This is a genomic window from Nocardia africana NBRC 100379, assembly GCF_001612635.1.
Lineage (GTDB): Bacteria > Actinomycetota > Actinomycetes > Mycobacteriales > Mycobacteriaceae > Nocardia > Nocardia africana.
In genome coordinates this window covers 396,689-452,598 of the sequence record NZ_BDAV01000006.1, presented here as the reverse complement: position 1 = coordinate 452,598, position 55,910 = coordinate 396,689, and the positions used below count along the sequence as shown (strand labels likewise).

Annotated in this window: 59 protein-coding genes, 1 tRNA gene and 1 pseudogene (2 of these 61 running past the window's edge); 43 read left to right on the top strand and 18 right to left on the bottom strand. The window is 67.5% G+C overall.

The annotated features are described in order from the left end of the window. On the bottom strand, window positions 1–217 hold the beginning of the coding sequence (locus NA3_RS10310) for an NAD(P)H-dependent amine dehydrogenase family protein (RefSeq protein ID WP_062963599.1). 809 nt of this gene lie to the left of the window's left edge; only the first 217 of its 1,026 coding nucleotides appear in the window; its start codon is at window positions 215–217; its stop codon lies off the left edge, out of view. 80 nt (window positions 218–297) lie between these two features. Further along, a complete protein-coding gene (locus NA3_RS10305) occupies window positions 298–1,125 on the bottom strand; it encodes an SDR family oxidoreductase (RefSeq protein ID WP_227995339.1) in 828 nt (275 codons plus the stop codon). Window positions 1,126–1,219: 94 nt separating this feature from the next. On the opposite strand from NA3_RS10305, the gene NA3_RS10300 reads away from it, so the two are divergent. Further along, window positions 1,220–1,816, top strand: coding sequence for a TetR/AcrR family transcriptional regulator (locus NA3_RS10300; RefSeq protein WP_062963309.1), 597 nt, complete (start codon window positions 1,220–1,222; stop codon window positions 1,814–1,816). Window positions 1,817–1,927: 111 nt separating this feature from the next. Further along, window positions 1,928–2,629: a DsbA family protein gene (locus NA3_RS10295; protein ID WP_062963597.1), complete on the top strand. Its 702-nt coding sequence runs from the start codon at window positions 1,928–1,930 to the stop codon at window positions 2,627–2,629. Between the two features lie 88 nt (window positions 2,630–2,717). On the opposite strand, the gene NA3_RS10290 is transcribed toward NA3_RS10295, so the two are convergent. Both NA3_RS10290 and NA3_RS10285 read right to left on the bottom strand, forming a co-directional pair. Further along, on the bottom strand, window positions 2,718–2,951 hold the full coding sequence (locus NA3_RS10290; RefSeq protein WP_128145130.1) for a hypothetical protein: 234 nt from the start codon (window positions 2,949–2,951) through the stop codon (window positions 2,718–2,720). A gap of 55 nt (window positions 2,952–3,006) precedes the next feature. After that, on the bottom strand, window positions 3,007–4,410 hold the full coding sequence (locus NA3_RS10285; RefSeq protein ID WP_084491420.1) for a DUF222 domain-containing protein: 1,404 nt from the start codon (window positions 4,408–4,410) through the stop codon (window positions 3,007–3,009). A 125-nt stretch (window positions 4,411–4,535) separates the two neighbouring features. Here NA3_RS10285 and NA3_RS10280 point away from each other — a divergent pair. Next, window positions 4,536–4,608: transfer RNA gene (locus tag NA3_RS10280), tRNA-Ala, on the top strand. A gap of 467 nt (window positions 4,609–5,075) precedes the next feature. Here NA3_RS10280 and NA3_RS10275 read toward each other — a convergent pair. Then, entirely contained in the window at window positions 5,076–5,780 is a 705-nt protein-coding gene (locus NA3_RS10275) for a TetR/AcrR family transcriptional regulator (protein ID WP_062963306.1), read from the bottom strand. Between the two features lie 137 nt (window positions 5,781–5,917). On the opposite strand from NA3_RS10275, the gene NA3_RS10270 reads away from it, so the two are divergent. From NA3_RS10270 to NA3_RS10165, 23 genes and pseudogenes are all read left to right on the top strand, one after another. Beyond that, on the top strand, window positions 5,918–7,141 hold the full coding sequence (locus tag NA3_RS10270) for an oxygenase MpaB family protein (RefSeq protein WP_062963305.1): 1,224 nt from the start codon (window positions 5,918–5,920) through the stop codon (window positions 7,139–7,141). Between the two features lie 50 nt (window positions 7,142–7,191). Next, on the top strand, window positions 7,192–7,494 hold the full coding sequence (locus tag NA3_RS10265; RefSeq protein ID WP_062963304.1) for a hypothetical protein: 303 nt from the start codon (window positions 7,192–7,194) through the stop codon (window positions 7,492–7,494). Further along, on the top strand, window positions 7,491–8,468 hold the full coding sequence (locus NA3_RS10260; protein ID WP_062963303.1) for an FAD:protein FMN transferase: 978 nt from the start codon (window positions 7,491–7,493) through the stop codon (window positions 8,466–8,468). Before NA3_RS10265 ends, NA3_RS10260 begins: the two co-directional genes overlap by 4 nt. Further along, entirely contained in the window at window positions 8,465–9,031 is a 567-nt protein-coding gene (locus NA3_RS10255; protein WP_062963596.1) for a ferric reductase-like transmembrane domain-containing protein, read from the top strand. The genes NA3_RS10260 and NA3_RS10255 overlap by 4 nt, the downstream gene beginning before the upstream one ends. After that, entirely contained in the window at window positions 9,028–10,110 is a 1,083-nt protein-coding gene (locus NA3_RS10250) for an NADH-ubiquinone oxidoreductase-F iron-sulfur binding region domain-containing protein (protein ID WP_062963595.1), read from the top strand. Before NA3_RS10255 ends, NA3_RS10250 begins: the two co-directional genes overlap by 4 nt. A gap of 3 nt (window positions 10,111–10,113) precedes the next feature. After that, window positions 10,114–10,353 (top strand): ferredoxin, encoded by a 240-nt coding sequence (locus NA3_RS10245; protein WP_062963302.1) that lies wholly within the window; start codon window positions 10,114–10,116, stop codon window positions 10,351–10,353. Window positions 10,354–10,898: 545 nt separating this feature from the next. After that, entirely contained in the window at window positions 10,899–11,123 is a 225-nt protein-coding gene (locus NA3_RS10240) for a hypothetical protein (protein WP_062963301.1), read from the top strand. Between the two features lie 2 nt (window positions 11,124–11,125). Continuing rightward, complete coding sequence (locus NA3_RS10235) at window positions 11,126–11,317, top strand: hypothetical protein (RefSeq protein WP_062963300.1); 192 nt, start codon at window positions 11,126–11,128, stop codon at window positions 11,315–11,317. A 100-nt stretch (window positions 11,318–11,417) separates the two neighbouring features. Next, window positions 11,418–12,236 carry an MlaE family ABC transporter permease gene (locus NA3_RS10230; protein WP_062963594.1) on the top strand — a complete coding sequence of 273 codons (819 nt, stop codon included), beginning with the start codon at window positions 11,418–11,420 and terminating at the stop codon, window positions 12,234–12,236. A 1-nt stretch (window position 12,237) separates the two neighbouring features. Further along, window positions 12,238–13,101 carry an ABC transporter permease gene (locus NA3_RS10225; protein WP_062963299.1) on the top strand — a complete coding sequence of 288 codons (864 nt, stop codon included), beginning with the start codon at window positions 12,238–12,240 and terminating at the stop codon, window positions 13,099–13,101. Window positions 13,102–13,110: 9 nt separating this feature from the next. Next, on the top strand, window positions 13,111–14,538 hold the full coding sequence (locus NA3_RS10220) for an MlaD family protein (RefSeq protein WP_062963593.1): 1,428 nt from the start codon (window positions 13,111–13,113) through the stop codon (window positions 14,536–14,538). Then, window positions 14,535–15,557 (top strand): MlaD family protein, encoded by a 1,023-nt coding sequence (locus NA3_RS10215; RefSeq protein ID WP_062963298.1) that lies wholly within the window; start codon window positions 14,535–14,537, stop codon window positions 15,555–15,557. Before NA3_RS10220 ends, NA3_RS10215 begins: the two co-directional genes overlap by 4 nt. A gap of 32 nt (window positions 15,558–15,589) precedes the next feature. Then, on the top strand, window positions 15,590–16,588 hold the full coding sequence (locus tag NA3_RS10210) for an MCE family protein (protein WP_062963297.1): 999 nt from the start codon (window positions 15,590–15,592) through the stop codon (window positions 16,586–16,588). Continuing rightward, window positions 16,588–17,691: an MCE family protein gene (locus tag NA3_RS10205; RefSeq protein WP_062963296.1), complete on the top strand. Its 1,104-nt coding sequence runs from the start codon at window positions 16,588–16,590 to the stop codon at window positions 17,689–17,691. The genes NA3_RS10210 and NA3_RS10205 overlap by 1 nt, the downstream gene beginning before the upstream one ends. Continuing rightward, window positions 17,688–18,866 carry an MCE family protein gene (locus tag NA3_RS10200; RefSeq protein WP_062963295.1) on the top strand — a complete coding sequence of 393 codons (1,179 nt, stop codon included), beginning with the start codon at window positions 17,688–17,690 and terminating at the stop codon, window positions 18,864–18,866. Before NA3_RS10205 ends, NA3_RS10200 begins: the two co-directional genes overlap by 4 nt. Next, on the top strand, window positions 18,863–20,056 hold the full coding sequence (locus NA3_RS10195; RefSeq protein WP_062963294.1) for an MCE family protein: 1,194 nt from the start codon (window positions 18,863–18,865) through the stop codon (window positions 20,054–20,056). Before NA3_RS10200 ends, NA3_RS10195 begins: the two co-directional genes overlap by 4 nt. Window positions 20,057–20,068: 12 nt before the next feature. Beyond that, a complete protein-coding gene (locus tag NA3_RS10190) occupies window positions 20,069–20,788 on the top strand; it encodes an Rv1363c family protein (protein ID WP_062963592.1) in 720 nt (239 codons plus the stop codon). A gap of 30 nt (window positions 20,789–20,818) precedes the next feature. After that, window positions 20,819–21,118, top strand: a pseudogene (locus NA3_RS10185) (TetR/AcrR family transcriptional regulator); the annotation flags it as partial. A gap of 392 nt (window positions 21,119–21,510) precedes the next feature. Further along, window positions 21,511–22,410 carry an oxygenase MpaB family protein gene (locus NA3_RS10180; protein WP_062963292.1) on the top strand — a complete coding sequence of 300 codons (900 nt, stop codon included), beginning with the start codon at window positions 21,511–21,513 and terminating at the stop codon, window positions 22,408–22,410. 283 nt (window positions 22,411–22,693) lie between these two features. Next, window positions 22,694–23,170 (top strand): MarR family winged helix-turn-helix transcriptional regulator, encoded by a 477-nt coding sequence (locus NA3_RS10175; RefSeq protein WP_062963291.1) that lies wholly within the window; start codon window positions 22,694–22,696, stop codon window positions 23,168–23,170. Further along, the gene (locus tag NA3_RS10170) at window positions 23,163–23,540 is read left to right on the top strand and encodes a DUF5313 family protein (RefSeq protein WP_062963290.1); all 378 of its coding nucleotides are present in this window, start codon (window positions 23,163–23,165) and stop codon (window positions 23,538–23,540) included. Before NA3_RS10175 ends, NA3_RS10170 begins: the two co-directional genes overlap by 8 nt. A 207-nt stretch (window positions 23,541–23,747) precedes the next feature. Continuing rightward, window positions 23,748–23,903 carry a hypothetical protein gene (locus tag NA3_RS36800; protein WP_157126543.1) on the top strand — a complete coding sequence of 52 codons (156 nt, stop codon included), beginning with the start codon at window positions 23,748–23,750 and terminating at the stop codon, window positions 23,901–23,903. Between the two features lie 316 nt (window positions 23,904–24,219). Next, window positions 24,220–25,659 carry a hypothetical protein gene (locus NA3_RS10165; RefSeq protein WP_128145132.1) on the top strand — a complete coding sequence of 480 codons (1,440 nt, stop codon included), beginning with the start codon at window positions 24,220–24,222 and terminating at the stop codon, window positions 25,657–25,659. Here the strand turns inward: NA3_RS10165 and NA3_RS10160 are convergent. Further along, on the bottom strand, window positions 25,599–26,681 hold the full coding sequence (locus tag NA3_RS10160) for a substrate-binding domain-containing protein (protein ID WP_218021797.1): 1,083 nt from the start codon (window positions 26,679–26,681) through the stop codon (window positions 25,599–25,601). The two genes, NA3_RS10165 and NA3_RS10160, sit on opposite strands and share 61 nt — an antisense overlap. A gap of 186 nt (window positions 26,682–26,867) precedes the next feature. Here NA3_RS10160 and NA3_RS10155 point away from each other — a divergent pair, with 186 nt between their 5' ends. Then, complete coding sequence (locus tag NA3_RS10155) at window positions 26,868–29,192, top strand: heavy metal translocating P-type ATPase (RefSeq protein WP_062963287.1); 2,325 nt, start codon at window positions 26,868–26,870, stop codon at window positions 29,190–29,192. 36 nt (window positions 29,193–29,228) lie between these two features. Here the strand turns inward: NA3_RS10155 and NA3_RS10150 are convergent, their stop codons facing one another. Then, window positions 29,229–30,467 (bottom strand): serine hydrolase, encoded by a 1,239-nt coding sequence (locus NA3_RS10150; protein ID WP_227995338.1) that lies wholly within the window; start codon window positions 30,465–30,467, stop codon window positions 29,229–29,231. 159 nt (window positions 30,468–30,626) lie between these two features. After that, window positions 30,627–31,337 (bottom strand): MgtC/SapB family protein, encoded by a 711-nt coding sequence (locus NA3_RS10145; protein ID WP_062963286.1) that lies wholly within the window; start codon window positions 31,335–31,337, stop codon window positions 30,627–30,629. A gap of 336 nt (window positions 31,338–31,673) precedes the next feature. Here NA3_RS10145 and NA3_RS10140 point away from each other — a divergent pair, with 336 nt between their 5' ends. The 3 genes from NA3_RS10140 (at window position 31,674) to NA3_RS10130 (ending at window position 35,501) form a co-directional block, all read left to right on the top strand. Then, on the top strand, window positions 31,674–31,997 hold the full coding sequence (locus NA3_RS10140) for a hypothetical protein (protein WP_227995337.1): 324 nt from the start codon (window positions 31,674–31,676) through the stop codon (window positions 31,995–31,997). 72 nt (window positions 31,998–32,069) lie between these two features. Further along, entirely contained in the window at window positions 32,070–33,599 is a 1,530-nt protein-coding gene (locus NA3_RS10135; RefSeq protein WP_062963285.1) for a catalase, read from the top strand. Between the two features lie 99 nt (window positions 33,600–33,698). Next, window positions 33,699–35,501, top strand: coding sequence for a glycoside hydrolase family 15 protein (locus NA3_RS10130; protein ID WP_062963284.1), 1,803 nt, complete (start codon window positions 33,699–33,701; stop codon window positions 35,499–35,501). Here the strand turns inward: NA3_RS10130 and NA3_RS10125 are convergent. Continuing rightward, window positions 35,498–37,198, bottom strand: a complete 1,701-nt coding sequence (locus NA3_RS10125) for an FAD-dependent oxidoreductase (protein ID WP_062963283.1) — start codon at window positions 37,196–37,198, stop codon at window positions 35,498–35,500. The two genes, NA3_RS10130 and NA3_RS10125, sit on opposite strands and share 4 nt — an antisense overlap. Window positions 37,199–37,280: 82 nt before the next feature. Further along, window positions 37,281–38,336: an AraC family transcriptional regulator gene (locus NA3_RS10120; protein ID WP_062963282.1), complete on the bottom strand. Its 1,056-nt coding sequence runs from the start codon at window positions 38,334–38,336 to the stop codon at window positions 37,281–37,283. A 63-nt stretch (window positions 38,337–38,399) separates the two neighbouring features. Here NA3_RS10120 and NA3_RS10115 point away from each other — a divergent pair, with 63 nt between their 5' ends. Then, complete coding sequence (locus tag NA3_RS10115; protein WP_062963281.1) at window positions 38,400–38,924, top strand: DUF6328 family protein; 525 nt, start codon at window positions 38,400–38,402, stop codon at window positions 38,922–38,924. A gap of 105 nt (window positions 38,925–39,029) precedes the next feature. Beyond that, on the top strand, window positions 39,030–39,284 hold the full coding sequence (gene mbp1, locus NA3_RS10110) for a microaggregate-binding protein 1 (RefSeq protein ID WP_062963589.1): 255 nt from the start codon (window positions 39,030–39,032) through the stop codon (window positions 39,282–39,284). 108 nt (window positions 39,285–39,392) lie between these two features. Here mbp1 and NA3_RS10105 read toward each other — a convergent pair whose 3' ends face one another. From NA3_RS10105 to NA3_RS10085, 5 genes are all read right to left on the bottom strand, one after another. After that, on the bottom strand, window positions 39,393–39,716 hold the full coding sequence (locus tag NA3_RS10105) for a hypothetical protein (RefSeq protein ID WP_062963280.1): 324 nt from the start codon (window positions 39,714–39,716) through the stop codon (window positions 39,393–39,395). A gap of 39 nt (window positions 39,717–39,755) precedes the next feature. After that, window positions 39,756–40,568, bottom strand: coding sequence for an RNA polymerase sigma factor SigF (locus tag NA3_RS10100; RefSeq protein WP_062963279.1), 813 nt, complete (start codon window positions 40,566–40,568; stop codon window positions 39,756–39,758). A 166-nt stretch (window positions 40,569–40,734) separates the two neighbouring features. Further along, window positions 40,735–41,571: an SDR family oxidoreductase gene (locus tag NA3_RS10095; RefSeq protein WP_062963588.1), complete on the bottom strand. Its 837-nt coding sequence runs from the start codon at window positions 41,569–41,571 to the stop codon at window positions 40,735–40,737. Continuing rightward, window positions 41,568–42,923, bottom strand: a complete 1,356-nt coding sequence (gene cyp51, locus NA3_RS10090) for a lanosterol 14-alpha demethylase (protein WP_062963278.1) — start codon at window positions 42,921–42,923, stop codon at window positions 41,568–41,570. The genes NA3_RS10095 and cyp51 overlap by 4 nt, the downstream gene beginning before the upstream one ends. A 130-nt stretch (window positions 42,924–43,053) precedes the next feature. Beyond that, the gene (locus NA3_RS10085; protein ID WP_062963277.1) at window positions 43,054–43,716 is read right to left on the bottom strand and encodes a TetR/AcrR family transcriptional regulator; all 663 of its coding nucleotides are present in this window, start codon (window positions 43,714–43,716) and stop codon (window positions 43,054–43,056) included. 119 nt (window positions 43,717–43,835) lie between these two features. Between NA3_RS10085 and NA3_RS10080 the strand changes: the two genes are divergently transcribed. From NA3_RS10080 to NA3_RS10050, 7 genes are all read left to right on the top strand, one after another. Further along, window positions 43,836–44,711 carry a metal-dependent hydrolase gene (locus NA3_RS10080; RefSeq protein WP_062963276.1) on the top strand — a complete coding sequence of 292 codons (876 nt, stop codon included), beginning with the start codon at window positions 43,836–43,838 and terminating at the stop codon, window positions 44,709–44,711. Beyond that, window positions 44,708–45,799: a PDR/VanB family oxidoreductase gene (locus NA3_RS10075; RefSeq protein WP_084491418.1), complete on the top strand. Its 1,092-nt coding sequence runs from the start codon at window positions 44,708–44,710 to the stop codon at window positions 45,797–45,799. The genes NA3_RS10080 and NA3_RS10075 overlap by 4 nt, the downstream gene beginning before the upstream one ends. Window positions 45,800–45,852: 53 nt before the next feature. Beyond that, on the top strand, window positions 45,853–47,370 hold the full coding sequence (locus NA3_RS10070) for a flavin-containing monooxygenase (RefSeq protein WP_062963275.1): 1,518 nt from the start codon (window positions 45,853–45,855) through the stop codon (window positions 47,368–47,370). Continuing rightward, a complete protein-coding gene (locus tag NA3_RS10065) occupies window positions 47,367–48,278 on the top strand; it encodes a short-chain dehydrogenase/reductase (RefSeq protein ID WP_084491417.1) in 912 nt (303 codons plus the stop codon). The genes NA3_RS10070 and NA3_RS10065 overlap by 4 nt, the downstream gene beginning before the upstream one ends. Window positions 48,279–48,384: 106 nt before the next feature. Beyond that, the gene (locus tag NA3_RS10060; protein ID WP_062963585.1) at window positions 48,385–48,735 is read left to right on the top strand and encodes a hypothetical protein; all 351 of its coding nucleotides are present in this window, start codon (window positions 48,385–48,387) and stop codon (window positions 48,733–48,735) included. A 531-nt stretch (window positions 48,736–49,266) separates the two neighbouring features. After that, window positions 49,267–50,475, top strand: a complete 1,209-nt coding sequence (locus NA3_RS10055; protein ID WP_062963274.1) for a hypothetical protein — start codon at window positions 49,267–49,269, stop codon at window positions 50,473–50,475. Between the two features lie 211 nt (window positions 50,476–50,686). After that, window positions 50,687–51,730, top strand: coding sequence for an MCE family protein (locus tag NA3_RS10050; protein WP_062963584.1), 1,044 nt, complete (start codon window positions 50,687–50,689; stop codon window positions 51,728–51,730). A gap of 55 nt (window positions 51,731–51,785) precedes the next feature. Here the strand turns inward: NA3_RS10050 and NA3_RS10045 are convergent, their stop codons facing one another. Both NA3_RS10045 and NA3_RS10040 read right to left on the bottom strand, forming a co-directional pair. Beyond that, window positions 51,786–52,049, bottom strand: a complete 264-nt coding sequence (locus NA3_RS10045; RefSeq protein ID WP_062963273.1) for a GlsB/YeaQ/YmgE family stress response membrane protein — start codon at window positions 52,047–52,049, stop codon at window positions 51,786–51,788. A gap of 97 nt (window positions 52,050–52,146) precedes the next feature. Further along, window positions 52,147–52,737: an HdeD family acid-resistance protein gene (locus NA3_RS10040; protein WP_062963272.1), complete on the bottom strand. Its 591-nt coding sequence runs from the start codon at window positions 52,735–52,737 to the stop codon at window positions 52,147–52,149. A 105-nt stretch (window positions 52,738–52,842) separates the two neighbouring features. Between NA3_RS10040 and NA3_RS10035 the strand changes: the two genes are divergently transcribed. The 3 genes from NA3_RS10035 (at window position 52,843) to NA3_RS10025 (ending at window position 54,532) form a co-directional block, all read left to right on the top strand. Further along, window positions 52,843–53,082, top strand: a complete 240-nt coding sequence (locus NA3_RS10035) for a ribbon-helix-helix domain-containing protein (RefSeq protein WP_084491416.1) — start codon at window positions 52,843–52,845, stop codon at window positions 53,080–53,082. Then, on the top strand, window positions 53,079–53,513 hold the full coding sequence (locus NA3_RS10030; RefSeq protein ID WP_062963271.1) for a PIN domain-containing protein: 435 nt from the start codon (window positions 53,079–53,081) through the stop codon (window positions 53,511–53,513). The genes NA3_RS10035 and NA3_RS10030 overlap by 4 nt, the downstream gene beginning before the upstream one ends. 155 nt (window positions 53,514–53,668) lie before the next feature. Then, window positions 53,669–54,532, top strand: coding sequence for an LLM class F420-dependent oxidoreductase (locus NA3_RS10025; RefSeq protein ID WP_062963270.1), 864 nt, complete (start codon window positions 53,669–53,671; stop codon window positions 54,530–54,532). Between the two features lie 18 nt (window positions 54,533–54,550). Here NA3_RS10025 and NA3_RS10020 read toward each other — a convergent pair whose 3' ends face one another. Next, window positions 54,551–55,174: a TetR/AcrR family transcriptional regulator gene (locus NA3_RS10020; RefSeq protein WP_062963269.1), complete on the bottom strand. Its 624-nt coding sequence runs from the start codon at window positions 55,172–55,174 to the stop codon at window positions 54,551–54,553. Between the two features lie 173 nt (window positions 55,175–55,347). Between NA3_RS10020 and NA3_RS10015 the strand changes: the two genes are divergently transcribed. Beyond that, window positions 55,348–55,910, top strand: the 5' portion of a protein-coding gene (locus tag NA3_RS10015) for a quinone oxidoreductase family protein (protein ID WP_062963268.1). It continues 367 nt past the right edge of the window; 563 of the gene's 930 nt are visible here — the first part of the coding sequence; the start codon lies at window positions 55,348–55,350; its stop codon lies off the right edge, out of view.

Sequence of the window (55,910 nt, the reverse complement as noted above, 5' to 3'; positions counted from 1 at the left end):
CCCGGATGTTCTCGTCGGCGAACTGTGCGGTCGGCCCGTAGTGCACCACCGCATCCGGGCGCAGCGCGATCAGTTCCTCCACCGAATCCGTAGCGCGGATACCGGTTTCGCCGCCGCCGCACAGCGATCCGGCGTCGCGCCCGACCTTGTCCGGATTGCTGACGCCGACGCCCGCGAGTTCGAAGAGCGGATGGCGGATGATCTCGGCGAGCACCATGGAGCCCACCACACCGGTACCCCAGAGGACGATTCGCTTCTTCGCGTCTGTCACCGGAACTCCTTGCAGCCGTGAGTGTTTCAGTTGTGGTATTCGCCGCAGTCGACGGTGAGGATCTGGCCCGTCACGGCGGAGGCGAGGTCGCTGGCGAGGAACAGGGCGGCGCGGGCCACCTCCTCGGGCGCGGCGAGGCGTTTGAGGTCGGTCGGTTCGGCCTTGCGCCGATAGATCTCCTCGTGGGTGACGCCGTCCTGCGCGGCCAGCCAGTCGAAGTACGCCTTGTTCACGTCCTCGTAGATGTAGGAGGGCGCGACACTGTTGACCCGGATGCCGCGCGGACCCAGTTCGGTCGCCAGCGACGAGGCCAGGTGAGCGAGTGTGCCTTTCGACAGCTTGTAGCCGGCGTAGATCGGCTCGGAATCGAAACTCACGCAGGAGTTGAGCATGATGATCGAGCCGCGTGTCGCGGCCAGCGCATCGGCGAACAGCGTTGAAAGCCGCAGGGGCGCGAAGACATTCGTCTCGTTCGCGGTGCGCAGGGCGTCCAGTTCGATGCCGGTGATCGGTTCCATCGGCGGGATGGCGAAGGCGTTGTTGATCAGGCAGTCGACCCGGCCGAACTCGGCCAGGGCTCGGTCCACCAGCGCACGCCGCTGCTCTTCGTCGGTGATGTCGGTGGGCACCACCAGCGCCTTGCGGCCATGGGACCGCACCACCTCGGCCATCTTCTCCAGCCGGCGTTCGGTGCGGCTGACCAGCACCAGATCCGCGCCCATCCGAGCGGCCTCGGTGCCCAGTGCGCGGCCCAGGCCGGGGCCCACACCCGACAGCACGACGACCTTGCCCTCGAGCAGGGGGAGTGGCCGGTAGGTATCCGCGGTGGCGATCGGCTGGTCGGTAGTGGACACGACTTCTCCTCGGATTCAGCAGTTACAGAATGTAACGACTCAGATGTGACAGACTGTAACGACAGATGCTCGCGCTGACAAGGACGGTTGTGTCGTGAACGCTCGCCATCGACTCGGGCCGCATCGCGATCCGGAGGTGGATCGAGCGGTCCTCGGGGCCGCCCGCGAGCTGCTGGTGGAACGCGGCTATGCCGCCGTCTCGATCGATGCGATCGCCACCCGTGCCGGGGTGAGCCGGCCCGCCATCTACCGGCGCTGGCCGTCGAAGGCCCATCTGATCGCGCGCGCGGTCTTTCCGGATGTGGGCGGCGAGGAGGAGGCCGGCGATCTGGTCGAGGAGATCCGCACGGTTATCCGGGGCACGATCCAGCTTTTCGGGGCCCGGCCCGCGCGTGAGGCGATGCCCGGATTGATGACCGAGATGCGAGCGGATTCCGGTCTCTATCAGAAACTCTCGGCGCGGCTGGACACGCCGACCCGGCGCGAACTCGCGCGGTATCTGGAATCCGGTGCGGTGCGTGGCGGGATCGATTCCGACACGGTGCTGGACATGATCGCCGGCGCCGCGCTGTTCGCCATGTGTATCCGGGACATCGACGATACGGAGGGTTTCGCGCGGTCGCTCGAGGAATTGGTCCTCTACGGGCTGGTCGGGGTGCCCGCCGGCGACGCGGAGGAACCGCAGGCATAGGCGGGCGAATTCCGGTCGCCGGGAAATCGGACGGCCGGATTCCGGCGACGGACCGGTTTTGGCAGAGTGGACGCCGTGAATTCCTCGGATTCGAAATACACGCCGCGACCGATGTCGAATCGCACCACTTATGCGCTGGGTGCGGTGGCGCTGGTCGTCGTCGCGGTGATCGTGGTGCTCGTCGTGCGCTGGAACAGCGACCATGGTCTGACGGTGCAGGAGGACGGGTACGGCGCCGCGCACGATCCGGCGGTACAGGCGCTACTGGATTCCGACGGCGCGATCGTGCTCGGTAAGACCTCCGCGGCGAAGACGATCGATATGTTCGAGGATCCGATGTGCCCGTCCTGCGGGGCGCTCGAGCATTACTACGGACAGCAGATCGCCAAAGCGATCGACCAGGGGAAGCTCGCGGTGCGCTATCGGTTCGTGAACTTCCTGGATCCCAAGTCCAGCAGTAAGGACTATTCGACCCGCGCGGTGGCCGCGAGCGAATGTGTGGCCGATGCCGGTGACGGCCCGGTGTTTTCGAAGTTCCACATGGCGCTGTTCACCACCAAGCAGCCGAGTGAGGACGGCGGCAATCTGACCAACGATCAATTGGCCGCGATCGCCAAGGATTCCGGTGCCTCGCCGGAGGTGCAATCCTGCATCGCCAAGGGCGACCGGGTGGATTCGGCCCGGAATCACGCCCAGTCGTCGCTGGCGGCGTTGAAGGACGCGGTCGGCCAGGTGCAGACCCCCACCGTGCTCGACGGCGGCAAGAACGTCGATGTCGAAAATTCGGATTGGGTCACCAAGCTCGTGAGCTGATCGCCGCCGCGCGGCGATGTCGCGCTCCTCGAGGCCCCGGCCCGGACGGTATCCCCAACCGCCCGGGCCGGAGTCGTAGTACCGGCGGTCAATAGATCTCGTCGTCGCCGAGCAGCACCTCGTAGATACGATTGCGCGCGTCCGCGATCGCGTTCACGGTGTCACGCAATTGCCCTGCCATGGCGGCATATCCGGTGCCCGCGGCCGTCCGGTCGAGTTCGGATTCCAGCCGGAGCCGCAACTTCTCGAGCGCGGCGATCCGTTCCCGTTCCACACCGGCGTCGATCACGGTCGGCGCGGGTGGACGATCCTGGCAAGTCATGGTGTTCGCGGTGTCCTCCGATCACTGTGGTGGGAAGTAGTAGAACGAAAGCTGTTCAGCGGCGGTAACTTTCACCGATCAGCAGGCAATCCTCCGGAGTGCCCTCGGCGAGTCGTCGATGTACCAGGGAGTGATCCGCGATCGGATAGGCCGGGTCCAGTGTCGAAACAGGCCATGCCACAACGGATGTGGATACCGGGCCGGAGCGTACCGTCGGCGTTTCCATATCCCGGTGTGGGAACAGGCAGCGAGCCACCTCGTCGACCGTGGTGTGCACGTCGCCGGTCGGACTCGTCCACTGCACCCGGTCCGCATCGAGCCGGCGCACCTCCCATCGGTTCCGGTGCTGCACGGTGAGCAGCGCCAAGCGGGAATGATGGGAACACAACGTAAACCGTTGTCTGCTCGGCGAACTCGCGCACACATCGGCATTGCCCGTGCTCCCCTCCGGTACGGGCAAGTCTGTTGTCACGGCGGCCATGACGCAGCCGGGGAATGCGCACAGGCCGTCGATCCGGGCGAAGGATTCGGTCACGGTGACCGATTCGCCCCGTTCGGCGATCCGCCGCGCAAGCTCCGCGTCGATGGGCCCGTAGCCGGCCAGATAGGCGGGCTCCTCGCTGTCCCCGCTCAAGGCTTCGGCGCTGACGCCGACCTGGATCAGCGGGCGGCGAGTCCTGGCACGGCCGCCCGTGCGTGGTGCATCCGACGCGGGTGGCTCGGGAACTGTTGCGGTGCAGCGATTTCCGCGTCCGCAGGCGCAGTCGAGTCGCTCCGCCCCCTCGGCGAGGGCGACGAGCGCGTCGGCGCGGCGTTGCGGCATGGTGCGCGGATCCTCGGGGCACACCTCGTATGCCATGTCCCGCAGGCGCATCGCGACCGTTTCGGCCCCGTCCGCGGGCAGGAGTCCGGCCACGACCGCGGCGCCGTCCTGGACCGCGGTCAGGCGGATATCGCGGCAGTCCTCGCGCTGTTCCCGCCGCCGCTGCTCACCCGTGCCGTCGAGCCGGCTCAACCAGCGACGCGCGGTCTGTCGTAGCCGCGCCGGTGTGGTTCGTGCGGCGGCCTCGACCAGCGGAACTTCCAGATCGGCCAGCAGATCGCCGGACAGTCCGCGGACGTTGTCGACGATCACCTGCACCCGTGACAGATCGATGCGGCCCGAGCCGAACGCCTCCCGAGTATGCGGCAAGGTGTCCAGCGCCAGCCCGATGTCGATCAGCGCGGCCGCGACCTGCTCGGATACCTGGACCGCCATCGAGACCTCCGCCGCGGCGAACTCTCCCGCTCTGATCCCGCCCGGCCCGGGTGCGGCGTTGCCGGCGCGATGCCGCCGATACAACTCCCGCACCGCTCGCACCTCCGCCGCCTGTGCGAAGGCCGCCGCCCCATGTGCCCGTCGCAGCGCATCGACCAGCCCCTCGTCGCTCATCGTCTGAAGCTCTCTGCCATCGAACATGTGTTCGAGTCTATCGTTCGAACGTGTGTTCCACCACCCCCGTATGCAGGCGATTTGGTACGCCGACTCCAGGTGGTGTAACTTCTTTCAAGCACGCGGGGAACACCCCCGAGGTGCGAAAACCTGGGGCTATGGCGCAGCTGGTAGCGCACCACACTGGCAGTGTGGGGGTCAGGGGTTCGAGTCCCCTTAGCTCCACTCATCTGTGGGCCGGGATGGAATTTCCATCCCGGCCCACAGTCGTTTCCGGGGGCTGGAACCTCTACGGCGCCTGTCGATTTCATTCGTTGCGGGCGTTGTGCCCGGCTCTGCTGATCCTCTGTATCGCCGACGACTCCCGCGGTCGCGCGCCGGTTGCTCGGCTGCCTCGGGGTGTGTTGACCGCGCCCGCTCGCCTGCTGTCCCCGGCCAGCTCTCAGCCGCCTCTCGACAGCTTCCGCACCGCTTATAAGTTGCTTACCATTCTTCTCTGAAAACGTAGACAGTCCTGGGAAGAGTTATGTATGTTAATAAACATTCTGTGCTGCCGAGAGGCGAGTCCAGTCGTTGGGCTCGCACTGCTCGCGGCAGCCGCCCTCTCACCGTGGAGACGGACGCTTCGATGACGAACCCCTATGTCCTGATTCAGAATCTGCTCAATCGGCTCGATCTCGGCTCCGCGGGAATCAGCGCCCAGTAGCGGGCGTGTTCGCGCCGGAGTCGCGGGGCGGCTCGAGCATCGGCACGAGATAGTGCCTGGCCAGGGCCGCTACCTGCTCATCGTCGTCGAGGTCGATGACCTGGCTCGGCACCGCCAGATAGGAGGCGGAGATCCGGACCATCAACTCGGCCACCAGATCGACGTCGACCTCCTGCGCTACCTGGCCGGCGCGCTGCTCGCGGCGGAGTTGGTCGGCCACGAACCGGCGCACCATGGCGACGGTGTGTCCCTGATCGCCGATCATCGATCCGACGAGCATGTCGGGTTCGGCGGCGAGCAGGCCGCCGATGATCGGGTTCTCGCGAATCGCCCGCAAGGAGCTGACGAAACCCAGCACGACCCGGTCGGCGGCGGTCCGCGCATGCCGGATGTCGACCAGGAACTGGTCGAACCAGCGCCGGTATTCGCGCACGATCACCTGCTCGACCAGGGCGTCCTTCGTCGCGAACCGGCGGTAGACGGTGATGCGGGAGACGTTCGCCCGCCGGGCCACGTCATCCATCGTCGAGCGGCGAACGCCGAGGGCGCCGAACTGTTCGACCGCCGCGTCGAGGATGCGCGAGCGGATGTCGTCGCCCTCGTCGACACGGTCGACCGCGTCCGTATAGGCGCGTTCGAGTGGTGACGTGCCGTTCCCTGAACCCTTCGAGGGCGGTGATCCAAGCTTCACGGTGTCCTCTCACGCGCGCTTCGTTTCGAAAATCCTGACAACTTCTTGTGATCGCGGCCACGGTGTGGTCTCATCGAGATACTCGGATACAGAGTTTGTATCTCTGTATCTGTTTCTCGATGAAGAGGGACAATAGCATGGACGGACTGGGTCTCAGCAGGCGTGACGCCCTGCGAGCAGGCGGTGGATTACTCGGTGCGGCGGGGGCGCTCGCACTCGGCGCGCGGACGGCGCGCGCGGATCCGTGGACGTGGTCGCCGAACGGTTCCGTGGTCGGCGGCGGCGGCGGGGCGGACCCGCTGACCGTGTGGGATCCGGAGGCCGATCCGGTGATCGCCGACGTCATGGACCACGAGGACATTCCGCGGATCAACAATCTGCTCCGCACCTGGGTGCGTAACGAGCAGCCCATCCCGGACGGGCTGCCGAAGAATATGCGCGACTTCATGGAATACGCGCGGCAGCTGCCGTCCTGGGCGGACGAGGCCAAGATGGCGGCCGGCTTCGAATTCAACAAGAAGCGGGGAACGTATCTGGGCGTGCTCTACGCCTTCGCCAGCGGGATGATGGCGAACGTCATTCCGCACGAGGCGCGCGCGGTCTACTACTCGCGCGGCGGCTCGCACCTGAAGGACCGCATCGCCAAGACCGCGAAATTCGGCTACGACATCGGCACGGTCAACGCCTACCAGCCGGGCGGCGAGATGATCGTGACCTGCGTCAAGACCCGCATCATTCATGCCGCGGTCCGGCATCTGCTGCCACAGTCGCCGCATTGGCCGGCCGAACACATCCCGATCAGCCAGGACGACACGATGGTCACCTGGCACAGCCTCGCCACGACCATCATGCGCACCTTCCGGGCCTGGAATCTGCAGATCCCGCAGGTCGAATCGGAGGGCTACCTGCATACCTGGCAGCTGGCGGGCCACTTCCTCGGCATCCGCGACGAGTACATTCCCGCGACCTGGGAACAGGCCGACGCCCAGGCCGAGCAGCAACTGGACCCGATCATCGAGGCGACGCCGGAGGGGATCGAGCTCGCGCACAACCTCATGGACCTGGGCTTCGACCTCGATCTGACACTGCTCAGCAAGCCCATTCTGGGGGCGTTCACCCGATTCATCCTGGGCGACAAGATCGCCGACGATCTGCGGATCGCGCGCGAACCGGTGTGGGATCCGTTGCTGAAGTTCAGTTGGGGCCCGTTCGTCGCCGTGCGCGAGGGCGTGATGGGCGTGATCCCGCCGACCGCGGACGCGACCTGGCTGTTCGACGAATTCCTGCGGCAGTTCGTGCTGTGGTACATGGCCGAACTGCGGATGCCGCTCAGCATCGAAATCCCGCAGACCAACCGGTGATTCGCCGAGTTCGCGAGCGACAGCGGTACCAGAGGCGAAGGAGAACAGAGATGACAACGAACCCGAATCTCTCGCGAATCCGGCGCGGCGCAACCGGGATATTCGTCGCCGCGACGGTCGCGGTCGGTGGACTCGCCGTGGAACTGGCGGCACAGGGCGGCACCATCGGCCATGCGGCGAAACACCCGGGAACCGTGGAGCGCGTGCCCGTCGACGTGCGGACGACCGATCCGGTCTCGTCGCCGACTTCTCCTGCACCACAACCGGAAAGCGGCCGGCCGGGGGAGTGGACGCCCACGCCGCCGGTGCGGGATTCCGACCGCGATCCGCACGAGCACACCGCCGGGTCATGAGCACCTCACGAGGCGCGGCGGCGGCCTCGGAGACGTTTCCGGCGATCGGAACATCGGTGGCGGTGGTCTGCACCGATGCCCGGGAGCTGGCGCGCGCGGCCGGTCTGGTCCGCGCGCGGCTGGACGAACTCGATCGTGCCGCCTCACGCTTTCGCGCGGATTCCGAACTCGCCGTGATCAATGCGCGCAGCGCCGAGGCGCGCCGGGACCGGTCGGAGCACGTGCGCATCCCGGTCGGCGTGACCCTCGGGTCCTGCCTGCGGGCGGCGATGCGCACCCAGCGCCTGACCTCGGGGCTGGTCTCTGCCTCCCTGGGGGCGGCGCTGATCGCCTGCGGTTACGACGACGACCTGGATGTGGTGCGCGCCCGCGGCGACGTGGGCGCGGCCGTGCTCGATCGGGGCTCGATTCCGTTGCGGCACATGTTTTTCGACGAGCAACAGAGGGAGGTGACGCTGTCCGCGGGAACCGCATTGGATCTGGGCGCGAGTGCGAAGGCGTGGGCGGCGGACACGATCGCCGCCGAGCTGGGCGCGACCGGGCCCGGCGGCTATCTGGTGAATCTGGGCGGCGATATCGCCGTGGCGGGCGCGGTCCCGCCGCAGGGCTGGTCCATCGGCGTGCGGGACTGGAACGACGTCGTGGTGCAGGTCGTCACCTCGACCGGGCAGGCGTTCGCGACCTCGTCGACACGACTGCGCACGTGGACGCGCGGCGGCATCCGCCGGCACCACATCATCGACCCGCGCACCGGCCGGTCCGCCCGGACGCGGTGGGCACAGGTCACCTGCGCGGGACCCGATGCGGTGCAGGCGAATGCGGCCTCGACGGCCGCGATCATCCTCGACGACCAGGCGCCGCGCTGGCTGACCGATCGCGGCGTGCCCGCCTGCCTGATGACGGTCGACCACGAGGTGGTGACGACTCCGGGGTGGCCCGTCCCGGCCGCGGCGCGGAAGCGGCACGTGTCATGACCAGTCCGTGGCTGTGGTACGTCTCGCGCGCCGCCGGTGTGGTCACTCTCGTCCTGCTGACTCTCGTGGCGCTGCTCGGGATGTTCACGGCCGCGCGGGTGCGGCCCCGGCTCGCCGTATCGGCCGTGGCGATGGGACTGCATCGCACACTCGCCCTGGGCCTGATCGTCTTCCTGGCCGCGCACATCGTCACCGCGACGGTCGACACATACGTCGATCTCGGATGGCTGTCGACGGTGGTGCCGTGCACGGCCGGCTACCAGCGGCAGTGGGTCGCGCTGGGCACCCTCGCCGTGGACATCGTCCTGGCGGTGGTCGCGACATCGCTGCTGCGCCACCGGTTGCCGGCTCGGCTGTGGCGTGCGGTGCACCTGCTCGGGTACGCGATGGCGCCGCTGGCGGTCGTCCACGGAATGACGATGTCCTCGGCCGCGGATCCGGCGCTGCTCGCCGTGACCGTCGGCTGCGGTGTGGCGCTGGTGGTCGGCGCCGCGTGGCGGTGGGTCGTTCCCGACGCGGATCGGAATCGCCGCTCGGACATCGCTGCTCAGGAGTGGACGTGACCGGGCTGCCGGACCTGCTGACGGCCGCCGGGTTGCGCGGCCGTGGCGGCGCGAACTTTCCCACCGCCACCAAACTCGAACTCGCGGCCCGCCACCGGGCGGAGTTGATCGTCAATGCGTGTGACGGAGAACTGAATTCGGCCAAGGACGGCTGGGTTGTCGCGCACCATCTCCCCGAAGTGCTCGACGGCGCCCGGCGCATCACAACGCAGCGCGTGCGGGTGGCCGCGCATCGCGGTTCCGAGACGCTGGCCCGTCTGGAGGCGGCCGGCGTGGACACCCTCGCCGTCCCCCGGCGGTACGTGTCGTCGGAGGAGTCGGCGCTGGTCCGGCTGGCGCACGGTGGTCCGGCGCGACCGGTGATGCGGTTCGAGCCCATCACCGTCGGCGGACGGGACCCGCGTGGGCGGCGGCTGGCACCGACGCTGGTACTCAACGTCGAAACGGTGTGGCGGATTCAGCAGATCGCCGAATACGGTCCGGGCTGGTTCCGTTCCTACGGCACGCCCGACGAGCCCGGCCCGCGGTTGGTGACCGTTGCCGACGGCGTCCGCAACCCCGGAGTCCATGCCGCGGAGGCCGGGCTGCCCCTCTCCGAAATCATCGATCGCGCAGGCGGTTTCACCACCGTCCCGCAGGCGCTGTGGGTGAACGGTCTGAGCGGCGGGTTCCTGCCCGCCGAGGCGCGACATACGCTGTGGTCGGGATCAGGCTTGGCGCCGTTCGGAATCGGGACCGGCGTCGGCGCGTTTCGTGTTCTCGCCGTCGGCAGGGAACCGTGGCAGGTGGTGCTGTCCGCGCTGACCTATGCGGCAGGAGAATCCGCCGGCCAGTGCGGCCCGTGCATGTTCGGACTGCCCGCGCTGCGTGACGATCTGAGCGACCTGCTCGAGCGGCGTGCCCCGGCCGAGACCGCCGAGCGTCTCCTCCGCAGGCTCACTCGGGTTCCGGGGCGAGGTGCGTGCCGCTTTCCCGACGGCGTGGCCCGGTTCCTGGCTTCCGCCCTGGATGTGTTCGGCGGATCCCTTCTCGTCGAAAGCCGGGGACACGAACGTTTTTCGGCCCCACAGCAAGGATGAATCGTGTCCCTGACAACTCGAGCCCTCGGCATCACCAGGCCTCCGTCCGGCGTCCTGGCGGTCGATCGCATCGCCTGCACCGGCCACGGCATCTGCGCGCAGGTGCTGCCGGAGCAGATAGTTCTGGACGACTGGGGTTATCCGGTCCTCAGCGACTCCGAACCGGACCCCGCGCTCGCGACCGAGGCGATCGAACTCTGCCCGGCCGCTGCCCTGCGCTGGGTCGGTCCACCGGTATGCTGACGGCCGGATACGTTGGCGCCCAGCACTTTCGAGGCCACAGTTCGGTGCGCACCGTCATCACTGTGGGCGCCGATGTGCCGGACCACCCGCACGGCGAGGCGCAGGTCGCGATGACCGCATCGGTGATGGTGCCGTCGCTGTAGAGCGTGGTGCGCAGGACGGCCTGTGCCGGGTAGCCGCAGGCCTGGCATGTGCCGAAGTAGTTGAGAATTTCGCGCGATCGGACAGCGGCGATATTGCGCCGCCCGGCGGCACCCTTTCATGCTAATCCTTCCGCGCCTCGATGTGCAGGAATTCTCGGTAACTTCGCGCGCACAGCGGGCAGCTCGGTCGGTGCCGCGCAATCTTGTGATCACCGAATATTCGTCGTCCGACGAGTTCGGCCCAACGGCTTCACAAGCCGAGAATTTTCAGTAACATACGGTTCTGCGGGTCCGCGGATGACTGCGGGACTGCGCCCGGCGGGCAAGGGTGCCCGTATCCGGTGTGTGCGGGAGGTGCGTGCACCGGATGTCCGGCCGATGGGTGAAAGGACTTGCGTCGCAATGCTGAAGCGACTCGATCGGCTGTTGAGCTACGAGATGAAGGTGTCCGAATTCCTCGGGACACTCATCATTCTCGCCGTGCCCTACGGCGTCATCGGGGTGATCTGGACCCTGACGCACACCTCGCACCTGAAGCAGATGCACGGCATCGACGTGATCATCTCGTTCCTGGGATCGATCGTGTGCTGGCCCGTGCTCACCTTCTCGAACGTCTGCATGACCTAGTCATGATGGCGTTGGTATGGCTCATCGACATCGTGGTGATCGGTGTCAAGGTCCTCGGTGGGCGAATCGAGGTCAATCCCGTTCTCCGATTCGGCCTGTGGGCAGCTGCGGTGTGTGTGGTGGGCGCCGGGATCGCACTCCTGGGGGCGTTGCTGGTGCTCCTGCAGCACTACTCGGAGAACCTTCCCGGATGATCCGCGCGCGTGAGAAAGGAACACCGCTGTGACGTCGACCCGAGCCTCCGATCGGCCGGACCCGCCGGCTCCGCCCTGGCCGGCCGCCGACGAGGGCGAACTGCAGCGACTCGTCGATGCCGCGGGCAACCTCTGGCGCCGGCATCCGCAACGCTCGCTGGAAACCCTCGGCCGGCAGGTCGCGCTGGGGCGGGAGGCGTTCGTTCAGCTCTTCGTCGCGATGATCCAACGCCGGTTTCCGTACCAGGAATTCATCAAACAGTGCGCCTTCATGGCCAACGTCTCGGCCGCGCCGACGGTGTTCGTGGCCATTCCGATCGCGGTGGTGGTGTCCATCGAGATCGGTGCGCTGGTGAACCAGGTGGGCGCGACGACGTTCATCGGTTCGGTTGCCGCACTGGGGATCATCCGTCAGGGCGCGCCGCTGGTCTCCGCGCTGATGATCGCCGGTGCGGTAGGTTCGGCGATCTGTGCCGATCTCGGATCCCGGACGATCCGCGAGGAGATCGACGCCATGCGGGTGATGGGTGTGGATCCGGTGCGCCGGCTCGTCGCTCCGCGGCTGGCCGCGGCGGTGCTGGTGAGCATATTGCTCTGCGGCTTCATCGTTTTCGTCGGATTCGCGACGGCATACATGTTCAATGTGTACGCCCAATCCGGTACCCCCGGATCGTTCATCGGCTCGTTCGCGTCGTTCGCGGTGGCCGGCGACCTGGTGATCGCCTTGACGAAGGCCGCGATCTTCGGCGCGCTCACGGCGATCATCGCCTGCGACGTGGGTCTACACACCAGCGGCGGCCCGGCCGGAGTCGCGAATTCGGTGAACTCCGCGGTGGTCAGCTCCGCGTTGATGTTGTTCGCCACCAACATCATTCTCACCCAGCTGTCGAATACCTTGCTGCCGACGAAGGTCGCCTGAGATGGCCAGCTCCTACACGCCGCCCGCGGCCCGGCCGCTGCGGGCGGTCGGCAATGCCGTGCTCGTGCCGGTGCACGCGAATCAGCGTCTCGGACATCAGACCATCACCTTCTTCCAGGCGGTGGCCGCGATTCCGTTCGTGGTCAAGCACTATCGGAAGGAACTCGCCAGGCTGACCGCGGATGTGAGCTGGGGCAACGGGTCACTGATCGTGGGTGGCGGCACCATCGGCGTGGTGTTCATCCTGTGCTCGTTCGGCGGCATCATCGTCGGAATGGAGTCGTTCACGGCGTTGAACCTCCTGACCATGAGCCCGCTGACCGGTGCGATCGCCGGTTTCGCGACCACCCGGGAATTGGCGCCCATCCTGGCGACCCTGGCGTTCGCGATCCAATCGGGCTGCCGGTTCACCGCGCAACTCGGCTCGATGCGGATCTCCGAGGAGATCGACGCGCTGGAATCGTGCGCGATCCGGCCGCTGCCGTACCTGGTCAGCACCCGGATGATCGCGGCGACGGTGACGATCGTTCCGCTGTACAGCGTCGGGCTGGCCGCCGCGTACCTGACCACCGAACTCACGGTGCTGTTCCTCGGCGGCACCACCGCGGGGACCTACGACCACTACTTCTTCCAGTTCCTGATCGGGCCGGACGTCTTCTATTCGCTGCTGAAGGTCGTGATCTTCACCCTGCTCGCGACCTTCATCCAGTGCTACTACGGCTACGTCGCCAGCGGCGGGCCGGAGGGGGTCGGGGTGGCGGCCGGGCGGGCGATCAAGATGGTGATCGTCGTGATGGTGTTCGTGAATCTCTTTCTCACCCTGGCTATTTGGGGCATCGACCCCGGTTTCCGGATCTCAGGATAGGTGTCGTTCGTGATTCTCGATCCCAGTGGCCGCGGTGCGACCGCTCGCCGGCTCACGCTGGCCGGTCTCGCGATGCTGCTCGTGGTGGCCGCGCTGCTGTATCTGCTGGCGCTGCGCTACACCGGCTATTTCACCGAGAAAGTTCCTGTCCATGCCGTTCTCACCAGCACGGGAGACGGGCTGCCCAGACATGCCGACGTGAAATTCCGCGGCATGGTCGTCGGCACCGTCGATTCGGTCGAGGTGGTGGCGAAAGGGGAGCGGCAGCGCGCCGATATCGCCTTGAAACCGAATGTCGCCGAGGCGATTCCGGCCAATGTCACCGCCCGTGTCGTCCCCGACAACCTGTTCGGCGTGACCGCGATCGAATTGGTCGACAACGGGCCCGACGCCGTGACACTGCATTCCGGCTCGACCATTGCGCAGGACACCGGCGTCGCGACCATCCAATTGCAGACCACGCTCAACGTCCTGCGCACTGTGCTGAGCAATATTCAGCCCGAGAAGCTGGGCCGGGTGCTGGCGACGCTGTCCGCGGCGCTGGAACCCTCGGCACGGATGCCGGGTTCGACCGTGGAACGGCTCGACACCTGGCTCACCCAGGTGCACGACATTCCCGATATCGGCGACCTGCTCGGTGATCTGGGCCGCGCCGCGACCGCGCTGAGCCAGTCGGCGCCGGAACTGGTGGGAGTGCTGTCGGATTCGGTGACGACGGCTCGCACACTCACCGAGCGCCGCTCGAATCTCGTTGCGTTGCTGACGAATGCGGGCGGCGCCGTCGAATCGGTCAACAACCTGTTCGCGCGGAATCCGGATTCGGGCAAATTCCTCGTCGCCGGTCTGGACGATCTGTTCGGCGGACTGGCCAAGGACCCCGAGGCGATTCCGTTCACCGCCGCCAACCTCAACACCGCGTTGCAGCGGTTGAAAACCACGTTCCACTGGGGCCCGAAGCATCAGATGGTCTGGGCGATGGATGCCTCGCTCACGCCGTTCCAGCAGTACACCGCGAAGGACTGCCCGCACTACGGCGACCAGTACGGTCCGCGCTGTGGTGGTGCGACGGTGCCGAATGTGGCTCCGCCGCAAGAATATCCGCAACAGCAGTTGCCCCGCTGGCTCGACGCGGCCGGACCCCGTCCGACGCCGACGCAGCAGCCGCTGATTCCAGGCCTGCCCGCTCTGCCCGGCGTTCCGGCGCTGCCCGGTCTGCCGAGTCTGCCACTGATTCCCGGTATCACCGCGCCGGCCGCCTACCGCGACACCCCCGCCGATCCGGCGGCTACCCGTCCGGCCGCCCTGCGCGGGCCGGCCGCGGTCGCCGCGGTGGTGGGCGGCACGCCGAATCCGGCGCAGCTTCTCCTGCTGGGGCCGGTGCTCGCCGGTGGCTATCTGACCGTGGGCGAGGCGCCGGAAGGCGGTGTGACGCAATGAAATCGACGAAGGCACTGATCGGTTTCGGCCTCTTCGCGATTGTCGCGCTCGCGCTGACCTCCACCATCTACGGCACCCTGCAACGCACGGTGCCCGGCTCGACCAGCCGGTATTCGGCCGTGTTCTCCGATGTGCTCGGACTGCGGGTCGGTGACGACGTGCGGATGGCGGGCGTGCGCGTCGGCCGGGTCGACAAGATCGACTTCGTCGGCGACTACAAGGCCGGTGTGGAATTCAGCATCCGGAGCACTCAGCATCTGACCACCACGACCAAAGCGATGGTGCGGTACCAGAATCTGATCGGTCAGCGTTACGTCGCGCTGGCGCCGGGGAAGGAAGCGGGCTCGCCGCTGCTCGCGGGCGGGCGCATTCCGCTCGAGCACACCGAGCCGTCGTTCGATGTGTCGGCCCTGCTGTCCGGCTTCGAACCGCTGTTCTCGGTGCTGCAACCCGATCAGGTGAATTCGCTGTCCGAGACGCTGATTCAGGCCTTGCAGGGCAATCAGGTCTCGCTGAGCACCTTGATCACCCAGGCCGCGCAGCTGGCCGGAACCTTCGGGCAGCGCGACAAGATCCTCGGCGACGTGGTCTCGAACCTCAGCAGTGTGATGGCGGGCCTCGCGCATCGCAGCAACGAGCTGGAAACCCTGATCACCCAGACCCGTTCGCTGATGGACGGGCTCTACGCCCAGGGTGAGGCATTGAAGTCGTCTGTCGATCAGGTCGCCGCCTCGACCGATTCGCTGGTCGGGCTGGTCGCCCAGCTCGAGCCCGGTATCGCGGCCGCGCAGAACAAGGCCACCACCGGTGTGGCGCTGCTGCTGCTCAACGGCGCGGCGCTGGACCGGGCGGCGGTGCAATTGCCGAACGTGCTGAACCGGGTGGCCCAGTTCTCGAGTTACGGCGCCTATGGCAACGCCTACTTCTGCGGACTCGACGTCTCGCTGTGGGGTGTCCTGCTGCCGCCGGGCCTGTTCTCCCAGATCGGTGGCAACGCGCATTCGGAGGTGTGCCGGTGAGGGCGAGGTTCTCGCGACCGAGATTGCCGAAGATGTTCGAATTCCTGCGCAACCGGTACCTGCGGCTCGGCCTGATCGCCTCGGCGACCGTGTTGACCCTGCTGCTCGGCTCCAGCGCGCTGACCCAGGCGCGGCTGGGAGACACGACGATTCACGCCGAATTCGCGCAAGCCGCGGGTCTGCGCGCCGGTGCGACCGTCGACGTCTCGGGGATCGAGGTGGGCGCGGTGCGGGCGGTGCGGCTCGACGGCGCCAAGGTGATCGCGGATCTCAAGGTGCGCCGCGATCTGCGGCTGGGACCCGACGCGCGGGCGGCGATCAAGATGTCGACCATCCTCGGGCGGCTGCATGTGGACCTCGTGCCGGGGAACGGAAAAGGCTTGCCGGGCAACCGGATCGCACTCGATCACACCAGCGTGCCCTACAACCTGAGCAAGGTGATCCAGGACCCGCAGTACAAGGCGTCGTTCGAACGGATCGAGCGGATCGACCCGCAGAAGTTGCGGGAGGCGCTCGACACCATGAATCGGCAGATGGGTGATTCGCCGCAGCTGGCGGTGCAGGCGCTCGACAGCATCGGCTCACTGGCCAAGGTGATCAACGACCGCCGCGACGAGGTCGACACCCTGCTGAAGGGGATGGATCAGGTCTCCCAGCTGGTCGCCGACAACCAGAACAGCGTGCTGATGCTGCTGACGCGCGGCGAGGCCATCGGCCAGGCGGTGCAGAAGCGCCGGCAGCTGCTGAAGAACCTGCTCGACAACGTCGCCGCACTGTCGAAGCTGCTGCAGGACATGGGGTTGGAGAACAACAACCAGTTCGGCCCGATGATCCGGGATCTGAACACCATGTCCGAGGGGCTGGAGAAGAACAAGGCCAACCTCGACCGGCTCTACGAGATCATGCCGGTGACCGTGCGGCAGTTCAACAACGTAGTGGGCAACGGACCGTACGGCGATGTGTATGTGCCGTGGGGACTGTTCCCCGACAACTGGATCTGTTTCGCACAGGTCGTTCAGGGGTGCAAGTGATGACACTGCGCGCACTGGCCCGACTCGCCGCGGTGTGCCTGGTCGCCTCCGCCGGCTCGGGCTGCTCGCTGCTGCCGGGTTCGCTCGGCACCGCCACCAACGAGGTGCTCGGCGACACCATGCGCATCAGCGCCGATTTCGACACTGTTGCCGGGCTGTACGCCGGTAACGAGGTCGATGTGCTGGGTGTGCCGGTCGGCACGGTCGACGCGGTGGAGGCCAAGGGCACCTATGTGCAGGTGGTCATGAAGGTCGACAGGAGCGTGAAGCTACCCGCCGATGCCATGGCCGCACTGGTGAATCCGCAGCTGATCACCAACCGCCACGTCGAATTGGCGCCCGCCTACGACGGAACCGGGCCCACCATGGCCGACGGCGCCCATATTCCGTTGCCGCGCACCAGAACACCGGTGGAGCTCGACCGCATCATGCAGACCTTCGACCAGCTGGGGGCGTCGCTGAAGGGTGACAGCGACACCGGCCCGATGGCGAGCCGGGTGTTGTTCCCGTTGCTCGACGGCAACGGCGACAAACTGCGCGAGACGCTGGACGCGCTGTCGGGCGCGTTCGAGACGACGTTCGCCAACAAGGATCAGATCTCCGACACGATCGTCAAACTGAACGACATCACCCAGGTCATCGCCCAGAACGATCAGACCGTGCGGGATTTCAGCGGCCGGCTCACCGAATTGCTGACGTTGATGGGAGATCAGGCGCCCGGCTTGCAGGCGGTGCTCACCCAGCTCGACGATTTCGTCGCCAATACCGCAACCGTGGTGGGGCAGAACAAGGACCAGCTCGCCGGTGCCCTGAGCCGGTTCGTCGCGATCAGCGATCAGATGCGCGCCAATGCCCGCAATCTCACCGAAATCGTCGATGTCGCGCCCCTGATGTTCGAAAACCTGGCCAATGCCACCAGTTACGAACATCAGGCGCTGCGCCTGCACGGCCTGCTCGACAAATCCGTGCTCGACGGTGAAGCGCTGTCGACCTTCTGTGAGCGGGTCATGATGCGCCTCGACGGCTGCCGGACCGGAAGGATCGCCGATATGGGGCCCGATTTCGGACTCACCGCCGCACTGTTGGGGATCAGCGGAAAATGACACGATCACAGCGCAGAACCTTCCGTCGCGGCATCGTTGTCACCGCCGTCGCGACCGCCACCACCCTCGGAATCAGCGGATGCGGGCTGACACTCGAGAATGTGCCGATGCCCAAGCCGGGCATCGGCGGTCCGGGCTACGCCGTGCACGCCGCGTTCACCGATGTGCTGAATCTGCCCGATCACGCCCACGTGCGCATCGGCGGCACCGATATCGGCACCGTCACCGGTATCGAGACCACGAATTTCGTCGCCGATGTGCGGATGCGGATTCGTTCCGACATCGTGCTGCCGCGGGGGACGACGGCGGAATTGCGCCAGGCCACGCCGCTGGGCGATATGTCGGTGGCCATGACGCTGCCGTCCGCGCAGGAGGCGGGCCCGCCGCTGCGCGACGGCGATACCATCGGCGTCGATCACACCGGCACCGCCGCCTCCGTCGAGCAGTTGATGATGTCGGTGGCCATGCTGGTCAACGGCGGCGGTATCAACCAGGCCGCGCAGATCACCACGCAGATGAATTCGATGTTCGCCGGGCGGGGACCGCAATTGGCGCATCTGCTGAGCGAGATGACCAGCGTGATCGCCGCGCTCAATCAGCGCACCGGCGATATCGATGCCACACTCCAGGGTTTGACTACGCTCTCCGGTGAATTGGCCAGGCGCAAAAAGGAACTCGGCGCGGCGGCCGATACCTTCCCGCAACTGCTCGGGCTGGTGAACGAGAACAACCAGCGCATCGTGGATCTCACCACCAAGGTGTCGACCACCATGGCGGCGCTGGGCGATTTCACCGACACCACCAGTCCGCAGTTCCTGAGCCTGTTCGACAGCATTCAGAAACTCATGTCGGGCTTCACGGAAATGGGCGGCAATCTCACCGAGGCACTCGACGGGCTCAACGACATCTATCCGCCGCTGATGGCCAGCCTGCGGGGTTCCGGACTGGCCGTCATGCCGGTGGTGTCGTATCTGAGTATCGGTGCGCTCAGCGATCCGCACGGCAGCCGGTGGCCCGAAATCGGTGACGTTCCGGCCTTCGCCGGCAGTTTGGCGCAGGTATTCGAGAAAGTGTTCGGCCGGGTGATCAGTCCGCCGCAGCCGGTACCGGGTGCGGCGCAGCCGGAAGCACCCGGCGCGCCGGCCGACCCTTCCCAGCAGGGTGGTGAGCGATGAATACACCGCTGTGGAATTGGGTGGTGCGCCGGCGCATCGCTCTGGCCAACCTCAGCCTGATCGTGGTGCTGGTGATCGGCTCCGGATATCTGGCCCGATATGTGCTGCGGTTCAACCCCTTTCCGCACACGTTCACCGTCACCGTGCAGCTGGTGACCTCGGGCGGCATCCTCCCGGGCAACGACGTGACCTTCCGCGGCACCCGGGTCGGCAAGGTCGCCGATGTGCGGGTTTCCGGTGACGGAATCGACGCGATCGCCGAAATCGACGACAGCGCGAAGATTCCGGTGGGCGGCGTGGTGCACGTCGGCCGGTTGTCCGCGGCGGGCGAGCAGTACCTGGACTTCCGGCCCGACGCCGATACCGGTCCGTACCTGTCCGACGGCGCCGTCGTGGAACGCGCGCGCACCAGCGTGCCGATTCCGGTGCAGAATCTGCTGACCGACCTGAGCGGCTTCATCGGCGGGATGAATCCGGACCGGCTCACCGTCATCGTCGACGAGCTGGACACGGCGCTGGGCGGGGGCCCGGATCGGTTGCGCACCATGATCTCCGGGATCAGCCGTGCGATGGCGGGGCTGTCGGATCTGCTGCCGCAGACCCAGCAGCTGCTCGAGAACCTGCGGGTGATCGCGGAGACCACCTCGCATGCCCAGCCCGACCTGAGCACCCTCACCGCGGCGGGCAGCGCGCTGTTCCAGCAGGCCACCGCCGCCGACAACGAAATTCGAAAATTCCTCGATCAGGCCCCGGGTGAGCTGGTGACGCTCGGCGACGTGGTGGCGAAGAATCAGGATCCGCTGACCGATCTGGTCACCAATTTCGTCGCCATCACCAAGGCCGCGAAACTGCGTCAGCCGGCGATCGAAGCGCTGTTTCCCGCACTGCGCCAAGGCATTCAAGCGCTCGGGGTGCCCGCCCACGACGGCGCGTATCACACACTCGCCGACTTCTGGCCGCGTCCGACCTGTGACTACGACACGATTCCGGTCACTCCGACCAAGATCATGACCGACACCCGGGTGCGGCTGTACAACTACTGCCTCACCGCCGATCCCGCACTGCAGGTGCGCGGTTCGGCGAATGCGCCGCGGCCGAATGTCCCCGACAACGGATCCGGGCCGCCGCCGGGCGTCACCGGCAACGAACTGTCGCGGCCCGTCCCGCCCGGCCCCATACCCGACAACTAGGAGCGAATGTCGATGAGCGACAAGGAAAACGGATGCGCCGAGGAGCGCGGACCCACGACCGAGGCCGTCGACGAGCCGGAGACGGCCGCGACGTCCGAGCGGGCCGGATCGGATGCGGCGGGGACATCCGATACCACCGGCTCACAGCCCGGTGCGGCGAAGCCGGTGGAAACGACACCCGTGGCGAAGGTTTCCTTGCCGGCACGCCTGCGTCCGGCTGCCGGGGGACGCGGCGTGCGGATCGGCCTGCGGGCGGCGGTGGCCGTGGTGCTGGGCGCCGCGATCGGCACCAGCATCTACTTCTACCTGCAGAACAAGGATCACGAGGAGGTGCTGGAGGCACAGGCGCAGGCCCGCCAGGCCGCCTGCGCCTACGGTCCCGTGGTCTCGACCTACGATTCGAAACACCTCGACCAGTACGTCCGCGATGTGCTGGCCGGCGCTTCCGGTGAGTGGAAGAAGCAGTTCGAATCCAACAGCAAGGACCTCAGCGACGTCCTGGCCAAGGGGGAGGTCGTCGCGAAGTCGACCGATGTGCAGTGCGCGATCCGCTCCGGGGACAAGAATTCCGCGGAGGCGATCGTGGTGATCGGCCAGACCATCACCAGCCTGGGCACCCAGGGCAAACCGGAACCGGGACAGCTGTCGACGGTGATGCGACTGCAGAAGCAGGGCGACCGCTGGCTGGTCGACAAGATCAGCACGCCGCTGACTCCGCTGCCGCAGCCCTAGCGTTCTGCGCGAAACAGATTGGCAGACAGTGTGAGTCGCGCTCAGGACGGTCGCGCGAGGGCGACGGCGCCGGCCACGCACAATCCCGAGCGGGTGATTCGCCGCCGGCCCAAGAACCGCCGGGCGCAGATCGCCTCCGCCTCGGCGGCGGCCTTCGGATCGCTCGGCTATCACGGCGTGAGCTTGGACGATATCGCCGCCCGGCTGGGGATTTCCTCGGCCGCGCTGTACCGGCACTACCCGAGCAAATACGCGCTGTTCCGCGAGGAACTGCTGCGCTTGTCCGCGGCCGCGGTCACGGCGGTGACGCTGCCCGCGGAGGTGCTGGGCCACGACGCCGAAACGTTGTTCGGACGGCTTGCCGCGCGATAGACGTGACATCGGATGAATTTGCCGAAACTTAGTAGACAGAAGTACTGGGTATACCGCGGGTCGACCGGTTGATCATATGAGAATTGCTAGTAACATAGTGAGCGCCGGGCCGACCCCGAGGAGGGGCCGAGGGAGTGTCGCCGTGGCAGAGGGAGAAATCCGCGAGAGCGCCGGTTACCGCGCGTCGGTGGCTGTCGCGTCGGCTCCGAAACGAGCCGGTCGGCCGGGTGGGCCCCTCGGTCTCCCGTGTCGCATGGTGTCGCCGATCCCGGCGGCACCGCCCGCGCCCGGAGCGCGGGGCCCGGCGCATCTCCGGTCGCGCCGGCGAAACGTTCCGAGAGAGGACTCGCATGACAACGGCAACGCATGTCGCGCAGACGCCGCCGCGGACCTTGGCGCAGACGCGCATTCACATTCCGGACTTCCATCGCTCACCGCGCAAGCGCCCCGCGCAACTGCCCGACGCCCTGGACTTCTGGATGTTCGCCGGCGCCGCGGCCAACGTCGCGATGCAGTTCGCGCACCCCGCGGTGGCGGCCGGTGTCATGGAGAGCACCGTGGAATCCGGTGCGCTCATGGTGCATCCGTGGAAGCGGCTGCGCACCACGGCTTCGTATCTGGCCGTGGCGATTCTCGGGACGCCCGAGGAGAAGAAGGAATTCCGGGAGGCGGTGAACGTCGCGCATCGGCAGGTGCGGTCCCAGCCCGGCGCGAAGGTGAAGTACAACGCCTTCGACCGGAATCTGCAGCTGTATGTCGCGGCCTGTATCTACATCGGCTTCGAGGACTCCCACCAGCTGATCAACGGCAAGATGTCACCGGAGGAACTCGAGGCGTTCTATCAGGGCGCGGACACCTTCGGCACCACGCTGCAGGTGCATCCCGACATGTGGCCGAAGACGCGCGCCGACTTCGACGAGTACTGGGTCGAGGCCTGCCGTCAGGTGATCGTCGACGACGCCTTCCGGGCGTATATCGGTGACCTGCTGCATCTTCGGATGATCCACTGGTCCATGCGATTGCTCTTCGGCGGCCTGCTGCGCTTCCTCACCGCCGGATTCCTGCCTCCGCATTTCCGCGAGCAGATGGGCGTGCGGTGGAGTGCGGCCGATCAGCGCCGATTCGAGCATCTGTTCCTCTTCGTGGGATTCGTGAACCGCTTCATCCCCAAGTTCATTCGGTTCTCCGGGACGAAGATGATGATGCGGGATGTACAGCGGCGGATCCGTAAGCAGAAGGCTCTCGTCTGAATTCATCTGCGCAGCACAGCAACCGCCGACCGTGAGGCGTGCGGTGGAGGATGTCGACCCGCCCGGCTCCGCTATGGCAATCCGGGCTCGCCGCAGGGCGGACGGGAACCTGGAATCCCCCGGCGGAGCGAGCCCGGACAGACGGTCCGGTCGATCACACCCACGAGCTCGGCCGGCCGTCGGGAAATGCGGCCGGTCGCGCTGGGTGCTGTGTGATAGCGCACTAATAGTTTGTGTACTAACTATTAGCGCGCTAATCTGGCCTCGACACGAGGAGGTGGGCATGACGACCGACGTCGAGGATCCGTTGCGGCTGGACCGGCAGGTGTGTTTCGCCCTGGCCGTCGCGAATCGATCGGTGCTGACGGTGTATCGCCCGCTGCTCGAGCCCTTGGGGCTGACCCATCCGCAGTATCTGGTGATGCTGGCGCTGTGGGGTGAGGCCCCGATGTCGGTGAAGGCGATCGCCGAGGCGATCCAACTCGATTCCGCCACGCTGTCTCCGCTACTCAAGCGGCTCGAAGCGGCCGGCCTCATCACCCGCCACCGTGATCCGCGCGACGAACGCACACTGCTGATCGACCTGACCGAGGACGGGTGGGCGCTGCGCCGCCGGGCCGAGCAGATCCCGCCGGCGGTCGTGCGGCGGCTGGGTGTGAGCCTGGCCGATCTGGAGGAACTGCGCGAGGTGCTGACCCGCGTCAACGAGGCCGCCCGGCGAGCCGCGCTCGCCGATACCCAGGGAGCTACCGATGAGTGAGCAGAAGCCGAATCCGGTTCAGCGCGTGCGCTATATCTGCGGGGCCACCCTGCCGCCCTCGATGCAGCAGTGGGTCCTTCGCGATCTGACCGGCCCGGGCGCCGCGCGTCGCTACCTGGTGCGGTTCCTGGTCCCGATCATCCCCGTGCTGTGCCTTTTTCTCCTGGTCCCGGGCCCGCTGTGGATCGGACTGTCGATGGCTGCGCTGCTGTACGTCCCGCTGGTCTACTTCACCATCGCGCTGATGTACGTGTACCGGCGTCATCGCCTGCTCAAGCACGGGCTCGATCCCGAACTGGCCGACGTCGCCGAACGGCAGCGCGCGGCCGCCGAACGCGAGCAGTACGAACTACGGCACGGGCGCGGCTGACCGTTGCGGTCGCGGAATGTGTGCCCGCCGAACCGATTCCGCGCCGTGACCCGAGTGACCGGTCCGGCTCGTCGCGCCCGCGGTCGGTTATCGGGGGTGTACTGTAAGTGCTGTCGGTAATCGCACAGTGCGCTGTGCGCGCGAGCGGTGCGGCCGATTCGCTGGCCCGACGGGCCGTCGATGGTGAGAATCTGAAGGACATCCGATATGAGTGAGCAGCCGAATCTGTTCAGCCACAGTCCGGTACCCATCGAGACGCCGGCACCTGCCGGCGGGGTGGCGCATCGTCCGCTGTTTCGCAGTGCGAGTTCCCCGGCCGGACCCGAGGGCGGGGAGGCGCCCGCCGACGAGATAGCCCGGTAGTCCACGTGGCGCCCGTAGCCGGTGAGTCAGGGATCTCGGACACGATCCGGCAACGGGCGCGCCCGTGAATACCGGCGGCGATCGCGGTGAACGGGCGGTGACACGCGGTCGCGGCGGGAATTGATACGAAACCTATACCCGCCGCGACCGTATCGTTAGCAAATCATCATCGAATTGTCTATTTTCGCTCTTACCGGGTGATCAGCTGCTGAAAGAGGGCTTTCGTGCTCCGGTAGTGTCGGTCCCGCAATCATTCGGCTAACGAATCGGCGGGGAAGTCACGACCAGGCGTTACCTGCTGGGGACGGAGTCCGGCATGAGTGCTGTGACTTTCGGTTCCCCGGATATCCGGGGCCACGTACAACGGTTGTCGGCCGGTATCGCCGACGCGCAATGGCTGCGAGTGGCGGCGGAAACCTCGGCCGCGAGCGTCAGCGCCGGGATCGCCGGGCTGGCCATGATGATGCCGATCAGCCAGTCCTGGCTGTCGCCGGGGTCGGCGTTGCAGGTCGACCTGCTGATCTTCAACATGCCGCTGGCGCTGACCGCCGGCGCGCTCATCGCCGTCATCGCGGTCTCGGTGTCCGCGGCGATCGGCAACAGCCGCCTGGCCTGGTGCACCGTCTTCTGCGCGACCGCGGCGATGCTGGTGAACCACACCCTGCTCGTGCGATTGGAGACCCGGACGCTGTCGACGCTCAACTACGTCGACTCGATGCTCGCCGGAGTGATCCTGGGCTGTCTGGCCGCGGCGGTCTGGCATCGGCGGGCCCCGGCCGGGGGATATCTGTTCGGTGCGCTGGCTTCGATCCTGTTCGCCGACCTCACCCAGGCGCCGGATTTCGCCTCCACCGTGCCGGGGGAGGGCATCCTGCGCGGGGCGCCTCCGGTCTGGATGATTCTCGCCGCCCTCGGATTGATGCTCCTCACAGCCGTGCTGTTTCGCCAGGAACAGCGACCGGAACCGGACAACAGCGCGGTGGTGCCGCTGAAACCGGTGGTGTCCGCGGTCGTGATCGTCTCCGCGACGCTGGGCACCTCCGTGTGGATGGCCCGCGGCGGCGCGGTCGTGTCGATCCTGGTGGGCGGGGCGCTGCTGCTGCTCGCGACCGCGGTGGCGGCGCTGCTGCTTCCCGAACGCGACGGCATGCTGATCGTGGTCATGGTGGCCTTCGCCTCGGCGGGGTCGGCGCTGCTGACCGTTCCGCGGCCGGCCTGGTCGACGGTGCTGGTGGTCGCGGCCGCGGGCGCCGGGCTCTACGCCGGATGGCGCATTCGCCTGCCGTTGCCGGCCGTCGCGGGATCGGTCGCGCTGTCGATCGCGGCCGCGGTGAGTGCCGCGCTGGTGGACGTGCCGACCGCGGCGGTGACCGTGCCGAGTTGTATCGCACTGGCAGCGGTGGCCGGCTATGCCCTGGGGTGTGCGATCGGCCCGCGGGCGACCAGTGCGGTCGTCGGAATCGTCATCCTGTTCGTGCCCTCCGCGGGCGTGGCCCTGCAGGGCCGCGACCTCGGCAGGATCGAATATTCGCATACCTGGTTCCGCAGCGCGGAGGCCGCCGTCACCGCGGTGCCGGGGATCGTCGCCGCCGGAATCGGTATCGGCTGCGCGGGCATCGTGCTACTCATCGGGCGGCTCCGGCCGGACGATCCTCTCGCGCCGCGGTCCGCGGCCGCGGAGAAGCCGAATCCGGTTCAGGCGCGGCGCAATTCGCTCACCACGTCGAAGTCGACGCCGTCGGCATCGGCGAGGTAGACCGGCTGGGTGGTGTGGGCGCCGCGCACCTTCACCTCACCGCGCGGGCCGCCGTAGCGTACGCGGGCGGCATGGCGCTCGATAGCGCGCACGTCGAGGCTGCGCGCCGCCTCCGCCAGCGAGGCGAACAGCAGCAGGCCCTCGTAACAGGATTCGCCGATGTTGTTCAGCGCCGGAGCGAAGGTGCCGTACCGCGCCGTGTAGCGGCTGCCGAAATCCATCGCCTCGGGCGAGACCACGCTCTCGAAATAGCCTGAGGCGGTGAACAATCCGCGGGTGCTGTCCGGTCCGCCCGCGTACAGGACGTCCTCGCCGATCATCATGCTCAGCCGCAATCGATGCTCGTCGAGACCCGCGCGGGCGAAGGCGCGATTGAACGCGGCGCAGTCGGCGCCGACCAGCAACAGCAGCACCCCTTGCGCCGAGGAGCGGCGAATCAGGTCGAGGGCGGGACCGAAGGCGCGACTGCCGAGCGGGACGAACGCCTCGCCGACGATGTCGATATCACCGAATGCCGCCGCCTCGCGGGTGACCCGGGCGGTTTCGCGCGGCCACACGTAATCGTTGCCGACGATGCACCAGCGGCGAATGCCCTGCTCCGCGCGCAGCCAGCGCAGCGCGGGAAACAACTGGTGATCGGGCGTCTCGCCGACCATGTACACGCCGTCGGCATTCTCGCCACCCTCGTAGAACGTGGTGTAGACGTAGGGCACCCGTCCGGCCGTGCGGGGCGTCAGCACCCGGCGGGCATTGGACAGATGCCAGCCGACCACGCCGTCGACGGCGCCGGTGCCGATCATGCGATCGATGCGTTCGGCCAGCAGCGGCAGCGGCGCGCCCGAATCGACAGTGTGCAATCGCACCGGCCGATCGAGAATTCCGCCCGCGCGATTGATGTCCTCCACCGCCAGTGCGGCGCACGCCTCACAGGACGGTCCGAACAGTCCCGCCGGTCCGCTACCGGGCACCACCAGCGCGATATCGACGGTGTCGCGCCCGCCGCGGGAGTTCGAAACCCTCACCGGAACCTCCGCCGCCCGAGACAAAACCTTCGCCGAATAGTCACCCCCGAGCCGACCATGTTAACGACAGCCCATGAGGGTGGCGAGCCCCGACCTTCCGGGGCTGGTAAGAGCGCCGCGGTTGGCATATACCCCCAGCGGGTATATGGTGTGGTAGTCGCTCGCCTGTCGAGAGGAGTCGTGCACATGGACGGCAACGGCCACGAAACCGTGGTACTGGATCTGAACGGCCTGCACTGGGCGAGCCGCCGGGAGGTCGCCACCCGGGTCCTGCAACGCCGCCCCGGCGTCCTCGAGGCCACGGTCAATCCCGCCGCCCAGACCGCGACGGTCGGCTTCGACCCGGGCCGGACCTCCGTCCAGGACTTGCGGGAATGGTTGCGCGACTGCGGCATTCACTGCTCCGGCCGATCGGTTCCCCGGCACGTCTGCGACCCGCTGGCCGAGCCGTCCCACCCCGGCGACGGGCACCGGCACGAACCCGCGGAACCCGCGCACGACCACCACGGCACCCACGATCACCACGACATGTCGATGGCCGCGATGGCCGCCGACATGCGCAACCGATTCCTGGTCGCGCTGGTGTTCTCTGTGCTCGTGATGGTGTGGTCGCCGATGGCGACGGACATGTTCGGCATCGATCTGCCGGTGCCGTTCGGGCTGCGCCAGGACGTGTGGGCGCTGATCCTGAGCCTGCCGGTGATCGGCTATTCGTCGACGATCTTCTTCACCGGTGCGTGGCAGGCGCTGCGGGCGCGGACCCTCGACATGATGGTGCTGGTCGCGGTCGCCATCGGGGCGGGATGGCTGTATTCGCTCGCGATCACGCTCACCGGCGGCGGGGAGGTCTTCTACGAGGCGTCGACGATGCTCGCCACCTTCGTGCTGCTCGGGCACTGGTTCGAGATGCGGGCCCGCGGCGGCGCCACCGACGCCATCCGCACACTGCTCGACCTCGCGCCACCGCGCGCGGTGGTGCTGCGTGACGGCGAGGAGGTGGAGATTCCCACCGCCGAGGTCGCCGTCGGCGATCTGCTACTGGTGCGGCCGGGGGCCAAGATCCCGGTCGACGGTGTCGTGGAAGACGGCGACAGCGAGGTCGACGAGTCGATGGTGACCGGAGAGAGTCTTCCGGTGCACAAACAGCCGGGTTCTGCGGTGATCGGCGCCAGCATCAACGTCGACGGCACCCTGCGCGTGCGGGCGGACAAGGTCGGTTCCGACACCGCGCTGGCGCAGATCGTGAATCTGGTTCAGCAGGCGCAGAATTCGAAGGCGCCGGGGCAGAAGCTGGCCGACCGCGCGGCGTTCTGGCTGGTGCTGGTCGCACTGATCGGTGGTGCGGCCACCCTGGTGGGATGGTTGCTCGCCGGTGCCACTTTCGCCACGGCCATGTTGTTCGCGATCACGGTGGTGGTGATCACCTGCCCCGACGCTCTGGGTCTGGCCACACCCACGGCCATCATGGTCGGCACCGGGCTGGGTGCTCGCCGGGGCGTGCTGTTCAAGAACGCGCTGGCGCTCGAGACCGCGGCGCGCGTCGATGTGGTGGTGCTGGACAAGACCGGCACGTTGACGAAGGGCGAGCCGGCCGTCACGGAATTCGTGACCGCGGCGGCGGAGCCCTCGCCCCAGTTGCTGGCGACGGTGGCCGCCGTCGAGCGGGAATCGGAACATCCACTGGCTCAGGCGATCGTCCGCTACGCACAGGAGCGCGGCATCGCTTCGGCGCGGGCCGAGAAGTTCGAGAACGTGCCGGGACACGGCGCCGTCGCCACGGTCGACGGGCAGCGCGTCGTGGTCGGCAACCGGCGACTGCTGGATCGCGAGGGGATCGAACTCGGCGAATTGGCCGGCGCCCGTGCGCGGATCGCGGACGGCGGGCAGACCGCGGTGCTGGTGGCGGTCGACGACAAGGCGGTCGCGGTGGTCGGCATCGCCGACGCCCCGCGCGAGACCGCCGCCGCCGCGGTGCGCGACATGCACGATCTGGGCGTGGAAGTCGTGATGCTCACCGGCGACAATCGTGCCACCGCCGACCGCATCGCCGCCGAACTGGGCATCGATACCGTCATCGCGGAGGTGTTGCCCGGCGACAAGGCCGAGACCATCGCGCAATTGCAGTCCGGCGGAAGGAAAGTCGCGATGGTCGGCGACGGCGTGAACGACGCGCCCGCGCTGGCGCGGGCCGACCTCGGCATCGCCATCGGGGCCGGCACGGACGTGGCCATCGACACCGCGGATGTGGTGCTGATGCGATCGGACCCTCTGGACGTGCCCACCGCCTTGCGGATCGGACGCGGCACTCTGCGCAAGATGCATCAGAACCTGGCGTGGGCGGTGGGATACAACGCGGTCGCACTGCCGATCGCCGCGGGCGTGTTCGAACCGGCCTTCGGATTCACCCTCCGCCCGGAGATCGCTGCCCTGACCATGTCGGGCTCCAGCATCATCGTCGCGCTGAACGCGGTGTCGCTCAAACGACTTCGGTTGCCCGAGCGGCGTGGCTGATACCGCGGACGGCCGTGAGCGGAAAGGGTGCCGCCGCTACGTCCGGGCGATGGGGGAGCGGGGAACGATCGCCGAGATCTGTGCGCACAACTGCCACGGCCGCTCGGTGTCCACGGTCGACTTACCGCTGGTCAGAATCGCCCCGGACAGTCCGCGGTCGAGGTCGGCCCAGCCGTACTGGGTGGTCAATCCGCTACGGCCGAAATGGGTTTCGGTATGTGCGCCGAATTTCGACCGGCGCCCGCCCAACTCGAATCCGGCGCGACTGACCCGGCCCGCGATGCCCGGGATCCGGGGCGCGGGTGCGATCGCGTTGTGCACGCCGGCGGGAGACAGGATTCGCACACCGTCGAGTTCCCCACCGCGACAGAGGATTTCGTAGAAGCGCGAAAGTTCCGAGGCAGTGGTCACCAGATTGCCGGAGGGGAGCTCCGCGGTGAGGAAGGCGCGCACCGATTCCTCCGACGTCGAGGCGCTCATGCCGCCGCCGAGCGCCTTGCCGGCCACCAGCGACCAGGCCCGGGAGGGCCGCGGTCCGGTGCGCACACTCGGCACCACCCGATCGACGTCCTCGGGGCTCACACCGAAGGTGGTCCATCGGAAACCGAGCGGATTCAGGACCTGTTCGGCGAGATGGTCGCGCATGCGTTTGCCGGTCGCCCGCTGGACCAGCAGGCGCAGGATCAACCCGCTGGTCAGGGCGTGATAGACGCGGAATCGCCGGGGCGGCCAACTCGGCCGCAACTCGACCAGCGCCCGCACCGCGAGTTCCTCGTCGACGACGGCGTCGAACCCGCGGTAGCCCGCCGGCATGAACGGCACCCCGGCGGCGTGGGAGAGCACATCGGCGATGGTGATGCGGCCCTTGCCGTGTGCCGCGAATTCCGGAATGTAGTCGCACACCCGGTCTTCCGCCGCGAAGGCGCCCTGTTCGATCAGCATCGCCATCACCGTCGCGGCGACGCCCTTGGCGGTGGAGAAACCGCAGAACGGGGTGTCGACGGTGATCGGTACGCGCTCGACATCGGGACCGTCGCCGGGGGCGTTGCCCCAGCCGTGGCCGATGGCCCGGTTCAGCACGATCGCACCGTGGCGGCGCAGGCAGATCTGGATCGCCGGAGTGGTGCCCATCCGATACCACGCCCGGACCGACTCCCACACCGCCTCGACGTCGCCGCGGCGCAGTCCCACCGCGCTGGGGTCGTCCTCGGGACCCACCGCGGTCACGGTGTCCGGGTCGGCGGGTACGGAAACCATCGGGGCGACACTGCTCACGGCGTCAGCATAGTGATCGGGGGCATCGACGCAGGTCGGAGCGCCGAGCCGGGCTCGGCTGTGCAATTCGCGGGCGAGCGCTCCCTCCCACCGCCTTGGCGAGCGCCTGCGAGCTCCCGGGTGGCGGTCTCGCGGGCGTAGCCGCCGGCTCGGCCCGCCCTACAGCCCGGGCGCGACCGGTTCGACCGTGCGCCATCCGACGCTGGTCACCGACGGCTCCAGACTCAACCGGCTGACCGCCGATTCCATCTGCCGGTCGTCGCGCTGATCGCCGACCAGATCCGCGCGCACCTCCACCCGGCCCGCATCCTCGGCATTGGCGCTGGCGACCGACACGAGCCGGAAGTCCGTGCGCGTCAACGCCTGTACCAGCAGCGCGCGCACATGCGCTTCGTGCGCGTCGTCGGTGACGGCGGTGAAGGCGTAGTGCGCGGGTTGCTCGTTACCCGATTCCGGCTGGCGGTCGACCGCCCGCCCGGCCGCCCGCAACGCGATATTGACGATGACGACCGCGACCGTTCCCGCCGCCGCGGTGCCGTACATCCCGGCGCCGGAGAGCGCGCCCACCGCCGCCGCGCACCAGAGCGTCGCGGCGGTGTTGAGCCCCCGCACGTTCAATCCGTCGCGGATGATCACACCCGCGCCGAGAAAGCCGATACCGGAAACGATTTGGGCGGCGACCCGCGTCGGGTCGGCGGCGCCACCGTGAAACCCGTGCGCGGACAGCAGCACGAACAACGCCGCGCCCGCGGAGACCAGAGCGTTGGTTCGCAATCCGGCCATCCGGGCCCGGTACTGGCGTTCGAACCCGATCACCGCGCCGAGACCGACACCGGTGGCCAGGCGCAGCAGCATCTCCCACGTCGACATGAGAAAAACAACCCTTCGATGGAGGGCGAGAACTCGTGCGCGCAGGCTACCGCGACATCCGCACAGCCGCGCCGACACGAGAGTGGTCGCCGAGTGAATTCTTGGCAAAACGACGTATGGGACTGTCGTCGGGCACAACGACCACCTCCTTCCGGGACGCGACCCGCGTAGAACGGCGCCGGCCGGCGGCGCCGGGAAGGAAGTAAACACCTCCGATCGGGCCCTGGCAACCCTGCCGGCGGGATTTGCCTGATTCGAACCGCCGAACCCGGGTAGTACGCCTGCAAGCAGGGAGGAGTGTGCCCTGTGCGGCCGACACCGGGAAACGGAGGTGCCATGATGACGGACCCGCGGATGGCGCGTGGAAGCACATCGCAGGAGCAGGTGCAGCGGCGGCGGATGCTGCGAGCGCCGCGCAAGCATGCCGGTGAGGGAATCGAGGACACGTACAACATTCCGGGCATCGTGCTGTGCGCATTGAGTTTCGTCGCGCTGGCGCTCGCGCTGACCGCCGCCGGATACGGCTTCGGCGGATGGGCGATCGTGGCCGGGGTGGTGTGCGCGGTATGTCTCATCGGCGGTGTGACGTGGATCGCGCTCGAGAGCAAGCGGACACAGAACCGCGATCAGTGGGAGCCGCACCAGCGACAGGGGCACTGATCAGCATGTGCCCGCCGCGGGTTCGCCGCGGGGCGAGACCGCCGCACCGATCCGGTCCGGGAGAGGAGAGAGATGGTCGAGAAGACTCGCGCCGGCGGTTTCACCACCGACGACGCCGGAATCCCGGTGGCCAGCGACGAAGAGTCGCTGACCATAGGTCCCGACGGCCCGATCCTGCTCAACGACGCCTATCTGATCGAGAAGATGGCCGCGTTCAACCGCGAACGCGTCCCCGAACGCCAGCCGCACGCCAAGGGCGGCGGCGCGTTCGGCGTCTTCGAGACCACGCAGGACATGAGCGCCTACACCTGCGCGAAGGTGTTCCAGCCCGGCGCGAAAACGGAGATGCTGGCCCGGTTCTCCACCGTGGCCGGCGAGCGGGGCAGCCCGGACACCTGGCGTGATCCGCGTGGATTCGCGTTGAAGTTCTACACCGAGGACGGCAATTTCGACCTGGTCGGCAACAACACCCCGATCTTCTTCGTCCGCGATCCGATGAAGTTCCAGGACTTCATCCGATCGCAGAAACGCCGGGCCGACAACAACTTACGCGATCACGATATGCAGTGGGACTTCTGGACACTGTCGCCGGAGTCGGCCCACCAGGTCACCTGGCTGATGGGCGATCGCGGTATCCCGCGCACCTGGCGCCACATGAACGGCTATTCCAGCCACACCTACATGTGGGTCAACGCCGAGGGCGAGAAGCACTGGGTCAAGTACCACTTCATCACCGACCAGGGTGTGGAGTTCTTCACCCAGGACGAGGGCGATCAGATGGCCGCCATGGATACCGACTATCACACCCGGGATCTGTGGGAGGCGATCGAGCGCGGGGACTACCCGAGCTGGACGCTGAAGATGCAGATCATGCCGTTCGAGGCGGCCAAGACCTATCGGTTCAACCCGTTCGATCTGACCAAGGTGTGGCCGCACGGCGACTATCCGCTCTACGAGGTCGGCCGGATGACGTTGAACCGCAACCCGTCCGACTATCACACCGAGATCGAACAGGCCGCCTTCGAGCCGAGCAGCGCGGTGCCGGGGACGGGACCGAGCCCGGACAAGATGCTGCTGGGCCGGTGGTTCTCGTATCCGGACGCCCACCGCTACCGGATCGGCGCGAACTACAAGGAATTGTCGGTCAACGCCCCGAAGTCGCCGTCGCACTCCTACACCAAGGACGGCCACATGCGGCACCACAATCCGGGCGACCCGGTCTACGTGCCGAATTCCAAGGGCGGCCCGCACGCCGAACCGGGCCGGGCCGGTCCGACCGCCGGCTGGTACACCGACGGCGAAATGGTGCGCGAGGCGTACACGTTGCGCCGCGACGACGACGATTGGGGTCAGGCGGGCACACTGGTCCGCCAGGTCCTCGATGACGCGGCGCGAGAACGGTTGGTGGACAACATCGTCGGCCATCTGCTCAAAGGTGTGTCCGAGCCGGTCCTCGCGCGAGCCTTCGAATACTGGCGCAATGTCGACAAGGATCTGGGCGACCGGGTGGAATCCGGCGTCCGGGCCAAACAGGACGAGAAGGATCCGAAAGCGGCCGGTCAGAGCAATCCCGCCCGGTCGTCCGCACAGCGGAAGGCCTGATCGAACCGTCGGAACGAACGCGAACCCCTCGGCTGGGAGCTGCCCGGGCCGAGGGGCGAGCGGGCGGTTAACCGTGCGCGCTCGTGGTATTTCCCGGCCATGATCGCGAATTCCGCTGCCGCCCCCCACGTCCTGCGGGAGTACTCGTTCATCGCCGACGGTCAGCGCGGCGCCCTGGTCGGGCCGCGCGGCGACATCTCGTGGATGTGCCTGCCCGGCTGGGACGGCGATGCGGTGTTCGCCTCCCTGCTCGGTGGATCCGGAATGTACGCGGTCACCCCCGCGAGCCGGTTCGTGTGGGGCGGCTACTACGAACGGGGCACGCTGATCTGGCGTTCGCGCTGGCTGTCCGGGTCGGCGGTGATCGAATGCCGCGAGGCGCTGGCCTTTCCGGGTGACCGGCATCGCGCGGTCCTGATGCGGCGGATCGTGGCGGTCCAGCAGGACGCCGAGGTCGACGTGGTGCTGCGCCCGGTGGCGCGGTTCGGCGCGGAGTCGGTGCGGCGGCCGCGCTGCCAGGACGGGGTGTGGACCGCTCGTGCGGGCGCGCTGGGGCTGCGCTGGACCGGCGCGCCGAAGGCCGAGCTCGATCCGCGAGGGCCCGACCGCGGGTGGACCGATCACCTCGAGATTCCGGCGGGGAGCTGTCACGATCTGATCCTGGAACTGTCCGACCACACCCTGCCCGGCGAGCTTCCCGACCCCGACACCTATTGGGAGACAACGGAAAACGCCTGGCGGCGCGACCGCCCGGATTTCGGCGCGAGCGCCGCACCCCGCGACAGCGCCCACGCGTTCGCGGTCCTGCGCGGGATGACCGCCGATACCGGCGGCATGGTCGCGGCCGCCACCACCAGCCTGCCCGAACGCGCCGACCAGGGCGAGAACTACGACTACCGCTACGTCTGGATCCGCGATCAATGCATGGCCGGGCAGGCGATCGCCGTCGCCGGTCCGCACCCGCTGCTCGACGACGCGGTCGGCTTCACCGCCGCCCGGCTGCTCGATGACGGTCCCGCCCTGGCGCCGGCCTATACCGTCGACGGGAAGAGCGTGCCGCCGGTGCGCGATGTCGATCTCCCCGGATACCCGGGCGCCCGGCCGGTGATCGGCAACCGGGTGCGCGGGCAGTTCCAGCTCGACACCTTCGGCGAGACGCTGTTGTTGTTCGCCGCGGCCGCGCGTCGCGGCCGGCTCGGTGGCGATCATCGTCGCGCGGTCGATGTCGCCGTCTCGGCGATCGCGGCCAACCACCACCGCCCCGACGCCGGTATCTGGGAGATCGAGGATCGGCTGTGGACCCATTCCCGGTTGGTCTGCGCGGCCGGGTTGCGCGCGGTCGCGGCCTGCCCGGACACCGGCGCCGATACCGCCTATTGCAGTGCGCTGGCCGATTCGCTGGTGGCCGAGGCGGCCCGCACGGGCGTGCATCCGACCGGCCGCTGGCAGCGCGCCCCCGACCGCCCAGGTGTGGACGCCGCGCTGATGTTGCCGTTGATCCGCGGTGCGATACCGGTCGGCGATCCGCGCTACGCCGCCACCTTCTCGGCGGTGCAGCGGGATCTGACCACCGATTACTGCGTCTACCGCTACCGCCACGACGATCGCCCGCTCGAGGTGACCGAAGGCGCGTTCCTGCTGTGCGGCTTCACCATGGCGATGGCGGCCGCCCAGCTCGACCGCCCGGTGACCGCGATGCGCTTCTTCGAACGCAACCGCGCCTCGTGCGGCACCCCGGCGCTGTTCGCCGAGGAATTCGATGTCACCCAGCGGCAGCTGCGCGGCAATCTGCCGCAGGCGTTCGTGCACGCGATGTTGCTGGAATCCTCGTTGCGGCTCGGGCCGCTCGCGCCCGAGCTGCCACCCGAGGCGGTGGTGGCGAGCGCGGACCGGGCGGACTAGGTGATATCGACGATCGGCAACCGCAGCGCACCGGGCGCATCGGCGGGAACAACGGGCGCCTTGGGCGGGACCGGGGCCAGCCGCCGATAGGGCGCACCCAGCGCCGGCCGCTGATCCGGCTCACCCTTGTCGGGCCACAGCGCCAGCGCGCGTTCGGCCTGTGCGGTGATGGTCAGCGACGGATTGACGCCGAGATTCGCCGAAATCGCCGAGCCGTCGACGATGTGCAGGCCCGGATGGCCGTACACGCGCTGATAGGCATCCACGACACCGGTCTCCGGTGAATCGCCGATCACGCAGCCGCCGATGAAATGTCCGGTCATCGGGATGCCGAACAGGCTGGTGATGCCGGCGGTCGCGATGCCGTCGATCTTGTCGGCCACCCGGTGGGCGACCTCGTGCCCGGCCGGAATCGACGTCGGATTCGGTTGTCCCTCACCCTGTTTCGTGGTCATCCGGCGGCCGAACAGGCCGCGCTCGGTGTAGGTGGTGAGCGAATTGTCCACCGACTGCATCACCAGCAGGCCGATCATGCGTTCCGACCAGTGGCGCGGGTTGTGCACCTTCGCCAGATCGCGGCGGCGCCGCCAATTCTCCCGCAACCACAGCCGGATGGGCGAGGTGGCGCCGTCCTCGTCGTACATCACCGTCGTCATCAGCGACAGCACGTTGCTGCCCTTGCCGTAGCGCACCGGTTCGATATGGGTGTCGGCGTCGGGATGGATCGAGGAGGTGATGGCCACCCCCTTGGTGAAATCGGTGTCGGATCGACGGCTCCGGATCGACAGCAGCTCTTCGGAATTCGTGCGCGACAGATAGCCGAGCCGCGCGGAGATGTGCGGCAGCGAACCGCGGTCGCGCAGCCGATGCAGCAACCGCTGCGTTCCCAGTGCGGCCGCGGCGAAGATCACCTGTTCGGCGGTGAAGCTGCGGCGCGCCGTGCGAATCCAGCGCCCCGTGCGGACGGTGTCGACGCGGTACCCGCCCGACGACAGCGGCACCACATCGACCACGGTGGTGCGCGGATGAACGGTGGCCCCGGCCTTCTCGGCGAGATACAGGTAGTTCTTCACCAGCGTGTTCTTGGCGTTGTGACGGCATCCGGTCATACATTCGCCGCAGTGCGTGCAGGTGCGCCGGGTGGGGCCGGCACCACCGAAGTAGGGGTCGGGCACCTCCTGTCCCGCGCGAGTGCCGTTGCCGCCGAACAGAACTCCCACCGGAGTGTGCCGGAACGACTCCCCGACACCCAGTTCCTCGGCCACCTCGCGCAGCACCCGGTCCGAGGTCGTGGTCGCCGGATTCGTGGTGACGCCGAGCATGCGTTCGGCCTGGTCGTAGTGCGGTGCCAGTTCGGCGCGCCAGTCGGTGATGTGGGCCCACTGCGGGTCGGCGAAGAACTTCGCGGGTGGTTCGTAGAGGGTGTTCGCATACACCAGCGAGCCGCCGCCGACACCGGCGCCGCTCATGATGAAGGTGTTCTTCAGCAGGGTCAGGCGTTGGATGCCGAAACATCCCAGGCGCGGCGCCCACAGGAATTGCCGCGCTCGCCAGGAGTTCTTCGCGAATTCGTGGTCGGCGAAGCGGCGGCCTGCTTCGAGGACGCCGACCCGGTAGCCCTTCTCGGTCAGGCGCAGCGCGCTCACGCTGCCGCCGAATCCCGACCCGATGACTACCACGTCGTAGTCGAACCCCATCGCCGCGCCCTTTCGTCCGGATCGTCCCCACGTACCGTAGGGGCAGATCAGGGGGCGAACGCAGAGATCGACGGCCAGAAAATCAATAGTTCCGGTCACGCCGGTAGGCGGCCGGGGTGGTGCCGGTCCAGCGTTTGAAGGCATGGATGAACGGCGTCGCCTCCGCGTAGCCGAGCCGGATGGCGATGTCGTCGATGGTCAGCGGCGTACCCGAGAGCATCTCCTGGGCGAGTGCGCGGCGCACCTCGTCGAGCAGCGCCCGATAACTGGTCCCGGCCTCGGTGAGGCGGCGGCGCAGCGTCCGCACACTCATGTTGAGCTCACGGGCGACCGCCTCGATCGGCGGCGGGGTGGTGATCCCGGTCGCGCCGCTGCCGGGCAGCAATCGCTCCCGTACCTCGGCCGCGATACCCGTGCGCGCGCTGCGGCGCTGGACCAGGTCACGACACTGGGCGATGCAGACCGCCCACGTCTGCTGATTCGCCTGGGGCAGCGGCTGGGACAGGATCTCCGGCGCGACGGTGAACATGGTGTGCGCGCGCCCGAAGCGCGGTCGCGCGCCGAGCACCGCCTCGAGCCGGTCGGCGTACGGCGGTTCGTCGTAACCGAATTCCATCCGGGCGAAAGAGAAATCGTGGCCGAGCAGGTCGGCCATCACCCGATGCATGGCGACGATGTCGCGCTCCACCAGGAAGGTCTGCACATCCGGCGGGATGAGTTCGTGATGGATCCAGGCGATCACATCGTCGCGCCGGTATTCGACGATCGGTGTGCAGAAGGCGAATCCGAGCCGATAGTACCGCATGGCCAGCGAAATCGCCTCGCGCAGTGTGGGACTGGTGACGCAGGCGAAGCCGAAGATGCCGAAGGTGCTCAGCCGGTACCGCCGCCCGACCTCGACGCCGAGCGCGGGGATCTCGCCGAGTGCGGCGACCAGATTGCGCACCACCGCCAGTTCGGCCTCGGCCGGGATCTGGGCACCCGGATCGCCGAGTGTGGCCGGCGCGATACCGGATCCGGCGAGCAAGCGCGCCCTGTCCACCCCGTGCTCGGCGGCGAATCCGATCATCACCGCGACGCTGGCGATCCCGCGGGGGAAATTCCAGGTGCGGACCTCGGGTGCCTCGACGGTGTGCATGGGCACCAGTATGGCCGAAACTATTGATCACTCGGGACGATCCGCCGGGGATAGGGTTGTCGGATGGAGCAGGTGCAGTCCGCCGGCGGCCGGGAAGACCGCGATCGGGAATGGGACCGCGAGGTCCGTGGTGAGACGGAAACCGAACAGCTGGACCGCAATCTGACCAGCCTGATCCAGGAACTGCGGGTGGTGCAGACGGGCGTGCAGCTGCTGACGGGCTTCCTGCTGACGCTGCCGTTCCAGGCCAGGTTCACCACGGTGTCCACCCCGATGCGCGGGGTGTATCTGGCGGTCGTGGCCGCCTCTATCGCGGCGACGGTCTTCCTGATCGCGCCGGTCGCCGCACACCGCATCCTGTTTCGGCAGCATCGCCTGGGCAACGTGGTGCGGACCGCGCACACCTTCGCACTGGTCGGGCTGGCGCTGCTCGGCATCGCGCTCACCGGCGTCGCGGTGCTGATCTTCGACACCGTCGCCGGTGCGGTCGCCGCGACCGTCATCGGTGTGTGCTTCGCGGCGCTGTTTCTGCTGACCTGGTTCGCCCATCCCTGGCGGGAGCGCCGACGCGGCCCCGAGACGCGGTGAGGACGCCCACAGCGGCCCGAAATAGCGGTCGGCGGGCGTTTCGTGCCGGGGTCGCCGGGTATCGCGCCCGATGTCAGTGATTTCGACGTGTTGGAGGTGAATCCCTTGTCGGAGCACGAGAAGGGCGGAGGCCGCGAAGGCCTCGAAGGCGTCGTGGAAGGCGCGAAGGGTAAGGCCAAGGAAGCCGCCGGCCAGGTATTCGGAAAGGACGAGCTGCGCGAGGAGGGCAAGGCCCAGCAGAGCCGCGCCGAATCGCAGCGCGAGGCCGCTCAGAAGGAGGCCGAAGCCGAGAAGCACCGTGCGGAAGCCGGTGTGGAGGAAAAGCGGCAGCAGGCCTACCAGGGCAACGGCGGCTCCTGACGGTAACGGAGGAACCGACCGAAAGGGTGCCCGGCCGAATCGACCGGGCACCCTTTCTTCGTTCGGTACGGTATTGCGCGAGAATCGGATTCGCGTGTCGCGCAGGTATTACCGGCCCAACGCGCTGGCGAGCTGTTTCTTGGTCATCTTCGACCGGCCCTTGATATTGCGTTGGCGCGCTTCGTTGTAGAGCTGATCGCGGGTCGGTCCCTGGGAACCCTTTCCGGACCGCTGGCCACCGCGGCGCTGCGGCGACATATCGTTGGTGGAACTCCGGCTCGCGGTGCGGGTTTTGCCCGCCTGCGCGCGATTCTTGTTGACCGTGCGTGCGGCGATTTCCTGTGCGCGGCCTTTGCTCTCACCCCGTTTCCGGGCCGAGGATTTCACATGTTCGTATTGGCGTTCTTCTTTGGAAGACCATTCCTTGGGCATGACTACACCTTTCGGTCGTGCGGACTGGTGGTTCGATCACTACGTCGGCTGCGGCTCGCAGAGCGCCTGCTGCCGAAGACTTTTCAGCGTGCGCGACAGAATGCGGGAGACGTGCATCTGGGAGATCTGCAGTTTCTCGGCGATCTGATTCTGCGTCTTGGATTCGAAGAAGCGCATGATCAGAATTCTGCGTTCCCGGCTGGGCAACGCGTCGATGAGCGGGCGAACCGCCATCGCGTCCTCGGTCAGTTGGTAACACTGTTCCTCGGCGCCGAGCTTGTCCATGATCGCGCCGTCGTCGGTGTCGACGACGGCGTCGATGGAGTTCGGCTGGTAGGCGTTGCCGGCGATCATGGCCTGCACCACCTGCGGCCCGTCGACGTCGAGAGCGTCGGACAGCTCCCGGGCCGTGGGCATTCGCCCGAGTTCGTGAGCCAGATGTTCGGTCGTCGGGCCGATGCGCAGCCACAATTCCTTGACGGCGCGCGGTACCCGGGTCGACCAGGTGTAATCGCGGAAGTGACGGCGAACCTCGCCCATCACGGTCGGCACGGCGAAGGAGAGGAAGGAATTTCCCCGTGCCGGGTCGAATCGATCGACGGCCAGGACGAGACCGAGCCTCGCCACCTGGTGCAGATCGTCGAACGTCTCGCCGCGGCCGGCGAATTTCCGAGCGATATGCTCGGCCAGCGGCAGGCAGAGTTCGATGATTTCCGCTCGGACCGACTCCCGATGCGGATCGGCATGATCCAGAGCGGCCAGTTTCTCGAACCAGGGTTCGATGTTGTCGTAACTGTTGGCACCGTGGCGTGCGGCGGTTTCGGCACGACGGGCGATCGGTTCATGTGTCATTCGAGATACCTCGCTTCCAACTGAATCCGACCCAGATTGGGTACCCGTTGGTGCGGCTCTCAAAAGACGTCGAAGGACGCACGCCGGAATATTCGCCGATTTCCGGGCGATGACCAGGGCGTATGCCGATTCGAATATATCCGGCAGCGGCCGGAATTTTGCGGTTTCAGCCTTCCGGCGTGTTGCCGACCCGCCGGTCGTAGTCCGCGCGGGCGGCCCGATCGACCTCGTCGGTGAATATTCGGTGCACGCCCATGCGGCGGGCGGTGAATTCGCCGAACGCGCGCGGAGTGAGCTTGTTGAACGCCATCGCCACCCCGGCCGCCCGGGTCACGGTCACCCGGCGCCGCGGTCGCGCGATCAGCCGCGTCACCGCCCGGGCGACATCCTCGGGTTCGGCCAGCAGGCCCATCGGCGCCTTGGTTCCGGCGATCAGTTCGGTGCGGGTGAACGTCGGCAACACCGCCGAGAAGTGCACCCCGCTGCCGCGGCATTCCAGCCGCATGGCCTCGGTGAAGCCGAGCACCGCCTGTTTACTCGCGCAATAGGTCGCCATACCGGGCGTGGGGTTTTCCCCGGCCAGCGACGCGATATTCACGATATGACCGCGTCCGCGCGAAAGCATCTGCGGCAGTGCGGCTTTGGTGCCGTTCATGACCCCGAGCACATTGACCTCGAGGATGCGGCGGGTGATGGTGTCGGATTCGCCGGTGAAGCGGCCGACGGGCATGATGCCGGCATTGTTGATCAAGACGTCGACGGGGCCGGCCGCGGTCTCGGCCTTCGCGAGGAAGTCCGCGAACGAGGCCGGATCGGTCACGTCGAGCGCCAGGGCCGCCGCGGCGCCGAGCCGCGATCCGGTCGCGGCGACGGCGGCCGTGTCGATATCGCCGAGCACCACCCGCGCACCGGCGTCGCGCAGATGCTCGGCGATCGAACAGCCGATGCCCCGCGCGCCACCGGTGACGGCCACCACCGTGCCCGGAAGCCGCGCCGCGCTCACCCGCGCCGCCGGCGCCGGTACCGGACCGTGCACGGCTGCTGCAGCTGCACCACCATCTTGGAATGGTCGTTGCGATAGCTGTCGGAGGGCTGCGCCATCTCGAATTCCCAGTCCCGCAACAGGATCGAGAAGATCGCCTTCAACTGCATGAGCGCGAACGCCTGACCGACGCAGCGGTGCCGTCCGGCGCCGAACGGGATCCAGGTCCAGCGGTTCACCAGATCCGCCTGGTTCGGATCGACGTAGCGGCCCGGGTCGAAGCGGTCGGGGTCGGGGAAGTCCTCGGCGATCCGGTTGGAGACCGCCGGTGTGGTCGCGACCAGATCGCCCGGTGCGATGCTGTGCCCGCACACCTCGAATTCGCCGCGCGCGACGCGCATCAGGATGATCAGCGGCGGATGCAGCCGCAGCGTCTCCTTGATCGTCGCCTCGAGGTGCGGAATCTGGCGCAGCGCATGGAAACTCACGTCCTGGCCGTCGGCGTAGAGCTCGTCGAGTTCGCCGACGACCCGGTCCAGCACCTCGGGATTGCGCAGCAGTTCGATGGTCGTCCAGGCCGCGGTGCCGGAGGTGGTGTGGTGGCCGGCGAACATCATCGAGATGAAGATGCCGGTGATCTCGCTGGCGGAGAACCGCAGCTCACCCTGTTCGTCGCGGATCGAGACCAGCACGTCGAGCATGTCGCGATCCTCTTTACCCTGCGGCGGGTTCGCGATGCGGCCGTTCATGATCTCCTGGACCAGTTCGACCAGTTTCGCCCGCGCCTCGTCGCGGCGGCGGAAGCTCTCGATGGGCGCGTAGGGATCGACGTAGCACAGCGCGTCGGTGCCGCGTTCGAGTTCGTGATACAGGTGCGCGAACCGCTCGTCGAGTTCCTCCCGGAACTTCTTGCCGATCAGGCAGGCAGAGGAGGTGTAGATCGTCAGCTCGGCGAAGAACTCGAGCAGGTCGATGTCGCCCTCGTCGCCCCAGCCTTCGACGATCCGGTGCACCTCGTGCGCGATGGTTTCGGCGTGCCCGCGCATGAAGTCACCGCGCAGGGCCTGGTTGTGCAGCATCTCCTTGCGGCGCTCGGGGCTGGCGTCGAAGACCACGCCGTCACCGAAGATCGGCTTCATGAACGGGTAGGCGGCGCCCTGGTCGAGATCCTCGTCGGCCGCGCGGAAGAAGAATTCGTTCGCCTCGGCGCCGGAGAGCAGGATGACGTCCTTGTCGGCCAGCCGGAACGCGCCCACATCGCCGCACTCCGCGCGCACCCGCTGCATCAGCGCGATCGGATCGGTGCGGAACTCTTCGAGGTGGCCGTGCTCGTGTTCGCCCCCGGAGACCTGCCGCGGCTTGACCAACGTCATGAGAAATCCTTCCGCATTCCGGATCCATCGTTGATGGACACGTGTCTGGACGCTACTACGGAAGGGTGGACGAGGCAAGGTCCGGCACCGTTTCGAGCGGTGCCGCCACCGGGGTGTGGGCGGGAGGTGTTCAGCGCAGAACCGGCGCCGAGCGCACGGTGCTGAGCTGCCGGATGATCGCGGCGGCGTGGTTGTCGAACCGCTCCCGGTCGATGGTGATGTCGCCGATCAGATACGGGCGATAGCAGTAGGCGAGCGCACCGAAGATGGCCATCGCGTTGAGCGTCGTGTCGGTCTCGTCGGGAGCCGGTGTGTCGGTGTCGTCGGCGGCGATCACCGAGGCGATCGGCCCGGTGATCACCGCGACCAGTTCGCTGCCGCGCCGGGTCAGTGCCGGGGTGGCGATGGATTCGACGAACAGGATCCGCCCACGCCGGGGGTCCTCGGTCAGGAAATCGGTGAACGCGCGCACCACGTGACCGAACAGCAGGTCCCGGTCCTCGGGCGCGTCGGCCAGCGCGGCGAGCAGCCGATCCCGGCACTGTTCGACGGTGTTCTCGAGGACGGTGGTCGTCAAATCGTCGAGATTGGCGAAACTCTCGTAGAAATAACGTTCGGTGAGCCCGGCCTGTCGGCATACTCCGCGCATGGAGGTCTCGGCGGCGCCGACGCCGGCCATGAGTTCGTAACCGGCCTGCAGCAGCCGTTCGCGACGTGCGGCGATGCGGTCCGCCGGTTCGCGTCCACGCCAGGGGCGGCTGCCCGTTTTCGGAGTGTGCGGCGAATCGGCCATGGCGGTGATGCTACCGGGGGGCGGTGACGAGGCGTTTTGTTGACATCGACCGCTGTTGACATCTAGTGATGTCAACATTACGGTCGGAGCATCGCTTCGACCACCCGCAAGGACGCGCCATGAACACCTCGGTCTACGACGACCAAGCCCACGCGATCAGGGCTCGCGATGTGCGATTCGATTTCGACTCCGTCCCCATGCACTACATTCCGGGCGAGGTCATGGCCACCCACATCATCAATGTGATGCATCTGGTTCTCCCGGAGGGGGAACGCGCGATGGCCGCGGCCCTGGCCGAAGCGCTGCCCTATATCGACGACGAGCGCCTGCGCGAAGAGGTGCAGGGCTTCATCGGCCAGGAGAATCAGCACGCCAGCTCGCACGCGCAGGCGCGCCGCCACCTGGAATCGCTCGGGCTCGACGTGGCCCCGATGGTGGAGACGGTGGCCTGGCTGGTCGATCGCCTGCTCGGTGATCACGGCCTGACCGGCCGCGCCAAACACGAGTGGCTGTGTGAGCGGCTGGGCCTGTTCGCCGGGATGGAGCACTACACCGCCGTCATCGGCGAGTGGCTGCTGACCAACGACGTGCTCGAGGCCAAGAACATGCATCCGGCGATGCTGGACCTGATCCGCTGGCACGGCGCGGAGGAGGTCGAACACCGCAGCGTGGTCTACGACGCGTACATGCACGTCGACGGCGGCTACCTGCGCAAGGCCCGCACGGCCGTGCTGGCCAGCTCGTCGCTGCTGGTGCTGTTCGTGATCGCGGGCGGCTATCTGTTCGGCAAGGATCCCGATCCCCGCAAGGGGCGGTTCTGGCCGCTGCAATTTCTCAGCGCCTCCGCGCGCGGCGTGGTGCCGCGGATGTCGACCTTCCTGACCGAGATTCCGCGGTATCTGCGGCCCGGATTCCATCCCTCCCAGCTCGGGAGCATGGACAACGCGCTGCGCTATCTCGCGCAATCGCCGGCCGCGCGCGAGGGCCGGCGGTGACGGCGGCGGCGTACCCGGTGGCCGCCGAGCGGCCGGGATATCGGCCGTCGCTGCCGCTGCGGGCGGTCGGCGCGGTCTTCGACCTGTATCGGCGCGGCGTCACCACGGAGCCACCCCTCGATCTGCTGTCGCGACCGAATCCGGTGCGGCGCAGCGGTTTCGAACGCGAGCTGATCGTGGCCCGGCGCGAGACGCAGGCCTCGGATGTGGTCGTGCTGACCCTGGTCGCACCCTACGCCGCGCGGTTGCCGCGCTGGGTTCCGGGCGCCCACATCGATGTGCTGCTGCCCTCCGGTCGTCAGCGGCAGTATTCGCTCAACGGAGACCCGGCCGACCGCGGAAGCTATCGCATCGCCGTGCGCCACCTGCCCGACGGCGGCGGTGGATCCGCCGAGATCCATCGCGACGTGGCGGTGGGGGACCGGTTGCGCGTGCGCGGGCCGCGCAACGCCTTCGGGTATGTCGATGCCCCGCACTACGTCTTCGTGGCCGGCGGTATCGGCATCACGCCGCTGCTGCCGATGGTGGCCGACGCCGAACGGCGCGGAATCGATTGGCGGCTGGTCTATCTCGGCCGCAGCCGGGCGACGATGCCGTTCCTCGACGAGCTGTCGGTCCATCGCGGCGGACGGCTCGAGATCCGGCCCGACGACGAATGCGGTGTCGCCGATCTCGATCTGATTCTGGCCGACGTACCGCGCGGCACCGCGATCTACGTCTGCGGTCCGCCACCGCTGATGGCCGCAGCATTGGACACCGACGCCGCCCACGAGCCGACCGTTTCGGTCCACACCGAACGGTTCTCGCCGCTGCCGGTGCAGCACGGCCGTCCGTTCCGGATCCGGCTGCGGCGCAGCGGTCACACGGTGGACGTGGCCGCCGACGAATCGGCACTCGCGGCCATCGGCCGGGTCCTGCCCGATGTCGCCTACTCGTGCCGGCAGGGCTTCTGCGGTACCTGCGCGGTGACCGTGCACGCCGGCGCTGTCGACCATCGCGATCGGCGGCTGAGTCCCGCCGAACGCGAGACGACCATGCTCACCTGCGTCTCCCGCGCGGCGGGCGACACTCTCGAACTCGATCTGTGAGTACGAGACCGGTTGTTTCGGGCAACGACGCCCGCACCGAAAGGAATTCGACGATGGCAGTATCCGAGAGCGCCCCCGCCGAACACACGCCGATCGCGGTGATCGGCGCCGGAGTCGCCGGAATCGGCCTCGCGGTGTCGTTGCGCGCGGCCGGATTCGAGGACTTCCTGATTCTCGAACGCGCCGGCGATCTGGGCGGCACCTGGCAGGCCAACACCTATCCGGGTTGCGCCTGCGATGTGCCCTCGCACCTCTACTCCTATTCTTTCGCGCCGAATCCCGACTGGTCGCGCACCTACGGACGCCAGCCCGAAATCCTCGGCTATCTGCGCGACGTCGCCGAACGCCACGATGTCGTGCGGCATATGCGCTTCGGCACCGCCGTAGAGCGCGCGCGGTGGGACGAAGGGCGGCGGCGGTGGCTCGTGCGCACCGACCGGGGAGTCCTCAGCGCCGATGTGCTGATCTCGGCGGTGGGCCCGTTCAGCGAGGCGAAAATTCCGAATATGCCGGGGCGCGAGACTTTCCGCGGCACCCAGTTCCACTCGCTGCACTGGAACCACGAGCACGACCTGACCGGCGAGCGTGTCGCCGTGATCGGCACGGGCGCCTCGGCGGTGCAGTTCATCCCCGAGATCGCGCCGAAGGTGCGACGGCTCACGGTCTTCCAGCGCTCGGCCCCGTGGATCGTCTCCCGCCTGGATCGGCCCACGCTCGGCGTGGAGCGCGCACTGTTGCGCCGGCTACCGCTGCTGGGCACCGCGCTCCGGGGCGCCTACTACGCGGGAATCGAGAGTTTCGGCCTGGTCGGATTCGTCGACCGCCGCTTCCGCCATCCGTTCCAGGCATTGTCGCGGATGCAGCTGCGCCGCCAGGTCGGCGATCCTGCCCTGCGGCGGAAACTGACCCCCGACTACATGATCGGCTGCAAGCGCGCGATCTTCTCCGATGCGTACTATCCGGCCCTCACCCGCGACAACGTGGAGGTGGTGACGGAGTCGATCGCCGAAATCCGTCCCGAGTCGATCGTCACCGCCGACGGTGCGGAGTACCCGATCGACACCATCGTCTGGGGCACCGGGTTCGGTGCGATACCGAAACTGTACGAGCGGATCGAGGGCGTCGGCGGACTGACCGTGGCCGACCACTACCGCCGCCGGCCCAGCAGTTATCTGGGTGCGGCGATCGCGGGTTTCCCCAATATGTTCCTGACTCTGGGACCGTTCGGCGCCGCGGGGAACCAGTCCGCGATCTTCATGATCGAATCGCAGATCGCCTATATCGTCGACGCGCTGAAAACCCTGCGCGACAACGCTGTCGACCGTGTCGAGGTCCGAGCCTCGGTGCAGGACCGCTTCCTCGACGAGATGCGGCGGCGTAGTCGCGATACCGTGTGGCTGGGCGGCGGCTGCGACAGCTACTACACCACCGACAAGGGCGAGAACGCCGGGCTGTACCCGAACTGGAGTTTCGAATACCGCCGCCGGGTAGCGAGTTTCGACGCGGACTCCTACCTGCTGTCGCGCCACGCGCCGGAGTCGACCACCGCGGAGATGAGCAGTATCCGATGATCACAGGACCGTTCGATATGGTGCGCACGCTGCTGGCCCCGGTCATCGGCGGGGGCGAGCGATTCGACGTGGCCGACAAGGTCGTGATCATCACCGGCGGCGCCGCCGGCATCGGCTACGAGCTGGCCCGGCGGCTCTACGACCGCGGCGCCTACGTCGCGCTGTTCGATATCGACGCCGAGGCCGTCCGTGCGAGTGCGTCCGCACTGGGCATCCGGGCCGTCGCGATCACCGTCGACGTGGCCGACCGGGAGGGAATGCGGCTGGCCGTCGGACAGGTGCGGGAGAATTTCGGGCGCATCGATGTGGTGGTGGCCAACGCCGGCGTGGTCCCGCGCCCGGCCACCGTGCGGCTGCTCGATCCCGAGGATTTCGACCGGGTGCTGGCGATCAACCTCACCGGCGCCTTCAACACCATCCAGCCCGCGCTCGACGACGTCATCGCCGCGCACGGCCACGTCGTCGTGGTCTCCTCGTGTGCCGCGTTCGCTCCCGGTATGGGCGGTTCGCCGTACATGGTGAGCAAGGCCGGGGTGGAACAACTCGGCCGCGCGCTGCGGGTGGAACTCGGCGGAACGGGCGCCTCCGCCGGAATCGCCTATTTCGGTGTGGTGGAGACGGCGATGACCCACGACACCCTGGACGAGGACGAACTGGGCGCCGAATTCGGCGCGCTGCTGCCCTGGCCGCTGAATCAGCGCATCACCGCCCGGCGGGCCGCCGAGGTGATCGCCGGTGGCATCGAACGCCGGTCCGCGCGCACCGTGGCGCCCGCGGGGTGGGAGCCGTACGCCCTGCTGCGGGGCGCGGTGAACGTGGCCCTCGACCACAAGCTGAGCGTCGACGAGCGGGTGCGTTCGCTGACGCAGCGACTCGAACAGCGCATCCTCGCAGATCGCGAGCGGTAATCCGGGCTCGCAAATCTGAGAGATTTCAAAGGATCGGCACAGATTCCGATCAGGACCGCTCGGCACCATGGATCCCGAGGACCCACTCGGCGAGATGAGGTGTGCGATGGTCGATATCGAGATCACGGGTACGACGGTCACCGTCCATGTTCGTGGCACCCACCGGTTGCTCTCGCTGTGCGAACGGGTGCGCTTCGATCTGTCCCACATCGCCGTCGTCGCGCCCGCCGAGGTGGATCTCCGGCCGCCGTGGATGCGCGCGCCGGGCACCTTCTTCCCGGGCGTGATCGCGGCCGGTGTCTTCCGCGGCAAAGGCCGCAAGGAGTTCTGGGATACCCGCTTCGACGGACGCGGGGTGCGGATCGAGCTGACCGGCACCGAATTCAGCCGGATCGTCGTCGACGTGGAGGATCCGGACGAGGTGCGCCGGATGCTGGCGCGGGCCGCCGCGGCCTGAGCCCCCCACGCCCGGTCGAGTCTCCGCCCCCGGCCTGCGCCGCCGCCGCGCTCCGAGTCTCCGCTCCCGCGGCCTGGGCTCCTGCCGCCGCAGGTCTGAGTGTCCGCTCCGAGGGCTGAACGCCGCCGCAGTCTGGAGTCTCCACCCCGCGGCCTGAGCGCCCCTGCCGCCGCGGTCCGAGTTTCCGCTCTGGGCCCCTGCCGCTGCGGTCTGAAGTCTTCGCCTCGCGGCCTGAGCTCCCGGCGCCGCGGCCCCGAGTCTCCACCCCACGGCTCGAATCTGCACCTGGGGTCCGGATCTCCGCCGCGGCCGAAGCAGTTACCTGCTCGGTCCGAACCAGGTGAAACACGCTGCCGCGCAGCCCATTGCGACACGCCGAATCGGCGTGCCGCGCGCGACACGCCGAATAAGTCTGGCATTGGGGCTAATCCGCAGTTTCGCAGATGGCGGTTCATCGACTATGAATGGCATGTGCCGTTCCCACTTCGTGAACACTTGCCGGCCACCGTATCTCACCGGGCGGTGGTCTAGTTGACCGTCGAACACCCGGGAGAAGATGAGGTCAGGCAGCTCGCGCGACGGGTCGAGAAGGCCCGCGGGCGGCTTGCGTACCAGTTCGATCCCGCGCTGACCGAGGCCCTCTCCGAGAACGAGCTGCAGGCCGAACGTGAACTCGCGGAGAAGATCCGCGAGCAGGAACGCGAACAGCGCTGGAAAAATGTACAGGCGGCGGCTTCGACGTCCGACCGCGCCAGGCAGACCTCCGAAGCGATCGCGAAGGCCGATATGCGAGATCTGTTGATGGCCCGCAAGGCAATTGCGGCGCAGAGACGAGAATCCAGCCCGCACGCGAAGGTGGCGTCGCTGTACCGGCATCGCGCCTGGTCGATGCGCGCTCTCGCGGGTGTGGTCATCGCCGGCATGCTGTGGTCGGCGGTCAACGTGCAGCACAACATCGCGCCCGGTGGCCCCACCGACCCGCTGTACTGGTTCAGCTACCTGCTCGAAGGAATGATCAGCGTCTGCCTGGTCATCATCATGATCGGCACCAACAAGGTCGCCGAATGGGGCATCCTGGAGAGCCGCCGTCAGGTCGCGCTCGCCGAACTGGCCCTGCTGGCGCTGACCGTCGGCCTCAACACCTACCCGTACCTGCGCAGTGGCGACTGGTACAACGTCGGCGTACACGCCGTGGCACCGGTGATGATCGGTGTGGCGCTGCTGGTGCACGACGCGGCCAGCCAGCGCTACGGCCAGGCCATCACCCAGGCCACCGATCAGATCCGCGATCTGCCCGACCCGGCCGAACAGATTCGCCGCAGCATGCCGACCTTCGTCAGCTTCATCCGGCAGGCCGCGCCCGACACCCGTCCGGCCCCGATGGCCGCGCTGCCGGGCGCCGGCGACACCACCACTACTGCCGACGCGCCGGCCGCCGAATCCGCGCGCACGGTGGAGACGGTCGATCCCATTGTCGAACCGGATATCTGGACCCCGAAGAAGTCCTCGAGCCGCCGGTCCGATACCGATGCGGCGGATTCGGTCGCCGACGGCAAGGCGAGCAAGCCCGCGAAATCCGATGCCTCCGACGACGACTCCGATCCGCTGAGTGCCTACGACACCGGCCAGTTCCGCATCGCGGACAGCCTCGAGCAGGAGCTCGAGCAGATGCGTGCCGAGCGGAGGGCGGCCCGCGCCGCGAAGCAGCGCGCGGCCTCCAACGGCTCGATCGTGGACTGATCCAGACTCCGGTACGTCCCCTCGTACCGTCCGCACAACAGCCCGGCGCGATCAGCGCCGGGCTGTTGTCGTCTCCGACCGGCGTGGCTCGGGTCACAATCGGGCGCCTCCGACTACAGTGCCTGCGGTCAGCGCAATCATTGCCGGCGTTTCGGGTTTCGTGTGAAGTTCGAGGAGGCGTGGTTTTGCTCGTCCGTGGTTCCGGGTGCCGATGAGCATCCGCAAGCAGGCACTCGGGTTCGGCGCATTCGCCATCGTCTCGATTCTGGTCACGGTGGTCATCTGGAATACCCTGGCGCGCACCGTGAGCGGCCCGACCGACCGCTATTCGGCGATCTTCAGCGATGTGCTCGGATTGCGGCCCAACGACGACGTGCGGATCGCCGGCGTGCGGGTCGGCAAGGTCACCGCGATCGGCTTCGACGTCAACCCCCAGACCAACAAGCATCTGGCGAAGGTGACCTTCGAGGTGCAGCGCGATCAGCATCTCTACTCCGATACCAAGGCGCTGGTCCGCTATCAGAACCTGATCGGTCAGCGCTACCTCGCGCTGGCGCCCGGTACCGCGCCGGATGCGCACGTGCTCGCGGCCGGTGGGCGAATTCCGCTGGAGCACACCGAGCCGTCCTTCGATATCTCGGCCTTTCTCAACGGCTTTCAGCCGCTGTTCGAGAATCTGCTCCCGGAACAGGTGAACGACCTGTCGACGACGTTGATCCAGGCGCTGCAGGGCGACGGCGTATCACTGTCCGCCTTCATCACCCAGGCCGCCGCATTGGCGTCGGACTTCGAGCGTCGCGACGCGATCCTGAAAGACATCATCACCAACCTGTCCGGCGTGATGTCGGGTCTGGCCCGGCGCAGCGGCGAACTGGAAACCCTGATCACTCAGACCCGGGCGCTGATCAGCGGACTCTACGACCAAGGGCAATCGCTGCTGGCCTCGACGGTCCGGATCGCCACCGCCACGGACAGTCTGGTGGCGATGGTCTCGCAGGTGCAGCCGAAACTGGTTCCGGCGCAGAACTCCACTCGGGACGCGCTGACGCTGCTGATCGACAACGGCGCGAAACTGGATCAGGCCGCGATCGATCTGCCCGGAATCCTGTCCGACGTCGGCAAGTTCACCGCGGACGGCACCTACGCCACCGCCTATCTGTGTTCCCTCGACGTCTCGCTGTACGGAATCCTGTTCCCGCGCGGGCTGTTTTCGCAGATCGGCGGACATTCCCAGTCGGCGGTCTGCCGGCCCTGACCCGAGACGGCAACGGGCCCGGCTCCCGAGGGAGCCGGGCCCGTGTCGTATGCGCTCAGACGCGACTGCGGATCGCCTTGTAGATGAGCAGGATGATCACGGAACCGACGATCGCGCCGAGGAAGGTGTGCTGGACGGGTGGGTGGACACTGAACTTGTGCGGGGCGAAGACCAGACTGCCCAGGGTCCCGCCGACGTAACCGCCGACGATGCCTAGCACGATGGTCAGAATCCAGCCGAAGTTCTCCTTACCGGGAACCAGGAGGCGAGCGATCGCACCGGCGATGAGGCCGATGATGATCATCGTGATGATACCCATGGTGAATCTCCTTGCGGGCAACCTGTAGGGGACCCGACCGTAGCAGGGGAAAGGCCCGGTCCGCAGGCGCATGTTGGCGAAGGGCCGTACCGGCCGATCACAGCTCGGCAGGAGTCTTCTTGGCCACGCTGCGGACTTCGAATGCGTAGATCATCTCCATCACGCCCATGAAGATCAGCCACCAGCCGACGACCAGCGCCAGCACGGTGATCGAGTGGATGGGCCAGACCACCAGTGCGATACCGCCGATCAACAACAGGACGCCGAAGAAGATCGCCCAGCCGCGGCCCGGAACCCCTTGCGGCGCTTCGGCTCCCGCGACCATGGCGGCGATGCCGCGGAAAAGCCAGCTGATGCCGATCCACAGGGCCAGCAGCACCAGCGAGTTGCCGATACTGCGGAAGGCGAAGAAGGCGAGGATGAACGACAGGATGCCGCTGATGAGAGTCAGTACCCGGTAGCCGGTGCTGACGTGCGGGCCGAAGGCGGCGATCAACTGCAGAATCCCGGAGATCAGCAGGTAGACGCCGAACAGGATGCCGGCCACGGCGAGCGTCGGACCGGGCCAGACGAGCACGATAATCCCGACGATCACCGACAGCAGGCCGATGACCAGCAATGATTGCCATGCGCCACGGGCCAATTGGTGCAATGGCCCCACGTATACTCCCTCTTTGCTGGTTGTCATGTGGGCAGGATAAGTCCAGTGAACACGGTAGCGGGCAATTAACCAGTATCGAACGAGTTACGGTGCGTAAGTGACTGGCGCCGGACGGGTGGTACCATATATGGCATGAACAAGACCACCGTGTACCTTCCGGAGGACTTGGAGATGCGTCTCGACGCCGTATCAGCGGCCACCGGCGTCAGTAAGGCGGAGTTGATCCGGACCGCCATCCGGCAACTGCTGGAGACGTCCGGTCTCCCGAAAAAGCGAGCGCTGCCGGTCTTTCGGAGTGGGCGCGTCCGTGATGCGGCCTCCATGGATGACGACATTCACGCCCATATCAAAGAGCGAGCGGCCCGGCGGTGATCATCGTCGCGGATACTTCGGCGCTGTTCGCTGGATTCGATGCAGACCAGCCCGAACAGCCGCGCATCGCCGAAATTTTGGACAGAGAAATCCTGGCGATCTCACCTCTGGTTCTCACCGAGCTGGACCATTTGATCCACCGCGACCTGGACTTTTCCGCCGCGATGCAGGTTGTGGACGCGTTGGCCGATCGCATGACCGAAGGTCAATACCGGTTGGCGGAGTTGAAGCCTGCCGATGTTGTCGCGGCTCAGTCCGTCCGGCAGAAGTACGAGGGTTTGCGGCTCGATTTGGCCGACGCGGTCGGTGTCGTTCTTGCGGACAGGTACAAGACCGATCGGATCCTCACCCTCGACCAGCGGGATTTCCGCGCGATCGAGCCGTTGTCGCCCGGCATGCGGTCCTTCCGGATTCTCCCGTTCGATTTGTGACCCACCGGCGCAGGCTCATCGATCCGCCTTCGAATAGGCAACGGCCGCAACGGATTCACGCCGCCCGTGGCGCGCGACGCCGGTGGTGCCGTGGTGATGGATAGGCTGTGTGCGGGTATCGACACCTGTCCACCGCTGCGCAGAATCGAGGCGTCATGGAACTGAGTCTGCACTACTGGAACTTCTCCACTCCCGCCGATCCGGCTCGCACCGCGGGCGCCATCGCGGAGACCGCGCGGATCGCCGAGGAGGGCGGTTTCACCGAATTCACGGTGATGGATCACTACTTCCAGATGGAACACGCCGGGGTGGCCGAGGAGCCGATGCTCGAGGCCTATACGACCCTGGGGTACGTGGCCGCGCTGACCGAGCGGATGCGCCTGGCGGTACTGGTGACCGGCGTGATGTACCGGTACCCCGGTCTGCTCGCCAAGATCGTCACCACCCTCGATGTGCTGTCGGGCGGGCGGGCGCAGCTCGGCATCGGCGCCTCCTGGTACGAGCGGGAGCAGCGCGGGCTGGGCGTGCCGCTGGTGCCGATGGGGGTGCGCTTCGAACGGCTCGAGGAGACGCTGCAGATCTGCCTGCAGATGTGGAGCGACGACAACGGCCCGTATCGCGGCGCGCACTACCGATTGGACGAAACATTGTGCGTACCCGCGCCGTTGAGCCGTCCGCGGCCGCCGATCCTGATCGGTGGGGGCGGTGAGAAGAAGACGCTGCTGCTGGTCGCCCGCTACGCCGACGCGTGCAATCTGTTCGCCTCCTCGCCCGAGGACGTCACGCACAAACTCGATGTGCTGCGCGCCCATTGCGCGGCCGAGGGGCGCGATTACGACGCGATCCGCAAGACCGCCACCTATCTGGGCCCGGTCGTCGACGATCCCGACGCCTTCGTCGCCGACGCCGAACGCTATGCGGCGCTGGGAATTACGCAATTCGACATCATGCCGGACCGGAATCCGGTCGAATACGCCGAACGTGCGGCGGAGCTGGTGCCGCGTCTGCGCTCACTGTGAGACGGTCACTCCCTCCGTTCACTCCGAAGCGCGGCCGTACTCGCCGAAGGCTGGTTCCAGCAGATCGAAGATCCGCTCGGCCTCGGCGGTGACGGTGGCCGCGACCCGGCGCCGCGAAGCGCCGGACAGCTGCAGCTGCTGGATGCGCTGGAACAGCAGTCGGCAGGCCGCCGCCAAGGGGGCGGCCGCCGCGCGGCGCAGCAGGTCGTCGCCGGGCAGCACCTCGGCCAGGGCCTGTTCGCGCAGCTCGTGCAGTTCGCGCACGCGCGCGGTGAGTGTCGGGCTGTCGGCGAGCATGCGGCTGAACTCCGGGCCGGAGAATCCGACGTCGGCCGCGTAATCCTGTGCCGCGCAACGATACAGGCGGCGTAGCGCGTCGAGTGCCGATTCGTTCGCGGCACGGGCGGCCACCGCCGCGGCGAGCGCGCCGACGAACTGCTCGTGATGGTCGAGCGCCAGATCCTCCTTGCGCGGGAAGTAGTTGGTGACGGTCTTCTTCGCCACCCGCGCCGCCTCCGCGATCTCCGCGATGGTCGTCGCCTCGAATCCGCGCTCGATGAACAGCCTGGTCGCGGTGTCGGAGATCTCCTGACGGGTCTGCTGCTTCTTCGTTTCGCGCAGTCCCGGGGTCGCAGTGGCCATGGCGAAATGTTACCACCGACATAAAAATCGCCTTGACCTATCGAACGGCTGCCTCCTAATCTTACGTCGGTAGTAAGAATTCGAGGTGGTGGCGAAAGTGACCCCCACAGCTGTCGATTCACTCCGAGCATCAGCCCGCGGCCGCGTGCCGCCCAGGTCGAAAGGCGCTGTCAGTGCGCGCAATTCAGTTCACTCCCGCGGCCGATCGCCTCGCCCGCTCCCGGCTCGTGGAAATCGAGCGTCCCGAGCCCGGACCGGGGCAAGTGCTGGTCCGCACCGAATTGACCGGTGTAGGTGTGGGTGTGGTGCGCATGCTGCGGGCCGATGCCGCGGCGAATCCCGGCGGTGAGATGGTCGGGACGGTGGTCGCGGTGGGCCCCGGCGTCGCGGAATCCTGGATCGGTACCCGGGTGGGCGGGGTGGTGTTCGCTTCGTTGTACGCCGAATACGTCTGTGCCGCACCGGCGATGGTGACCGAGATCCCGGCCGGTGTGCCGGCGGCCGACGCCCTGGCCGTGGTCCGTGGCGGCCTGGTCGCGATGGGCGTTGTACGCGCCGCGAAATCCGTTGCGGGCGCCTCGGTGCTGGTCACCGCCGCCGCCTCCGGAGTCGGACATCTGGCGCTGCAGCTGGCCCGGGCCGCGGGAGCGTCCCGGGTGGTCGCCGCGGTGGGCTCGGCCGGCAAATTCGATGTCGTGCGGCAGTGCGGCGCCGATGCCGCGCTGACCTACGACGA

Excerpts from the sequence above, each read along its gene's own strand:
- NA3_RS10190 (WP_062963592.1), top strand. The coding sequence starts at position 20,069 with ATGAGCGACAAGGAAAACGGATGCGCCGAGGAGCGCGGACCCACGACC.
- NA3_RS10240 (WP_062963301.1), top strand. The coding sequence starts at position 10,899 with ATGCTGAAGCGACTCGATCGGCTGTTGAGCTACGAGATGAAGGTGTCC.
- NA3_RS10070 (WP_062963275.1), top strand. The coding sequence starts at position 45,853 with ATGGCAGTATCCGAGAGCGCCCCCGCCGAACACACGCCGATCGCGGTG.
- NA3_RS36800 (WP_157126543.1), top strand. The coding sequence starts at position 23,748 with ATGAGTGAGCAGCCGAATCTGTTCAGCCACAGTCCGGTACCCATCGAG.
- NA3_RS10145 (WP_062963286.1), bottom strand. The coding sequence starts at position 31,337 with ATGTCGACGTGGGAGATGCTGCTGCGCCTGGCCACCGGTGTCGGTCTC.
- NA3_RS10025 (WP_062963270.1), top strand. The coding sequence starts at position 53,669 with ATGGAACTGAGTCTGCACTACTGGAACTTCTCCACTCCCGCCGATCCG.
- NA3_RS10035 (WP_084491416.1), top strand. The coding sequence starts at position 52,843 with ATGAACAAGACCACCGTGTACCTTCCGGAGGACTTGGAGATGCGTCTC.
- NA3_RS10100 (WP_062963279.1), bottom strand. The coding sequence starts at position 40,568 with ATGACACATGAACCGATCGCCCGTCGTGCCGAAACCGCCGCACGCCAC.
- NA3_RS10085 (WP_062963277.1), bottom strand. The coding sequence starts at position 43,716 with ATGGCCGATTCGCCGCACACTCCGAAAACGGGCAGCCGCCCCTGGCGT.
- NA3_RS10125 (WP_062963283.1), bottom strand. The coding sequence starts at position 37,198 with ATGGGGTTCGACTACGACGTGGTAGTCATCGGGTCGGGATTCGGCGGC.
- NA3_RS10215 (WP_062963298.1), top strand. The coding sequence starts at position 14,535 with ATGAAATCGACGAAGGCACTGATCGGTTTCGGCCTCTTCGCGATTGTC.
- NA3_RS10175 (WP_062963291.1), top strand. The coding sequence starts at position 22,694 with ATGACGACCGACGTCGAGGATCCGTTGCGGCTGGACCGGCAGGTGTGT.
- NA3_RS10180 (WP_062963292.1), top strand. The coding sequence starts at position 21,511 with ATGACAACGGCAACGCATGTCGCGCAGACGCCGCCGCGGACCTTGGCG.
- NA3_RS10225 (WP_062963299.1), top strand. The coding sequence starts at position 12,238 with ATGGCCAGCTCCTACACGCCGCCCGCGGCCCGGCCGCTGCGGGCGGTC.
- NA3_RS10050 (WP_062963584.1), top strand. The coding sequence starts at position 50,687 with ATGAGCATCCGCAAGCAGGCACTCGGGTTCGGCGCATTCGCCATCGTC.
- NA3_RS10140 (WP_227995337.1), top strand. The coding sequence starts at position 31,674 with ATGATGACGGACCCGCGGATGGCGCGTGGAAGCACATCGCAGGAGCAG.
- NA3_RS10290 (WP_128145130.1), bottom strand. The coding sequence starts at position 2,951 with ATGACTTGCCAGGATCGTCCACCCGCGCCGACCGTGATCGACGCCGGT.
- NA3_RS10260 (WP_062963303.1), top strand. The coding sequence starts at position 7,491 with ATGAGCACCTCACGAGGCGCGGCGGCGGCCTCGGAGACGTTTCCGGCG.
- NA3_RS10135 (WP_062963285.1), top strand. The coding sequence starts at position 32,070 with ATGGTCGAGAAGACTCGCGCCGGCGGTTTCACCACCGACGACGCCGGA.
- NA3_RS10060 (WP_062963585.1), top strand. The coding sequence starts at position 48,385 with ATGGTCGATATCGAGATCACGGGTACGACGGTCACCGTCCATGTTCGT.
- NA3_RS10265 (WP_062963304.1), top strand. The coding sequence starts at position 7,192 with ATGACAACGAACCCGAATCTCTCGCGAATCCGGCGCGGCGCAACCGGG.
- NA3_RS10205 (WP_062963296.1), top strand. The coding sequence starts at position 16,588 with ATGACACTGCGCGCACTGGCCCGACTCGCCGCGGTGTGCCTGGTCGCC.
- NA3_RS10285 (WP_084491420.1), bottom strand. The coding sequence starts at position 4,410 with ATGTTCGATGGCAGAGAGCTTCAGACGATGAGCGACGAGGGGCTGGTC.
- NA3_RS10295 (WP_062963597.1), top strand. The coding sequence starts at position 1,928 with ATGTCGAATCGCACCACTTATGCGCTGGGTGCGGTGGCGCTGGTCGTC.
- NA3_RS10120 (WP_062963282.1), bottom strand. The coding sequence starts at position 38,336 with ATGCACACCGTCGAGGCACCCGAGGTCCGCACCTGGAATTTCCCCCGC.
- NA3_RS10130 (WP_062963284.1), top strand. The coding sequence starts at position 33,699 with ATGATCGCGAATTCCGCTGCCGCCCCCCACGTCCTGCGGGAGTACTCG.
- NA3_RS10165 (WP_128145132.1), top strand. The coding sequence starts at position 24,220 with ATGAGTGCTGTGACTTTCGGTTCCCCGGATATCCGGGGCCACGTACAA.
- NA3_RS10270 (WP_062963305.1), top strand. The coding sequence starts at position 5,918 with ATGGACGGACTGGGTCTCAGCAGGCGTGACGCCCTGCGAGCAGGCGGT.
- NA3_RS10080 (WP_062963276.1), top strand. The coding sequence starts at position 43,836 with ATGAACACCTCGGTCTACGACGACCAAGCCCACGCGATCAGGGCTCGC.
- NA3_RS10200 (WP_062963295.1), top strand. The coding sequence starts at position 17,688 with ATGACACGATCACAGCGCAGAACCTTCCGTCGCGGCATCGTTGTCACC.
- NA3_RS10170 (WP_062963290.1), top strand. The coding sequence starts at position 23,163 with ATGAGTGAGCAGAAGCCGAATCCGGTTCAGCGCGTGCGCTATATCTGC.
- NA3_RS10210 (WP_062963297.1), top strand. The coding sequence starts at position 15,590 with ATGTTCGAATTCCTGCGCAACCGGTACCTGCGGCTCGGCCTGATCGCC.
- cyp51 (WP_062963278.1), bottom strand. The coding sequence starts at position 42,923 with ATGACGTTGGTCAAGCCGCGGCAGGTCTCCGGGGGCGAACACGAGCAC.
- NA3_RS10235 (WP_062963300.1), top strand. The coding sequence starts at position 11,126 with ATGATGGCGTTGGTATGGCTCATCGACATCGTGGTGATCGGTGTCAAG.
- NA3_RS10040 (WP_062963272.1), bottom strand. The coding sequence starts at position 52,737 with ATGACAACCAGCAAAGAGGGAGTATACGTGGGGCCATTGCACCAATTG.
- NA3_RS10045 (WP_062963273.1), bottom strand. The coding sequence starts at position 52,049 with ATGGGTATCATCACGATGATCATCATCGGCCTCATCGCCGGTGCGATC.
- NA3_RS10195 (WP_062963294.1), top strand. The coding sequence starts at position 18,863 with ATGAATACACCGCTGTGGAATTGGGTGGTGCGCCGGCGCATCGCTCTG.
- NA3_RS10155 (WP_062963287.1), top strand. The coding sequence starts at position 26,868 with ATGGACGGCAACGGCCACGAAACCGTGGTACTGGATCTGAACGGCCTG.
- NA3_RS10115 (WP_062963281.1), top strand. The coding sequence starts at position 38,400 with ATGGAGCAGGTGCAGTCCGCCGGCGGCCGGGAAGACCGCGATCGGGAA.
- NA3_RS10105 (WP_062963280.1), bottom strand. The coding sequence starts at position 39,716 with ATGCCCAAGGAATGGTCTTCCAAAGAAGAACGCCAATACGAACATGTG.
- NA3_RS10255 (WP_062963596.1), top strand. The coding sequence starts at position 8,465 with ATGACCAGTCCGTGGCTGTGGTACGTCTCGCGCGCCGCCGGTGTGGTC.
- NA3_RS10065 (WP_084491417.1), top strand. The coding sequence starts at position 47,367 with ATGATCACAGGACCGTTCGATATGGTGCGCACGCTGCTGGCCCCGGTC.
- NA3_RS10020 (WP_062963269.1), bottom strand. The coding sequence starts at position 55,174 with ATGGCCACTGCGACCCCGGGACTGCGCGAAACGAAGAAGCAGCAGACC.